Below are 57,372 nucleotides of genomic sequence, written 5' to 3'. Positions count from 1 at the left end.
TGAGCTCCTTCCGTTGCGCGCGTTAAGAGAGTTTGAACGCCACTGCCCACGTTATATCCAGCCCAACTCATCACGCTGAGGAAAAACATCGGCAACACCACAAACATGACTCCCATCACATACTCGATGACTTGCGCAGTGACCGTCCCATCCATGAAGCCTGCCGTTGGTAATGTTAAAAGCGCCTGGTCCGTGACAGAGACCTGGTGGTACAGCGTGTCGAGCATGCTCGAGTCGATCCAGCGGGCCAGCTCCCACCAAAACGTCAGCATATGCAGGGTGAACAGCGCGAAGGTGATCGTCATCAGCGCTTTGAGCTGATAGGTGCTGATCAGCAGCACCAGCGGCAGGCTGATGATCGTGCCCATGATCAGGAAGGCCTGCACCATTGGCAGAGCAGCGCGTAGCGCATTCATTGCCGGGAAGTTGCTGAACGAGCCCAGGGCCAGGCCGGTGTTGGTGGCGAGGTTGTTGAGCCCTTGCGTCAACGAGCCGCCTCGGGCACTGCTGCCGTAGTCCTGGAACACCTGACCAGGCGCCATGCTCAATGACTGCTGGCGCGGGCTCACCAGTTCACGGAGGGTGGCATCTTCGATTTCGGTCGAGCTGCGCCCGGTCAGCCAGCCGCGCAACTGCGTGAGCAGATTGGGATCGACCTCGGCGACCAGGCGGTCGCGCAAGCCCACCGTGGCATCGCTCCACCATTGCTTGCAGGTTGGGTAACCCGCACCGTTGTCCAATCGGGGCAGAGAGGTATCCCGCGTCTCGTCATACGGCCAATCAACCCGTGGCGTGCGCGAGCGATCCGTGTCGTAGTAACCCGGCGTGTCGAGCAAGTAGGTTGAGCCGATCCAGGACGCATCGTAGCTCTGCGATTCGTCCAGCTCAGGGCGGTTGGTAAACAGCCGCGAGCGTGAAAAACCGTAGCAGTCGCGGGTGAAATCGGCGACCTCCTGCAGTAGTAACTGGTCATTGATCCGCGAGCTGTCGATCTCCATCCGCATCGCGCGAATGTCGGGTGCGCAGGGGATCGACGCCGTGGCGGCGGCGGTGATGCCCTTGCTCATGGCATGCACTAGGTACCACCACACCGGCACGTTGGCGGATTTCTCGCCGATGGTATTGAAGGTGGTTCCCCAGGCTGTGTCGGCGGGCTTGGCCATCGACACGCCACAGCGCTGGCTCGCCGCATCCTCGAAGGTCACGGAGGAAAGGTTCAACGGGAAAAACGGCATGCAGCCAAACAGGATGACGACGTAGCTCATCCACAGCCGGTTCTCGACGCGGGGGATCGACAGTAAGCCCTTGTTGCCCTCATCGGCCCCCTGTTGGCGGGCCGACAACCATTCCTGCAGGATGATCGCGCCAAACGGCGCGGCAAACAGCCCAGTGTCCGCCAGTGTGTTCCAGATTCCGTTGTTGATGATCCACGCCAGCAGCGACAGGTAATACTCGAGGTAACTGTTGGTGCTCATGTTCATGGCTGCAACTCACACACGCGAGAGTTCGACCAGGATGATCGAGCTGAATCCGATAAGGCCCAGGCGCAAGAGCCGGTGCTGGTCATCAGGGCGCGACCGCAAGCGGAGTGCCGCGGTCCAGCCGGCGAAAATCAGGGTGTACAGTAGGGTTCGCCAGTAGGCGAAATAGGGCGTACGCCCCTGTGCTTCCTCGAACCAATCCAGCTGGGGGCCGCTCAGTTGCAGCGCTACCCAGGCAATCAGCAACATGACCATCACGACGCCGAGGATCAGCAGGCCCCGAACGACCGAGCTCCTCACAGAAAACGGCATCATGGCGTGCTCCTTCCCTGATCCGCTCGCTGCAGGCGGTCTGGGCGTGGATCGCGCTGGTCGATATTGCGTGAGGCATCGGCGCCGCCGGCGTGACGATCGAGGACCAGACTGGCGGTATTGGTGGCCAGCGCTTGGCGCACCTGCAACTCGGTTTGCAGCAGGCGGATCTCGCGCTCCAGCGTTTCGACGTTGCTGTTGAGGGCGGTAGTGGCGGGCTGCGCCGACGCCACATTGGGTTCATGGCTGCCGGCCAGCAACGTGCGCTGCAGCAGCATTGCCTTGTAGATCACGCTCGACAACGCGGTCTCGCTGGCCAAACGTCGGGCCAGTAGGTTCTGGTCGGGGTCATCGCGCAGGCCTTCGATGACGCCGCGTGAGACCTGCAGCAACGGGCTGGAGACTTTGCCCAAGTTCTCTGGGGTGGGTTCCTCAGCGCCTGACAACATGCGCTGCAAGCCCTCAAGGTGCTGGGTGTAGGTTTCCTGAATCAGTGGCGTAAGACCGGCGCCCGCGCTCACGCGCAGCGTCTCGCAATCGTTACAGGTCTTTACCTCGGTTTCGCCGAGCACTCGAGTGGCCCACTCAGCAGCCTCGTCGGGGCTCGACCAAGCCTGGCAAATCGCGCCATTCTGACAACTTGAGCCGACGGTCGAGGTGTCTTCGACCGAGCGGTTGTGCAGCAGGTTGTAACCCGTCTTGACCACGTCCGAGGTCACCCGGATCGGCGCCTGGCCATGGCCGCCGGCTTTCTGCCCGCCAATCCAGCTGACGCCGTTGTTGCCGTTGTTGGACTCGGTGTCCTTTACCGCCGTAACGGCATCACCGTCGGACTGCTCCAGGTTGTGCTGCATTTCCTGGTTCTGCGCCAGTGCCCCCCAACCGGCCTGATCCACCTTGTCGGCCATCTTCGCCGCCATCGCCTGGCAGGTGAGCTTCGAACGGTCAAAGTCGATGCGCCCCTGCAGCACGCCGTTGCTCAGCAGCTCGTACAGCCCGGGGTTGGCGCGCTGGATGATCATTGCCGGCAGCGACATCACCGCCTGGGTGGCGTTCTGGATGACGTTGCCCATGATCTGCTGGAAACCCTGGGTGGCACCGTTGAGCTGGTTCTGCAGGGTGTTGGAGAGGTTCATGTTTCCGCACATCATGTTCGCGCGCCAGGACAGGCCCACGCCGAGTTCACTGGGGCGGTAGAGCGAGGAGGGCGCGCCCGCCGCCGACCCGCCACCGATGGTGTACATCACCCGGTCGTCCAGAACCTGGGCCTGATCGCCCAGGTGGTAGCCGCTCTCGGCGGCGTGGCCGGCGGCGCATACGAAGATGCATACCAACCCGAATGAAAGGGTGTTCATCACTGGCCTCCATCAAAGTCGATGCTGAACAGGAAGGTCTGGCCCATGCGTTGGCAGCACCTGTACGGCCGCCACAGCGACCAGGCGTAGGCGCCCTCGGCACTCTGGATCGTTGGGCTGGGGAAGATGGCGCAGGTGCTCTGCACCCTCGGTGCGAGCAACTGCCAGCGGTGGTTGTTGACGTTGTTCTCCATCACCGGCTGTGGCGGCCAATAGCCGGGAGAGGGCATCGGCTGCAGCGGCAAATAGACGTGCGGCTGGCCGACACGGGTGATGAAATCGCTGGCGCGCTGCGCCATCACCGCAGCGGCCTTGAAGTCGTCGGGTTGTACCAAGACACCCTGGCGGGGGTAGACGTTGCCCCACATGTTGCCGAGGGCCTGGCTACCGATCTCACGCATGCCCGGAATGAGCGCTTGCGGGTAGACGGACTCGGGGATGGCCTGGCGCCAGGCTAGTGGATCGAGCGTGCTGAGGTAGTAGGGCGCAAGTGGCACCGCCCCGCTTGGACATGCATAGCCGAAGCTGTGGGCCAGGGCAGTCAGTGCAGCGCCGCCAGGATGTCCGATGCCGTCGACATTCTTGAAGCGGGGCAGGTTGTTGCGCTGCGGCGAGGATGTGATCAGGTTGCCCCCGCCTTGCGACAGGGGTGTCGGTGCCGACAAGGCAGACATCTCGCCCCAGGGGTTGCTGCCGGTATCGGAATAGCTCGCGACCACCAATTCGGGAATGAAGTGACGGACCTTGGGCGAGGTTCGCACCGTACAGCCGAACGGAGTACACAGCAGCCAGTAGCAGATCCCGACGATCCGGTACTCCAAACACTGCAGCGACGCGACCGAGGCAATGATGGCAGGGGTGGTCAGCGCCAGGCACTGCTCAGCGGCCAGGAGCAAAGCGATCGCGACGAAGGCGCGACCTCGGCCGGGTTTGTTTGGCTGTGGCGTTCGGTATGGGGCGGTCAGGTTCATCGGCAGCACTCGGCAAGGGGCAACGGTGTGCATCCATGCGCCGAGTTGCAGCATCGCGGATCAGGCAGAGGAGGGGGACGGACAAACCGAGACTCGTACGTTCGATTTCTTCAGTCGCCAGGGTGAGGCCGCGGATTTTCCAAAATCACCGAAGGAGTACAAATGTACTCCTATCGATTTTTATTGTTCAGCAGGCCCAGAACATCGGTATTCCGAAGTTCAGGACATGCCGCGCAAGCGATCGATGTCCGCCGCAATCTGCAGCGCAGCCTCCAGCTCGGATAACTGATGCGCTTCCATCAGCCGCCAGCGCTGGGCCTTTTCCTCGGGCTCGGTCATGGCCAGGGCGAGGTACAGGCTTGGCGGGACTGCACGAAACAGTGTCTCCAGTTGCTTCGACAGAACCACGCCCTCGGTGTACTTGCCCGAGGACTTGCTCGCCGACAGCAGCAGGGTCTTCTGCGCCGGCGTGAGCTTCTTGAAGCGCGCGATTTCCTCGATTTCCGCCGGCGGCATGTTCAGGCAGATCCACCACTCGATCATGTTGAGCATGGTTTGTGCCGCGTCGGGGAAGTCGGCCAGGTTCTGCGTTGCCAACCAGAACCAGGCACCGAGCTTGCGCCACATCTTGGTGCCCTTGACCACGAAGGGCGCCAGCAGCGGGTTTTTGGTGATGATGTGACCTTCGTCGGTGACCATGATGATCGGACGACCGAGGTATTGATCGCGTTCGGCGAGGTTGTTCACCGTGTTCATCAGGCTGATGTAGCTGATCGACATCTGCGCTTCATAGCCCTCGCGGGCATAGGTGGCGAGGTCGACGATCGTGACATCGCTTTCCGGCCAAGGGGTGCCTGGTCGGTCGAACAGCGCACCCTCGAAGCCCTGGCAGAACAGGTCGATGGACTCGGCCATTTCTTGGGCCCGCTCGCGACGCTTGTCTGGCAGGTGGGTGTCGCTGGCCACCACTCGAAGGGCATCACGAACATGGCGCGTCATGACCTGCTGATCGCTGGCCGCACAGTGCCTGGCGGCGTCGAGGATGCACTCGCGAATCAGGCTGCGGTCAGCCCGGGTGAGGCGGGCCTCTTCCTTGGCTTCGCCCCCGGTGATCATCAGGCGAGCGGTAATCTCCAGTTCGCCCAGCACATCGCGTTGCTCGTCACTGCCCGAAGCGTCTTCATCCAGGTCTTCGGTCGACAGACTGGCGACCTGGTCGGGGCGCTCGATCAGCCGCCGAGCATCGGCGAAGGGAGCCAGGCTCAAGCCGCTGCCGGGCTTGAGCTGAACCTTAGTGACGGTCAGGCCGAGGGTGGCGAAGTAGTCGCCCTGCAGGCCGAAGGAGTTGCCGGCTTCGACGATGAACAGCCGCGGCCGATACACCGCCATGACTTGCATCAGGATCGAGACCAAGGTGGCCGACTTGCCAGCGCCGGTCGGGCCGAACAACAGCAGGTGACCATTCATGGAGCGGTCGAAGCGGGATAGGGGATCGAACGACAGCGGCGCACCACCTCGGTTGAAGAAGGTGATCCCTGGGTTGCCGGTACCGATGCTACGCCCCCACAGCGGCAACAGGTTGGCGACATGCTGAGCGAACAACAGGCGGGTGTACCAGTTCCGTTTATCCCGCGCGGGGTTGTAGACCATCGGCAGCCAGCGCAGGTAGCTGTTGCAGGCGGCCACTTCATCGCCCTCACGCACCGGTTGCAGGCCGGCGCCGAGCAGTACGTTGGCGGCCTGGATCGAGCGCTGGCGCAATTGCGGCTCATCGGCGCCACGCAGGTACAGTGCCAAGGTGCCGCGGTATAGCTTGTGCTGGCGGCCAATCAGCGCGCGGGCCTCTTCCACGTCCTGGCGGGTCTGGGTCGAGGCCAGGTTTTCGCCGATGGCTTTGCGCGCCAAGCGGTTGAGTTGCTCCTCGAGCACATCCTGGGGTGTGATGACCAAGGTCAGGCTCAGGATGGCCTGCTCGGGTAACTGGTCAAACAGGGCGTTGAGCGCCTCCCCCTTGCGGGTCTCGCCGGTCAGCTGGCCGATGTGGGGTGGCCTGCGCAGTTTGTCGACCACCATCACCGCGTGCGGCTGTTGATCGAAATACCACAGCCCCTGCTCGCGGTCCGAGCGTGGCTCCTGAAAGAACAGTCGCTCGGCAAAGTCGTGGTCGAACGGTAGCGACAGCCCATCGCCGTCATCGGTCTCCGGGTAGGGCACGCGTCGATAGAATGCCGCTGGTGATTCGCCCGTGAGGGTGGGGGCTGGGTTGAACCAAGGCAGCAACCAGGCGTAGAAGTCACGCCCGTTCAGCCGGCGAGGATTGACCCCGCAGGCCTGTAACGATGCCATTAGGCGGTCACAAGTCCTTCCCAGCAACTGAGCGGGGTTTTGCCCTTCGTCGTCGGCCTGGTCACCGAGCCAGCGATAGACCACCAGCCGAATCCGTCGATTGCTGCCGCGCCAGGGCAGGTGCGACACGACATGGTCGTCGAACAAGCCGCCTGGCTTGGCAATGGCATCGAGGTGGTGTTGCATCGAGGCGAGGAAAGCGGCGGTGAACGGTGTGCCTGTCGCCCGTGGTGCAACGTACTGTTCCAGGCGCTCCAGGTACGGGGAAAAATCACTGTCGTCCTGACAGAAGAACTGCACCACCCAGGGTGCCTGGTCGAGCTCGTCGAAGCTGTCCTGCAGCGCATCCTCCAACGCATCGCGCGCCGCCATCAGCCATTCGGGCTCACGGCCCTCGGTGCCGATCGGCTGCAGTTCGAACACGGCGCCTACCGAGCGGTTGTCATCGAGCAGAAAACACTGCTCCTCCTCGAGGTATTCGACCCAGGGCAAGTGGTCGGTGAAGCTGGGGTTGTGCGCGTACTGCTCAGTCTCGTCCGCACGTGTTGCGCGCCGACGCTGCGCCGCGCGCCAGGGCTGCCAGCGCGGCGACGTGCGATCTGCATCCTCGTCCATCACAGATCGTCCAGGCGTTCGCCGGGCAGTGCGTACTGGACCTTTTCGTACAACGGGAACACGGTCGAGTAGCCGGGCACCGGCGCCTGCTGGGTGCCGGCCAGGTGCGGGTAGACGTACATCACCAGGTCGGGATTAGGCAGGCGTGGGAACTGAGCGCGGATCTCGTTGGCGGCTGTGCGGGTGTAGGCGCTCTGGTCCTTGATCAGGCGCTCGGGATCGAGCACTGGCCGGCGCAGTTCGCCGCGAGCCTCTTGCAACTGCTGCTGCGTGCCGACCGCGCCGCCGCTGTTCCAGATATCCAGCATGGTGTGATCGCCGTGGGGCAGCATCTCGTCCTTGCTGGTGGTGCAGCCTGCCAGGTGCAGGCACAGCAGCAGGCTAATCCAGGTCCAGTACCGAAACGGATGGGCGTTCATGATTCACTCTCCGGCCTTTGGGTTCGTAGTCGATGCTGATTTCGTGATCCAGGTGCAAGGCCACCTTGGCCCCCGGCGGGACGTAGATGGCGGCGAAGGCTTCTCCGTAGAGCTTGTTGATCCAGTCACGGATGTCGCCGATGCCCCCGCTGATGACCGAGTTCAGCGCGCTGTTGCCGCTGTTTTGCGAGAGCCCCAGGCTGCCGCTGGCAGAGTTGATGAATGAGGTATTGGTCTGTTCGCTGCCTAGCGCTGCCGCGAAGCCGGCGCCGGCTGCGGTGATCAGGCTTTGGCTGCCCAGGTACTGTTGGGCGTTGGAACGGCGCTCGCCGGCGATGCAGGGAATGCCGTAAGGGTCGGAGATGTAGCCGAGGCCCCCGCGGATTTTTTCGGTGTCCGAGGTCTGTGCGCTGCTGCGGTTGCGACTGACCACCTTCTGCGGCTGCGGCACCGTGCGAATGGTGCCGTCGCTGAAAACAAAGGTGATCGACTCGACCTGGCCGCGCACGCAAGACAAGGTCCAATCACCCGCCGCAGTCCCACTCATGACGGCGCCGACCACGTCCGGCAGATCGATGCCGTTGGCGGTGAGGTTGTCCGGTCCCACCAGTACCTTGAACGGGTAGGGATCATTCACCGTGCCGTCCACCGGCACGCGGCCAATCAGGGCGGTCATGGCGATCGAGCCCATCAGGGTCGAGTTCTCTGGGATGGTGTAGACCGGCTTGGCGCCTTCGGCCCGATCCTGGGTGTTCTCCAGGTCGCGCTCGCCCTTGGCCACGGCGCGCAGATGGTCTTGGCTCCGGTCGATGGCGTTGTTGTCCAGGCCATGCAGATCCTTGAACTTTGACGTCAGCGACGACAATGGCCCCTCCGCTTTGCTGGCCCCCTCCTGGCCGGCACGTGCATTGGAAGGCTCGACCCACTGCACCGCATCCGCTGCCGGTTGGGCCCCGGAGAATTGTTGCCCGTCACCCGGCTCTAGACCGAAGCCCACGGGTACGTCGGACTTCGCGGCCGGCTTACTGGTGAGCTGGTCCTTGAGTCGGGATAGCAAACCCTGGGTCTCTCGGTGCTGTTGCTCGGCCTTCTGCCGAGCATCGTTGGCCTGCTGGCGCTGCTCGGTGACTTGCTGGGTGACACTGCTCAGCGTGTTCTGGATCCGGCTGTCGATATTGCCTTCGCGCGTGCGCAGCCGGTTGTTCTCAGTCTGCAGCGTCTCATTGCCTTTCTTCAGCGACAGCATCTCGCTGCGCATCGCTTTGACCTGGCCAATCAGCGTTGCCACGGTGTCGCGCGGCGTGTCGCCGGCAATGCCGAGGGCCTTAGCCTGGTCAGGGCTGAGTGCGGTGTTCTCTGGGTCGTGGGCAGGTTGTCCATCCGGCGCCGCCATCCAGGATTTGCCGATGATCAGCACAATCCCCAGCAGGATTGCGGGTACCAGCCATTTCAGTAAGCCGTTAGCTTTCATGGTCGGCAGCCTCCGGCGCTGGCGGTGGCAGCAGCAGTGCGTGCTTCAGGTCGCCGCCGCGGGTGACGAGGTACGCCACGGTGGTGTCTTCAGGTGTGCCGGCGTGCCCCAGATACTCATGCTGGAAGGTGGCGGCGTACAGCGTGGCCTGCAAGTGACGCGGGTCCAGCGTGACCTTGGCCGGCCCACGGTTGACGATCTTCACCGCCGTCACCCAGTAGTCACCCAGCCGCCAGACGGCGAGTCCCTTGATGGCCACGTGCTCGGTCGGCAGCAGTGTGCTGAAGCCTGAGGACTCGCCCAGCGGGACCCGGCGCACACCGGGTAAGGGCGCCACGGTGCGCAGTGGCGCGTACAGGTTCTGCGCGGCATAGCGCGTCAGCACCACCGGTACCGGCGTCGCTGCAGGCGCTGCGTCCGGCGCGGTGTCCACATCTGGTGCCTGTGCCTGAGCAACGATCTTGACCGGCTCCAGCGTCTCGCTGCCCTCGAGCGCTTCGATGTCGACCAGGATGATGTCCCCTGACTTCACCGACTGCAGCTGCAGTCGGGTCGGGGGGATGGCTTCCGACGCACGCAGGTACACCGTCCCGTCGACTGACTGCACGCGCAGCTTACTGCTGATCGCACTGGGTAGCCCGACGCGGACATCTTCATCCAACATCAGGAGACGTTCCTGGCCTACCGTCAGCGGCACGGCCAGCGGCAGGCGGTCCCAGTACTTGACCTCAACGGCGGCTGCGGCTGAACACCACCCGGCCACCGACACCAGAATCAGGATCAAGACACGCATCATCACGCACCTCCAGGCAGCGTCAGCTTCTGCGGTGTGCCTTCGTAGCAGTCCAGGGCCAGGCCCCATTTGTTGTGCTCGGGGTCGACGTCGAAACGCACCACACGCAGGGGGTAACGCACGACCACGCGCTTTACCGGCTCGGCGGCGTAGTACTCGTCAGCATTTAGGTCGAGCTTGACCAGCCAGCTGTGCTTATCCAGCTGCTTTACCCGCAAGTCGGGATCATCGCTGTAGCCGCGGCCCAGGACCTCGTATACACCGCGCACGCGACCGCGCAGTTCGCCGGCCGCCTTGCGGTACTCGAAGTCGCCGTCGAAGAAGGTCTTGCACGCCGGTGTCAGGTAGGGCTGCAGGGCGAAGATGGCACGGTGGTAGTCGACCTCGCCGTCGGTGGGCCAACGGTTGAGCTGGCCGAAGATGTACAGGGCAAAGGCATAGATGTTCTCGGGTGGCACGTCCCACCATTTGCGCGTACTGCCGGAGCGCAGATCCGGCGGCACGTGTATGGTCAGTTCGGAAGGCGCGGACTGCCAGCCGTACCACAGACCCATACATATCAGTGCCAAGGTCGCCACGGCCAGGCGCAGGCTGAGGATATGCGCCTGCTGCGCATCCACCTTGTTGCGAAAGCGGCTCATGGGTCGGTCCTTGCAGACCGGCGCGTGCGCCGGACCGTCCACGGGCCGGAGTGCAGAATCAGGTACTGAGTGCCGATGCCCCAGTTCACGGCCAGTTGCCACTGAAGGCGTCGATACAGCCAGGTCTCAGGGCGAGCGCGTTTGGCCCGACGGAGTAGCTTGCCGCCACCGAGCAGCACCAACGCCATGCACAGGAACATGCAGGTGGGGAGGGTGGCGATGGAGACGGTGGCCACCGCCAGCGGCGCGCCGAGGACCACACCCAGTACGGCACCAACAATCAGCGCGACCCACATCTCGTCGTTGGTGAGACCACGCAGGACGGCCGGATCGCGGTTGAGGCGTTCCGGCAGGAAGGTCAGCGTGCCGTCGGGGAGGGTGGCAGGGGCGTCGGACATGGAAACCTCACAGGATCGTCGCAGCTTTGGTGAGGAACCACAGGATCACCACCACCAGCAGCGCGCCTACGCCGACCACGGCACCGAGGTCCTTCCAGGTCTTGCGCTGGTTCTGCACGTCGGCGTAGACGGTGAGCGAATGCCAGGCCACGCCCAGGAAGGCAAGGGTGGCAATCAGCAGCCCGAGTAGGATGCCGCCGTCGTAGGCGTAGTTCTTGATGGTGTCGATCAGCCCCGACCCTTCGCCGCGGGAGGGCGCTTCCATGGTCGGCAAGTCAGCCCTGGCCAGCGTCGAGCTCAGTAGCACCAGACTGCCGAACAAGGTTTTTGCATAGGTGGCCCGCAGCAGGAGCAGTGGAAGGAAGTAGCGACGGGAGCGTTTCATGGCAGGGTCTCCAGATTACGACAGCATGAAAAACATCATCACGATCAGGGCTAGGGCCAGACGCAGCGTGCTGCCGCCGAGCGCACCGAAATTGAGATTGCCGGCCGCCCAACCGCGGTAGCCGGTCCACAGGGCCCAGGCACACCAGAGCAACGCCAGCACCAGCACCGATGAACGCCACAACACCGAACTGAGCTGCGGGGTAAACCCGGCCACGGCCGAGAATGCGCTGAGTTGGGCGTCAGTCATGCTCATCGGATGGCCTCGCGAGGGATGCTTCAGTACGGTAATCACCGGTTACTTCGACCATGTCAGCTGGCTGCGCGCGGGAGGGCGACAGGTAGTTACGGATGCCTTCACGTACACGTTCGAGGTCGGCCGCAAACCTCTGATAGTCGAAGCGATAGCGCGCTCCAGTGGCACCGTCAGAGCCGCTTGCCGCGCGATCGACCAACTGTTCGATGGCATTGAACTGTCGTTGCACAAGTCCCAGATCTGAGCACTCGCGATTTTCTTGCGCAACAGCCGGGAGTGTTGTTAGAAAAATCACAAGCAACGGGAAGGCATATGTCCTCATGGCGAGCTCCAGAGCTATCTCTGGTCGCCACCATTACTGAGCGGGCGAGTTAAGGCACGCGTTAAAAGGATTCATGGCCTTTCGCATTCTGACGAGGTTGGCAGGAGCGGGGCAGGACAGGAGTTGAGCCATTGAGGTAGCGATACCAATTTGCTGGCGCTGGTGGGCTTACTAACGCTGTAGCGAGCATCTGAGATACTCGCCAGTCATCAATCGGAGAATGACAGTTCTACCTGCAGTGCGTGGGGTGTTGTTGCTTGAGGATTGCGTGTGTACGACGGCGCGCCGCAACCGGTCAGCGCAAACCGCTCATTCGAGCTATGCATAGAGCGAGAATTTTCCGATTCATCCGGCTCATGTCGCTGATGCAGAAGTTTCAGTGTTCTCAAGAAGCCCGCTCTAATAAATTGGTCGCCACGCTATCCAGAAAGAGAGAAGCGAGGAGATATGCGTGGACAGTTCAATTGAGAACTTCGCGGGGCGCAGTACTCCCGCCGGGGTAGCTAGGAATGATCGGAGCCGGCGTAGCGTGGCGCTGGTCGCCGCGACATCAATCGGGTTGGCGGGCGGGTATACCGCGCTATTTGCCGGCACCACCGGCGTGTTCCTGCTGCCCATCGCGCAGTCGCTGAATGCCGGGCGCGGCGTGGTCGCCAGCTGTATGGCCCTGGCATCGCTGGGCCTGGCCATCAGTTCGCCTGTGGCGGGCCGCCTGATGGATCGCTTCGGTTATCAGCGTGTCATCGGTGTGTCCATCATCTGCTTCGTACTCGGTCTGCTGCTGCTGGCCACGGGCCCGATGACGACGTCGGCGCTGGGCACCAAGGCCTTCTTGCTTGGGTTGCTGGGCGTGGCGACTTCGCCGGTCGGCTACCTGCCTATCCTAGCCTATGCCTTCGAACGGCGCGTCGGTTTGGTGTTCGGCATCGCTTCGATCGGAGCGGGTATCGGGGCAGCGCTGGCACCGCTGTTTACCGGCTGGATGATCCGCCATTACGACTGGCAGACGGCATACCTGTTGTTGGCCGTGGTGGCGTCGGTGATCGGTTACATCGCGCACACCATGCTGCGGCGTATTCCCAACCAAGTAAAGACCGCAGATGCGTCGGCCGTTGCCAGGCCGTTGGTCGTTCTGTCGGGGGATGAGGCGAAAACTGCTTTCGCCAATCCATGCTTCTGGCTGATCGGCGTGTGTGTTGCGTCGGTCGCGGCGGTCGGCCTGGGCGGGATCGTGCACTTGCCGGCCCTACTGTCGGACAACGGCGTGTCGCCCGAGATGGCGGCGGCCGGTGCCGCATTTTCCGCCCTCGGCCTGACGGTGGGACGGTTCCTGGTGGGCTTGCTCCTAGACCTGATTCCAGCGAGAGTGCTGGCTTCTATAGTGTTCCTGTTCGGTGGCTGCGGCGTGATGCTGCTGGGTACCGCAACGCACGAAACCCCCTATCTGCAGCTTGCATTGGGAGCGATGCTGACAGGCATGTTAATCGGCGGGGAAGGCGATCTGGTGCCGTTCTTCGTGAAACGTTACTTTGGCCTTAAGAGCTTCGGTGCCATTTACGGCCTACTGATCTCGCTGTTCTGCCTGGGCACAATGTTCGGCCCCGCGCTGTATGGCTTGGCCTTCGACCGCTTTCATAGCTACGACATCGTGATGGTAACCGCCGGCATCGTGTGCTTCGCCTGCGCGCTGGGAATTCTAATGATCGGCTCCTATCGTTATCCCGATCCGCATCCGGTCATCCGTACCTAGCACGTAGCAGCTGTTCCAGATGTTGCGGAGTCCACCGAACACTTTTGTCCCTAGGCGTAGGTATTCGCCTACGACCTAAGCGGAGCTTTTGCTTTCTGTACTGGCATGCGCAATGAAGATCGCAAGATTGGAACACTAGGGTCAGGCCGTCTAGGGAATCGTCGACGATGCAGCGTCGGGATACTGAATGGTGTGCGCAACTATGGCGAGGCACAGACTGACGCGGCATCGGCAGTCGACGGCTGGGGGCTATGTTGGTATTCGGGGGCATCACATATGAATCAGGCGCTGCTCAAGAAACCATAGGATCGCCTCGGACTGATCTCGATACTGGATACGATCAACCGGCTTAACCGCATAACCTGGACTGCCGTGTACAGAACCGTACGCACGGTGGTATGAGAGGACTGCGGGTGTGAACCTGCCTCCCACACGATTCTCTCAGTTACCGGGTGAATTCGATAACCAAATCACTCGGGTTGCCTTCAAGCCCTATCTTCCATTCGGGGAGTTCAGTTGCTATTTGCAGCAGTAGTATTCCAACTGCGTCGAAGTAGAGGCGGGTGCTCGCGCCAGCCGGCGCAGAGACCCTGACCGTAATGTGCTGAAAGCCTCCGGTCGAATCTGGCTCAGTGGGCAGTTGACTGTCTACTTGGCGCTTGAACTTAGCGGCAAGAGTTGATGCGTTAAATTCCATGCTCGATTCCATTCCAGCATAAACAATAGCCCCGGCTAACATGGTCAGAGCTTGAGGTGATTATGGCTTCAAGGATATATGATTGTTATATGATTAATTAGACTCTGGCTTCTCAATACGTCAAGTCGTTTCTGGAATCAGTCCAGGCTCATCGAGGCGGCGGTGTCGGTGTGGCGATGAGATCAAAGAAGAGGTAAATTAGAAAGCGGCCGTCAAAAACGGGGTGATGTTGGTGGTCGCTAAAATACATATTGAAGCTTCTGGATAGTAGAATGTTAGCAGAGTATTAGGTGGCTTGCTATTCATTATTTAGCCTATGCTAGGCATTGACGCATGTAGCCAAGCTAAACTCAATCCAGAAAGTTTGGTGAGAATCTACCTCCGGAACAATGGCGGGATTGACCTACATTCGAGTTCGAAAAAATCAAGTTATCCGCGCAAACGAAGCCCCGGAGGTTCGCGGCTCCGGGGCTTCTGGTTCGTTCCATCCCTACTGCCATGAACGAACGTGCCAAGATCATAACAATTGTGGTACCTCCCATTCCAGTCCATATTCGTGCGACTGCGGCACGAGGCTAATACGTGATGCGCACTAATTAATGCGGCTCAAAGTCAGATGGTTCTTAAATTCTATTTATCTATTTGGGGTTTTGTCGCTGGTTGGATGGATTTCTGATTGGGTAGGCGGTACGTTTAGCTAGATGTGATCAAGATTTGATGGTCAACGGTCGTGCATATCGACCAGTCCGTTATGTTCGTTGCAGGGTGACTACTAGCCACTTCCTCCAGACGCTCGACGCGGTCATAGGGTAAGGCGCTGGGCGACCTGATCTTCGCCGCGAGCGTGCGCCCTGCCTAGTCGGAGCAGACCGTGGGTGAGGCAACAGCCAGCACCCAGGCTGACTACACTGCGGCGAGCCGCCTGTAGCAGGGGCGCACGGACGGTGGCAAGTGCGCTGCCGAAATTTTGATCATCGACAAGGAACTGGTCCTTTCAACGACAAGATCGACTGCCAGTTATTCCTATTGGCCGGCTTACTTCTGGCTGGGTATACGAGCAAACCGTCACCGCAGTGTCGGAAGTCTACGGGCTTGGGGTAGAGGTACATTTTGCCGACTTTGGTGTCGGTCGCATCATAGACGGAAAGTTCCAGGAGCAACTGGAAGCACTGCATCGGGGGACCAGCTAAGCGCTGTGAGTATTGGGTCCGATGAGAGTTTACGGCTTGAGCACTATCTGTGAATATACATTGACTTGTGTTTATTGAATGGCTGGTGTGTGGTGGTGCCTGAAGTGCTTGTCGGCTGTGTTTGGATTGATTACAGGTATTTTTTAAACGATGCGGCAGTGATTGCCACCATGAATCCAAGCAACGCAGCACATGGGAGTAATACCCAACTCGGATTCAGTGACCACGGAAGTGACAGATAGATTACCCAAGGGCTAATCAAAAGCGGCAACAATGTTCGCTTGGCTCGATGATAGACGAAGCTACTTTCCCTGTCCGCTCCGAACTTGCGCAGGTCGCGGCGCATCAACCCGTCGATCATGCCAGTGAGCATCGCAAGCAAGAAAAGGGGGGTGGCCAGAGTGAGGACGGTTAAGCGCACCACGAAAGTGAAGATCGTGAACAGTGTCGCCAGCAGGTAGTCTTGGCCTGCGACATATGCTTGAGCAAGCTGTCCTTGCGGCGATGACTCGCGACTGAGCAGCTTCAGTTGGATGTCAGATTGAGCCCAACCGGAGCGGACGACAACCCAGTCGTTGATGCGCTCGAGAATCTTCGATGTCGCTTGCGCCGGCTCTTGTACCAACAACGAGCTTTTGAAATGGTTGCTGAGCCAGCCAAGTTCACTCACCCACATCGCATGGCTGTGATGCCAGCCTTGTTCTGGCCAGAACCACAGCATGCCTATGAACTCCAACAGGATGGAGAAGAGTAAGGAAGCAAACAGTAGGCCGAGCAATCGCAGACACAGCTCAAGCGTGCCGATGATCAGCCCTGGTCGTCGTTGTGTCTGAGGCGGGTTGGTTGGGGTAGTAGGCATAGAGACCCTCAGGCGTTCGCGGGCTACCAGGTGATCACTGGGCAGGTTTACGTCCTAGTGGTGGCATCTCGGGATCGAAGTCGATCGTCGGTGCACCGCTGGCGCTGGTCCACCAGCTACTTGCATTGGCGTTGTAGGACTCGCGCATGCGCGCAGCTAGGGCCTGCAGATCCGCCGGCATCGCATCGTCGCTGGCCGGTTTGGGCAGCGGCATTCGCACTTTCCACAGTTGCCCGCCTTCCTGGAACGAGAACATCTGGCCCTTCGGCAGAGCGATGATGTGCGCGGGCTCGATCAGCGGCACGGCGGTGGTGGTCACGCGGTCCTGCGAGGACGAGGTGAAGTCGGTACGGGCATCCGGATCGGCCGTGTCGGTCGCGCCGGAGACCAGGGTGCGTGTCTGCACGTTGACCTTGGGCAGTTGGTTGGTCAGCAGTTCAGCGGTCGCAGTTTCCCGTACGCGCAGCATCTGCAGGGTGTTGAAGTTGCCGATGACCTGGCCGGCCTTGGCCCGGCTGCCGATACGTGCCTCGATGTCGCTCAAGGTTTGGGTGTAGGCGGTGACCTGGATACCGGCACCGCCGCCCTTGTTGATCAGCGGGATGAACTCGTCGCCCATCAGCTCGTTGAACTCGTCGGCGTGCAAGTTGATGGGCACCTTGTCAGCCGAGCTGGAGGAGCCCGGCAGACCATAGTCAATGCCGTGTTTGTAGATATGCCCAGCGACGGAGACCAAGTCGGCAAACATCGAGTTACCGACCGCGGCCGCGACCTCGGCATCGGACAGGGCATCCAGGCCGACATAGACGATGCCGCGTTTACGGATGACCTGCAGCCAGTCGAAGATCGGCCGTGGATCGTCCAGGTCGGCGTAGTTAGGGGCCAGCAACTGGGCCGTCTTGCCGCTGGTGAGCTTTTCCAGCAGCGGCAGCAGCGAGGCGACGATCTTGTCGAAGTAGGTGCGGTCGTAGCGCACCGCCGAGCGCAGGCCATCCATGACCGGGTCGAAGAGGCGCTTGGCGGTCAGGTACTGCTCGATGGCGACCACGCGTTTCTCGCGGCCGATCATATGCCGTGGCACGTTCTTCTCGTTGAGCCGAGCTTCGAGATCAACAATGGTCTCCCAGGCCTGCGGATCATGCCGGGCGAAGAAGTGCTGGGCGTATTCGATGAACAGCGCATCGATGTTCACCACATGGCGCTGGATCTGCAGGTAGTCGGGGCGCCGGCCCAGCTCGATCAGGGCCCGGGCGATGATGTTGACGAAGCGCCAGGCGAACTCGCGAAACGCTGCCGAGTTCCCTTCACCGCTCAGTTGCCCAGCGATACGGGTGGCGACCTCCGAGATGCGACCGAAACGGCCGATGGCGTTGTAGCGCGCGGAAATCTCAGGCCAGCCCAAGTGGAAGACGTAGAACTCGTGTTCACGGCCGGCGCGTCGCGCTTCCACGTACATGCGCTTGAGCAGGTCGGCATCGCCTTTGGGGTCAAAAACAATCACCACTTCCTGGCTTGGTCGGTGAATGTCCTGGGTGATGTAGACCTCGGCCAGGCGCGTCTTGCCGACCCGCGTGGTGCCCAGCACCAGGGTGTGGCCCACGCGTTCGCCCAGTGGCAAGGAGGCTTCCAGCTCGTTGGGCTCGACGCCATGCAGCAGCGGTGAGCCACCTACGGGCGGCAGCGGTCGTACCGGGTTGAGCGGGCTGTCCCAGGCGGTCACGCGAGGCAGGAGGGAGAGTCCTGACGGCGCTTTTTCCAGCACGTGCTCCAGGCGCCGTGCCCATTGGTAGGCCGCTGACTGGTTGACGTAGCGGGCGAGTGCGGGATCCTGCGCTTCGAGCAAACGCTGGGTGTGCAGGCGGCTCCAGCGGAAACCACGGCCCATGAACAGGCGCTTGCTGCTGACCGGGATCTGTCGGCTGGTCAGCGAGTAGCGGGGTAGACGGCGTATGTTGCGCCGATAGCGCAGGACAATGCGAGCCTCATTCAGGCGCTTGAGGCCGAAGGCGGTGTAGGCCAGGGCCATGCCGGCGCCAACCTCCGGTGACAGGGCTACTGTCCAAGGCGAATGCAGGCACAGCGCGCCGGCACTTGCACAGATGCCCACGGTGTACAGCTCTACTGCCGGGCGCAGCAGGGATTCCAACGCATGATCACCCATGGCGCTACCTCACTGCTCCAGGCCGGTCGGTGTGATCAGTACCGGGTAGTGCTCCAGTTCCAGTCGCTCAGCGATGTCGTCGCCGCTCACCGGCCAGACGGCCAATCCAGGCGCGAGCGCTTGGATGCGCTGCAGCGCCGCGACATCAGCGACCTCAACGGCCAAACCGTTGGCGCCCAACCGCTTCAGTGCTGGCGCGTGCTGCGCCAGCCACGCCAATGAGGCGGCGTCCGCACCAACCAAGAACAGCGGGACCATGCCTGTCAGATCCAAGGCTCTGCGCGGCACCTCACCCGGCGTAAGGCGCGCACTGTACACCGGCAGCACCCAGTTCAGTGTTCGTGGGTCGGGCCGTTCGACCGCCGCGGCCGATTCAGCGGCCATGACAGGGGGCGTTGGCACAAGCCATGCCCCGGTAGCCAACGACCCCACCAGCCTGCAGATCAGTGCGCCCCGGCGAACGTAAGTCATGAGCGTGGTCCTCCACGGCTGGACGTGGCGGCTTCAAGGCGCTGCCAGTGCTGGCTGAACTGCGTTCGGTAGCGCGCCGCCGGAGCCCCACCAGCAGGCCGGTGGTAGCGGCCGGCGGCGATGACCCAGTCACCGACGTCGGCGTAGTGCTCGCGCAACAGGTCGGCGGTGACGGCGAGGTTGCTACGCGGATCGAGGGCATCGCAGGCGCTGGAGTAACGCTCCGGGTGATAACCCAGGTTGGTTTGCCCCAGGCCAACATCGATGCGTTTGGGATCATGCCGGGTGAGCGCCATGGTGAGTGCGGTGCAGGCCTGGTCACGGGTGGCGAAACGCTGTGGAGTGCCGGCCACATTTAAGGTCCACGGCCAAGGGATGAGTCTCCCACGCAACGGCGTGCCGCTCTCTTGCTGGGCAATGGCGAACAACACCGAGGCCGGGATGTCGGCCTCAGCGGCAGCCAACTGGTACGCAGGCGGGGGTAGGTTGCCTGCCTGGGCCGCAGCCACCCCAATCAGGGCCAGGGCGAGGCTCAGTCGACGCGTTGCCATTTTCCTTCCACCTGTTGAAAGCGCGCGGGCAAGGGGCGGCTGGCGCCGAGGGCGAACCAGCGGCCGCGGTCGTGATTGAGGGTGACTTGATCTCTGCTGACCTGGGCAGGGGTAATGCCCACCTTGCGCGCCCATTGCCGAATGCGTGCATCGTCGCCCTGGCTGCCCACCAGATAGATGTCCAGGTGGGCGCCCATGCTCAGCCATTGGCGGAGGCTGGCCTCACAGGTCGAGCACGGGTCCTCTACAAAAATGGCGTAGCGCGCGCTGCTCGACGGGATTGTTGCATCGCGCATCCCCTGCACCGGCAGCAGCCCCGGGAACAGCCGCGCCCAGGCCGCGGAGTAGGCTTTTTGATAGGCCAGTTCGCGCTCGGCACGCTTGGCTTCGAGGCGCACCTGTAGCTCGGCATAGCGTCGGCGTCCTGGTCTGAATCGGCTTCCACACCCAGGGTGGTCAGCGGGTCGAGTTGGGGTGACCAGTACTGGCGTGGACCGCTCCGCAGGTGCTCGAACTTGGCCCATTCATCATCGGTCAGCCCCCAGGCCTTGGCCTGTGCTGCGGATCGCGCTTGCTGCAACGGGGCCTGCTCGCTGGACTGCTGGTGAGTTTCAACCATGGCGGGTGCGCTCCATCCCGGGCCTGCCACTAGGCAGATGGGAACTAGGAGCAGCGAGAGGGTGGTGAACCGGACCATACGCACCTCATTACGGCAGGGGCAGCGAACGTTCGCCGAGGCCAGGCACTTGGAACACGGCCTGGTTCCGGCGAATGGCCTTGAGCTGCCAGTCGTTCAGGCTGTCACCGGGCTGCAGCAGGTGGACGGTCGACAGGGCGTGCGCGCCGGCCGGTAGGGCCGAGACAAAGCGGACGTCGCCCCGAGTCTCGACACCCAACAACGTAAATGGCGGCGTCGGGGTTTGGATTTTGGCGGCCCGTTTGGCGGAGGCTGCAGACTGGGTCTGTGCGGATGGCGCAGTCGATCGAGCCTCAAGGGTGTGGACGGCGGTTTCGGTGTTGTCCAATCGTTGTTCCAGCGCGACCAGATCGGCATTGGTCGGACCCAGCGGCTCCGCTTCAATGGCCTTGAGCGACGCGCTCATCTCATCCAGCTGTTTGCTCAACGTCGCGAAAGTCGCGTCCTGCTGGCGCTGGTGCTCACCCAGCGCTTTCACTTGCGCTGGGAGTGCCGCGACGGTGGCGCTGAGTACATCGAGGTCCCGCCGCAGCGCCGGTACTGGATCGGCTGGCGCATTCTCAGCAGCGACCAGGAGCGCGGTCAGTTGTTGCTGGTGGTTGTAGGTCACGGCGGCCAGTACGGCGGCGCCGAGGCACAGGGCCCCGAGCACCAGGGCCTGAAAGTGATGGACTTTCATGGCGCGATCTCCAGGGGCGGCTGAGGTGGGGCGGGCACCGGTGCGCGAAGGGCGTAGCACACGCTGCGTTCGACCGGATCGATCACGAGCCGCCAAGCCGGGCCGCCGAGGATGGTCAAGGCGTCCAGCAGCGCCATCGGCCCGAGTTGGTGCTGCACGGCCGGCAGGAAGCGGCTGAACAAGGTCGTGACCTCGGCGCGGTTGGTGCAGAGGGAGTAGCCCGAGCGCTGCAGCACGTGGCGCAGGGCATCACCGACCGTCGCGTGCAGCGCCGGTGCAATCTGCACGGTGATGAGCTGGAACAATGGCTGGCGTTGCTCCAGCGTCGGCCGCGTGCTGACCAGGGTGTAGCGGTCCTGGCGGACCCACGCCGGTGACGCTGACAACGGCTTGGAGGGGGTAGCCGGAGCTGGTACGGCCTTGGCTGGCGCCATCGGTGGGGTGATGGCAGGCGACGTGTTGCAACCCGCCAGCGCGAGCATCAGGACAAGGTAAGGAAGTGCGGGCGTGTGCATGAGCAGGTCTCGACAGAAGTTGCCGACACCTTGGCAACGCGCGCGAGGTGCACCCACTGAAAAACCGAAGTTGCCCACCCTGTTTATCGGGCCCAAGGCATAAAAAAGGCGCCCTGCAGGGCGCCTTGGGTCAATCGTCTGTAAACACTGGCAGTCCTGCCAACGGCGCTGCATCGGGATCGAACACCAGAAAGCGCGTGTCGGCTTGGCCGGCCAGCAGCAACAAGGTCATCAACACCGGCGGTACCTGTTCGTCTAGTAGGCGAGTGCAGACCTCTGCCGCCGAGCAACCCAGGCTCTCTACATGGCCGCTGCGGTGCCAGGGTGTCGAGTACAGCTTGCAGCCGATGGAGCGGTTGCTGACCAACCGGAAGCATTCAAAGAAGCCGGCCGGTCGTTCGCTGCGGGCAAGCTGCTCAAGGTAGGCGTACTCGTCGGCCGGTAGGTGGGAGGAGCTGATCTCCCAGCTGCGGCTGTACTGGCCGGTGGCGAAGGACAGCTGCTGCATGAGTTGGTCCGCTGCTTCTTGGCTGGGAAGGTCGCCGAGGTGTACCAAGCCAGTCAGCCGCTCGGCCGTGATCTGGTACAGCACGGTGGTGACCATACCATCCGCGGGCAACTGCATGCGAAGAAACCCAGAGACATCCTGGCCTTCCGTGATGACGGCACAGTCGTCATCGAACACGCAGGCCTGACAGTTGATGTGATCATCCTCCAGGTCCAACTGGGCCGTGTGCAGGGAGCGGTAGCAGGGCGGGCACTGGTCGTCGTAGTGGATTTGGACCACACGTTCGCAGGAGAACGCATGGAAGCCGCGGGCAAAGGGGTTGGGGGCTGAGGTGAGCATGGTGGCGCTCCAAGGAAAAGGAAAGGCCACCCCATGCAGGCGGTGGCGGGAGAGGGAGGATCAGATCCAGCCGTATTCGGCCAGGGACAGCGGCTGACCTTCGCCAACGATGATGTGGTCCAGAACACGGACTTCGACCAACGCCAGTACTTCGATCAGGCGCGCCGTCAGCACGCGGTCGGCGCCGCTGGGTTCAGGGCAGCCGGAAGGATGGTTGTGGCTGAGGATGACTGCGGCGGCGTTGTGCGCCAGTGCCTTGACCACTACTTCACGGGGGTACACCGAGGCCCCATCGATGCTGCCGAAAAACAACACCTCGAAGTCCAGCACTCGGTGCTGGGAATCGAGGTACAGCAGCGCAAACACCTCGTGGTGATAAGGCGCCAGGCGCAGCTTCAGGTAAGACGCGGCGTCGGCAGGGGTGATGAGGACTTCGCCGCGCTGGAAGTAGCGCTGGTCCAGCAGCTGCAGGGCTTCGTTGATCAATGCATCTTCGTGGGCGCGCTGGGTCAGGGCCGGGTCGAGGGGCTCGACCAGGGTCAATGGCGTGTTCATGAGCAGAACCTCGTGTGCGGGCGCGCTCCGGTAGGAGGTCCCGGTGGGTGGTATCAGGCGGTTACAGGCGGGTGAAGCGATGACGAGTGCCGTGCGACGGCGAGTGACAGCCTTCGCAGGGGCGGGTGGAGAAGGGGTCGATGCCGACGCCAGTGTTCGGATCGAAATCGGCGCTGAGCGGCAGTAGTGCCTGCAGCTCGTTGCGCATCTGCGCGATTCGCTGGTCGACTTCGGCCTCGCTGTAGTAGAGCGACAGCGCGCTGAAGTCGTCGTAGGCAACCGCCTGCAGACAGTCTTCGCAGAGCCAGAAGCTTTCCATGGCAACCTCCGACGTGAATGAACAACAGGCGCTCTGAGAGCGCCTGCTGCTGGCGGTCAAACTGCCTCAGGCAGACTGACGTGCTGCGGTGGATTCACGGGTGGTGGTTGGAGTTGGCTGGTGCTGATCGGAGTCACCGTCAGTGTTGACCTTATATCCATCCGTCTCCGCTTGTGCTGTCGCGTCAGAGGCAGCGTCGGTGCGGGCGGGCGCACGGTAGCTCAACTGGCCATCGACCTTGATCCACTCGATGAATATCAGACGGCCCTTGAGGCTTGCGCCGGGTTGCCCCTTGCGTTCGCCTTTCTCGTACAGGAAGGGATCTACCCAAAGGTCGCCAATGCGAAACGCGATGAGGACCTTGCGTTCAGCGCGCACGTCTTCGAGGTGTTCACGGATCAGCCGGTCGGCTTCACCGCTGGCGACCTTGCAGTCGAAGCGGGTGTACTCGACGTCGTCCGAGGCGCCGTGCAACGCGGCGATGTCGCAGGCCATGAACGCTTGGCCACGGCGAACTGGGACTTCGCGGACCCGGTTCAGGTAACCGATGCCTTGGGTGTGCAGGTTGAAATAGGTGGTGGGGGCGTTATTGCTTGCAGTAGCCATGGTGGATCTCCTGTTCAGCAGAAACGCGGACATCCACCGGCCCTGGCGGCTGGTGAGTTCCGCAAGGGGTAGGTGCAATCACATGATCGGTAGAGAGGGCGCTCATCACCGACAGGTCGGTGACCGTGCGAGCTGCCGAGCGCGAGTCGCACTTGGGGAGAACCACCCGAATCGGGCGCAGCCTTGAAGGTTCTGGCGGCCTGGGTGCTGTCAACGACAGCGGTGTGCAGCTCATCTATAAAACGCAGCCAACCCTCCGTCAACCGGGGATTTGGGATGGTCTGGGCGGGCGGAATTCGGTGGCTTTCGGTGGATTTTCAGCGGCGAAAAAATAGCCCGACGGTCATCAGGCTAGGAGGAGGTGGACCACCTTTGATCCGGCGATGTGACACCGGAGTTCGTCGCAAACTCTCCGCTGTCGATCCACCTGGATCAACCGACCCTTGTCGTGGCCTGGGTCGGAATCAACTGGCACGCATCCGCGCACAAAAGGTGCCCAGTGTTTCGCCGGCGGGCACCGGGGCTGAGCATCGTCGCCGAAGCGGATGACCCTTGAGGCCTGGCACAAGCCACACGGGTCATCCGCCTGGGGGACTTGGAACGCTGAGAATTCATCCGCAGAGGCGGTGAAGGGTGGCTCCGAACTCTACGAGTCTGACCGAGCTGCCCGGAGCGAATCGGTCTGGGGTCGCCAAGTGGCGAGGGGCTGGATCACTACACCAGCACGGCAGTGTGGCGTCAAGTCATGTGCGCTTCGAGCGCTTGGTTTTGGCTACCGGCTTGGTGCCCTTGCATTCCGGGTAGCGGATGCAGGACCAGAAGCTGCCGGTGCGCCCTTTGCGCTGGCGCATGGCACTGCGGCAGACCGGGCAGAACGGCCCTTTGGAGGGTGGCGATTGCAGGGTGAGCGAGGCGTTGCTGCGCACCAAGCGGGTCAGCCACTGCGCCTGCTTGGCAAGAAAGGTCTCGACGCTCAACTGGCCCGACTCGATGCGTTCCAGTGCCTGCTCCCACAGTGCCGTTAGCACCGGATCGGCCACTTCCGGTGGCACCGCTTCGATCAGGGTGTGCGCCGATGCTGAGGCGGCCAAGCTGCGTTTCTTCTTGGTCAGGTAACCGTGGTCGATCAGGCCTTGGATGATGGCCGCGCGAGTGGCCTCGGTGCCGAGGCCGCAGCTGTCCTTGAGCGTTTGCTTGAGCCGCGGATCGGCCACCTGGTTGGCGATAGTTTTCATCGCCTTGACCAGCGTGCCCTCGGTGTAGGCTTTGGGGGGCTGCGTGCGCTGGGCAATGGCGCTCGCCTCAGTCAAGGCCGCCGAGGCGGATTCGCGCAGTGTGGGCAGGCGTTGAGCCTGCTCGCCAGGCTCATTGCCGTGGGCTTCGTTGACCACCGCTTTCCAACCGCGCACCAGAATCTGCTTGCCGCGGGCGAGCAACTGATCGGCCTGACTCTGCAGCAGCACCTGGGTTTTCAGATATTCATGCTCAGGAAGGAACTGCGCGAGGTAGCGGGCGCGAATCAGCGCGTAAACCGCCTGCTCACGCTCGGAAAGCTGAGTGAAGTCGAGGGTGATGGCGGTCGGAATGATCCCGTGGTGCGCGGTGATCTTGCTGCTGTTCCAGGCCCGCGAGCGGCGATAGGGATCGAGCTCTTTAATGACCTGGCCGAGAGCAGGGCTGGCAGCCACCAGAGCATGCAGTATGCGGGGCACCTCATCCAGCATGCTCTCGGGCAGGTAACCGCAATCGGTGCGCGGGTAGGTCGTGGCCTTGTGGGTTTCGTACAGCGCCTGGGCGATTCCCAGCGTCTTTTGGGCACCGAGCCCTAGCTTGGCCGAGCAGACTTCCTGCAGCGTGCCGAGGTCAAACGGCAGTGGTGGGCCCTCGCGGACCTGCTCCACCTCAATGGTGTCAATGCGGGCCGTTCCGTGTTGGCTCAGGCGCAGTGCGGCTTGCCTGGCGGCCGCTTCATCGGTGCAGCGGCTCTCATCGTCGCAGACCGTAGCTGGAGCCTGCCAACGGGCTTTGAAGCTCACGCCTTCTGCCACCAACGGGGCGTCGACGCTCCAGAAGGGTTGCGGCACGAAGCTGGCGATGGCCCGGTCGCGCTCGACCACCAGGCGCAGCGTTGGTGTCTGGACGCGGCCGACCGGCAGCACACCATCAAAGCCGGCACGGCGGCCGAGCAGGGTAAACAGTCGGCTCAAGTTGATGCCCACCAGCCAGTCGGCGCGGGAACGGGCCAGTGCACAGTGGTACAGCGGCAGGGTTTGTTCGCCCGGACGCAAGGCGGCTAAGGCCCGCCGGATCGAGGCTTCATCCAGGGCTGAAAGCCACAGGCGCAGGATCGGACCCTGGTACTGACAGCGCTCGAGGATCTCGCGGGCGATCATTTCACCCTCGCGATCAGCATCGGTGGCGATGACCACTTCGCGGCACGTACGCAATAGTTGGTCGATCACCTTCAGTTGGCTGGCGACCTTGGGCTTGACCACCAACTGCCAGCGAGCGGGAATGATCGGCAAGTCGTCCAGCGACCAGCGTTTGTAATCACCATAGGCCTCAGGGGGCGCGGTTTCTAGCAGATGGCCGACGCACCAGGTGACGGTGACGTTCTGGCCCTGCAGGCAGCCATCGCCGCGCCGGCTGGCCTGCAGTACTCGGGCGATGTCACGGGCTTGGGACGGTTTCTCGCAGATGAACAGGCGCATAGTCGGGCCCTCTCGGTGGGTACCGACAGGGTGCGGGTATGGTTGTGAAGCGCCAGGGTAAAGCCGAAGTCGGAGGGGTCGATTCGACGCTTCAGCGCAAGGGCAGAACCTTAATTGCGTTGCGTGAGGTGGATGGCCAGCGTTTGCAGAAACTCCAGAGCGAACTGTTTAACGGCGTCGCCCAGCTTCTTGATGATCGTGGTAATTCGCTGATCCTGAACCTGGGGCAGGCCGCGGTCGCGACGATACTTCGCCAACTGGCGGCCAATGTCATGCGGGCTAGGCTCTTTGACGGGCAACGGGGCGCTCTGCGATTCGACCCATATGGTTGACTACCCACCCAAGGATACGAGCGGCTCAAAGAGTTGACTAGCAACCCTCCGAGGTGTATCGCGAAAAATAACGGCATGACCCGCCCGTTCACACGGAGGCTTCAACTTGCACGAATTCCACCAGAGTGAGGCAGGCAGTTAGCGATCAATGCCTACGAGCCGTTCATGGCTACCCATCTGGAACCGGACAATGGGGAGGCGCGCGCACAGTTGATCGCGTGGGTTCAGGAGAGTCCGGCGCACTGGCGGGCATTCCTTGCCCTGGACCAGTGCCTGACAGAGGTGACGCAGTTGTTGGAGAGTGGGCCGCGCGGGACAACCCGGCGAGATGGTTAGCGTACCGACAGCCAATGCTGCTCGCCGGGTAAGCTGCGCAGCCCCTGCACTATCGCGCAGGGTGCAGCGATTCCACGGAGTTCCGCGACTCACCCCGTCTTGCGCGGGGCTTTCTTGGCACCGCCTCTACGCGTGGCGTTGGGAGTGTCCTGCGCCTTCTCGCGCATGGAGACCGAGGCCAGACGGTGCGGCAAGATACCGATGCGCCGAGCCTCGACCTTGAAGGTCACCCGCGCGTTGTCCTCGCTGTCCTCCCACTCCTCCTTGACCGTGCGACCCTCGACCAGGATACGCATGCCCTTCTGGTACAGCGTGCTCCAGTGCTCGGCATCGCGGTGCCAGAGTTCGACCGGCGCCCAGTAGCCGCCACGGTCCTCATAGCCGCCTTCACGCGGTACCGGGTTGTCGAAATAGACGTTCAGCCGCAGCAGGCGCCGCGGTTCATCCGGGTTGGAGTTGAACTCCTGAAATTCCGGAACGCTGCCGATGTTGCCTTCACCTACAAATAACGTACTCATGCGGGTCACTCCTCGGTGGGGAAATAGGTAAGAGCGAGCTCGGCGGCCTCAAGCTTTTTGGCACCGGCGACGGCCTGGCGATACAGCGACTGCAGGCTACTCATCTGCAGGTTCAGCACGACGCGGTTGGTCTCCAGCTGATACAACGCCCGCCGCAGCTCAGGGTGCAGGTGCGGGTGAACCACCGATTCCTGCCACACCTGCGCGCCCATGCGCTGAAAGTCCGGACTGCGCCAGCGCAGGAAGTCGGTGCCCGTCGCGCTGCGCTGGACGACCAGTCGCAACTCCAGCAGCGAGAAGGGGGGCTGCGCCATGATTGCTAGCATCACGGCCATCAATTCGGCGACCTGAGTGCGCAGGCGCAGGATCGTCTCGGCGAACTGCTGCAGCTCCCCTTTACTCTTAAAAGGCTTTAAAAGGCCTTTTAGGGAGGCACCTTGTGCGAACGCGCGATAGGCATCTGCTGACAAGCGCCGGGCAATCGCATCGGCGAGGGTCATGCCTCACCCCCTTCGCCCGGCTCTTCCGGCGTAGGTTGTGCCTCGGTCTCCGGCAGGGCAGGTTGATCCGGCTCATCGGGATTCGACGTGGCCTGACTTCGCGCGATGGGGGGCGCGAATTGAGAGCGGCGGCTGCCTTCAAGAATGTCCTGCGGTGGCAGGCCGAACTTGTCGATCGCTTCGCGGGCACGGGCGTTATTGGCGGCCACGTCATCCCGACTGACTCCCGCCAGACGGTAGCGCTGAGCCAGACCGAACAGACTGCGCAGCTCGTGGGCACCGTGATCGATCCAGGTTTCCATGTCGGGGCGGCCGATCAATGCCGTGTGGTGGGCGAGCAAAACGCGGCGCACCAGGGTGTCGTAGTCGGTCAGCAGGTAGACCGCAAGAAAGCCCAGCTGGCTGCCGATGAACAGGGGGAGGGTGACAGGATGGATATTGAGGTTTTCGCCGATGTCGACCTGGGTGGGCAGGGCGCGTTCCACCTGACTGACCTGTTGGGTCAGCGCACGCATTTCGGCCTTGGCCTGCAGGAGCTTGTCCTCCAGCTGCAGCATGAACCAGTCGGCGAACGGGTCATCCTGGCTGCTGGCGTGCTTGAGCAGGTTGGTGACGCCGATGTAACCGGCCATGCCCATGATCGGGTGCACCCCTTCGCGCCCCATGCGCCCTTGCCACAGGCGCGCCGCATGGTGGGTGTGCAGGGTGAGGGTGATGCTGCTGCGCAGAGAACCCAGGTTGAGCTGGTAGTGATCGGTCATCGCCAGTACCTCGCCGTCGGAATGACGCCGACGATGGGCCGATCCGGGCAATCCGACGCGGATCAACGCGAAGGTGGTCCGCTCGTAATTCCAGGCGGTGGACGTCCTTGGATTCAATGGCATGGGCATCAAATCCACCGAGATCCACCACTAGGTAGGCGCAAGCGAACCGCGGCAGCGTTTCTTCAGTTCCTCCAGGCAGGAGAGGGCCAGTGGCGAGGCGGTGCGCTGACCTCCGCGCTTGGGTCGCTCATCGGGTGGCTCCGCTGGGATGGCCTTCGGTGCGCGCGCAGGCGCAGTCGTGGGTGGTGTTGTCTCGGTGCGGGCAGCCCACAGGATGAACTCGCCCTGGCAAGCGCGTTTGATCAAACCCATCAGGTAGGCGACGGGTTTTCGGATCTCGCCGCGGGCGCAGCGCACCGCCGCTTCATTGATCACCGCTTGTTGCTGTTCCGGCTCGAGCTGGCGCATTGCCTGGGAGGCCATGCGCCGCTCGGTCGGGTTCAGCGGTAAATCCTCAGGCCAGCGTGCTCGGCCAAACTCGACCTGCGCCAGTACTGTACTTTTTTTGCTTTGGTCTTTCTGTACTGTACGGCCGGCGTCGGCATTCCGAACTACAGCGGAAGCCGGTGCCTTGCCGCAGGGTTCGGAATCGATGGCCGAGGCGTGAGGATTCCGAACGGGGTGGCGCAGACCAGGTTCGGAATATTGCGCCTCCGTGTCATCGCCCATCAGCGGCAGTGTGTGTTGTTGCGCCGGCGGCAGTGAGCCCAGCCTGTCCTTGTCGCCCTGGGCAACCTGCGGGTCGGCTTGAATTTCGGCCAGCACATGCTGCGTCACATCACGCACCCCCTTGGTGGTATGGCTGAGGTTCTGTTGCAGCAGATCCGCGTAGCCGCTGTCCAGTTCAAGCTGCTCGGCCGCCGTCAACGGATCGCCGTGCAGCACATAGACGCAGCCGCGCAGGCACCCCTGGGCATCGCGCGAACGGTCGACCAGACTGAGCCAGCGGGTCGTCCGCAGGACGTTCAGTGCCCGAGCGATGGTCTCGCGCGACGCCTGGGCGCCACAGGGGCTGGTCGCCAGGTAGGGCTGCAGGTCCTGGTAACGGGGCGTCTTGACCTGCCGCACGGTGATCAGCCAGCGCAGCACCTGCCAGGTGTTGCGCTCCAGCGGGGTCAGCCTACGATCGAGTAACAAGGCCTGCGGCAAGGGATTGTTGTCGCCGTAGTAGATCGTGCGCAGCGCCGGTTCCGCGGCAGCGGCCGCTTCCTGAGCCTGGGCGGCCTGCCATTCATTCCGGCGTCGAAGGGCGTCGTAGCACTGGCGCACCACGTCCTGCCAGTCCACTTCGTAGAAACTCAGCATGGGGTGCCTCCGTACAGTTCGACCTGATGCCAGACCAGCGTCAGGCTGATGTGTTGTTCCTCGGCCAGCATCATCATTGTGTCCAGCGGATCGTTGTCTGGATCATCCTTCCGCAGTTGGCTCCAACGGTTCCACACGGCATGCTCCTGGGCCTCACTGAGTTGGACCGGTCGGCCGCGGTGGGTTTCAATCTTCAGCACGCGGCGACGCAACGCTGTTTCCGAATGGTCCAGGCCGAAGCAGCGGTACATGATGGTCGAGCTTGCGCCAAGCTTGAGCGCCCGGTTGATCAGGCGTTCGTTCTGCTCGTCACGCTCGGCCTGGATGATCAGGCGGCGCAGCACGGTGATATCGACTTTGACCTCAACCCAGGCGATCGATGAATGCGCCAGGTGGGACAGGGTGGTCGGTGGCAGCGATTGCAGAACCTCGATGTCTTCGTCGGCGAGGCCCAGCGCTTTGCAGCGTTGCAGGCGGCCATGGCGCAGCTCATGCAGCACCTGGTTCAACATCGCATGGTTTAACAGATTGAAGGACGTACTCATGAGGCGGCTCCTCACTCAACGCGTGGACGACAGCGTCAGGTCAATCAACTGCCGGGCGTGGCGGATCAGGGCGTACAGCTGCTCCAGCTGGGCATCGGGTAGTCGGTCGAGTCCCACGGTCAGGGCAGGGCGTTCGGGGAAGGGCAGGTCGTAGGCGCCTATCAGCAGTTGGCCAAACAGCGCGGCTGGCAATTGCTGGCGTTGCTGCCAGGTCACGTCGTCCTGCAGGCGCAGCAGGGCGGAGAGCAATAGTTGAATGCCGGTGTGTCGCGGGCCCATTTGCTGGTCATGTTCGATGGCCAAGGTGAAACCCAAGCCCTCTGCGTGCGGTTTGACCATGGCACTGGCATCGGCATATGCGGCCAGGTCAGCCGCCAGGTCAGCACAACGCTCACGTAAGGCGTAGATGTCATCCTGTACTGATCCGAGAGGTGAGGCGGAGCCCTGCGAGGACTCGCCGACCTCAAGAGCGTTTGACAGCCTTGCAGCAAGCGTGTCGTCTTCACTCAGCGCCTCGCGGATATTGGGGAGGCGTGGAGCCTCGGCTGCCGAGGTGTTGTTCGCGCTGCTCAGCGGCTCAGGTGCTGGCAATCGATGCGCTGTTTCTGCTTCATCTTCGATGGCCGGTGGCTGGGGGAAGACCTCGCCTGGTGAGCATTGTGGGAGAGGCTGAGGCGCGTCTGAGGGCGGCGGTGAGCGACGCGTTTCCTGGTGCATTTCCAAGGCGAGCAGGCGGGGCGTCTGCTTCAACTGCACCGCCATCCTGGCAACCAGTTCATCCTGCAGCTCACTCCAACTCAGTTCGGGCTTATCACTGTCGAACGCCGACAGCACTTCGAACCACAGCAGCGCGAATTGCGGAACGTCCCCCAAATACTGGTTCCAGATGGACTCCGCCCGGCGCCGCAGGTTGATAACCCGGACGATGGTGGGTTTGCCAAGACCGGCATACAACACCTGCGGGATGACCGGAAGCAGGTGCTCGAGGGTGTCGAACATGCGGCTGATGTGCGATTGTGAAATCGGGTAGCCGCCCTTGCTCAAGCGTGTGGACAGTTCACGCTGACTGAGCAGGACATCCGGCTCCTGCATCATGTCCTTGAGTTTTGCCACCGCGAGGGATCGCTCAATGAATGTGAGCTGGCCATGCAGATCACTTTCGGCCAAGTGCCCGATCAAGACATGCGACTCTGACTGCCAAGGGCGGAACAGGCAGTGGATCTGAAAGAACCGCTCCTCGCGGGTTTCCTGCCAGAGTTCGCCGAGGATGCTCAAGCGCGTGTTGCCGCCGTTGCGGATGATGAAGTGCGGCTCACCCGGGCGACGAGTTATCGCGGGGGGCTGATCCAGTCCGCGCTCACGGATCGAGGCTTTGATTTCGTCATACAGCGGGTTGCGGACCACCCGTGGGTTGAGCTCGTAAGGGCGCAATTGTTCGAGGTTGACCACCAACGGTGTGTCCTCGGCTAGCACGGGCGCGATGTCGCGACCCTGTTTCTGCGGAAAATGCGTCTGCTGCAATTGACGGGTGATGTCTTCGGGAGATGGCGGCTTCATCACAGACCCTCCCATCAGCCGCGACGGTTGAGTCGGCGGTCGATCACTGACGCTTGGCCGGGCACAGATGCGCCCGAGCCGACAAGTCGCTCAGCCCACTGCGGGAACAGCTCGATGGCCAGCTCAAGCATGACCGCCGCGCCGCAAGGGCCTCGGCTGCCAGAGGGTGGAGTAGGCTCGACGCGGTGCACCGGCAGTCCCAGCGATGCGGCATTGGTGTAGGCCACACGGTCAGGAATCACCGTTGTGCAGACGCTGACATGCGGGTCGCCTTGGAAGGACGCCTGCAGGCTGTGCATGATCAAGCGGGTGTCACGGCGATTGGCGTTGACCTGGTTGAGCAGCAGCCTCACCGATGGCAAGTCAACACCCAGGTAGCGGTAGGGCTCCAACTCTTCAAACAGTCCCAGCGTGCCACGGCGAAGCTCACGTGCGGCGAGCATTTCTGGCGGGACTGGGCACAGAGCGCAAGCGGAGGCGAGGATGACCATCTCCACCACCACGCTGCGTGCGCCCTGGGTGTCGATGATCAGCACATCGTAATGATCCTCGAAGGCAGGCAGCAGGTTACGCAGTCGTAGTCGGCCATCGGCCGCGTGAAGCAGCAGGGTGCTGATATGTCCGGCGCGGTCGTTGGAGACGATCAAATCGAGGTGCTGAATGACGGTGGTGGAGATGACCTGCTCATGCGCCGTGAGCCGTTGGGCAATGAGCTCGTAGCTGCCGCCCTCCCGGGACTCGCCCAAGGCGAAGTAACTGGACAGCGTTGGTTGGCTGTCCAGATCGAGCAGTAGAACGCGAAGGCCGGCATCGGCGAGCACACCGCCCAGGTTGGCGGCGACGGTGGTCTTGCCTGCGCCGCCCTTGGTCGAAATAAGTGAGAGGACGTCCATGGTCACTCTCCCGTGGACAGCCGGTCCTGGACCCATTGTTCGATTTCCAGTGAGTCCCAACCGACGGCGCGCGTCCCGATGCGCCGGCATTGTGGGAACTGGCCGGCCTTCATCAGGTTGTAGATGTGCGAGCGTTTGAAGCCGGTTTTTTGCTCCACTTCATCGCGGCGCATGATGTGACGGTTGACTGGCAGAGGGGCAGGGTTGGTCGATTGCATGATGTCACTCCGTAGCGCCGGGTGGCGCGTGGTGGGAAGTGACAGTCAGTGAAGGTCGGAACAGGGTGAAAAACATTGTCAGGCAATGCCGAGCATTGCCTGACAATGCGGCGTCAGCCCCGTTTTACCTGGGCTATAAGACGGCGCGCGTCGGCAAATCGCCGATCAATGGTACTTTTGCTCAGGCCATCCACTCCTGGAAAACGCAGCAGGATGGCTTGGACCAGTGCTGCTTGACTGGAGTAGATCGACTGCTGCTTGCCGTTTGGGTTTTTCCCGAGCGTGGTCGCGAGCATGGCGCCGATCAGCGTGTCGTGCATAGCTTCCGAAGTCTCAGACGGGATGCCAAGCGACTCGAGTCGCGCTTTCAGTTTGTCGTTAAGCGCGGACAGGGATGCCATCTCATCAGTGGCGGCAGTATAGGTTTGTTGCAGTTGCTCAATTGTATGCAGGGCATAGTCGAGCTCGGCTTGCTTGGCTAAATGCGCATTCAGGCTGACGCATCCTGAGTGGTCAACGTCTTGGGTAAACAGGAAGGCGGGCTTCTGATCGGGCTGGCTGCGTAAGAACCAGAGCAGTAGATCGGCGCGCCGAACGGAGTAGTACACTCGGTGGACAATGCTATCCGAAGTGATCGGCTGCCCCAGGTAGGTGGCGGGCAATTCGCCGCTGAGAATGGCGTCGTAGATGCACTCGAGATGGTCGTGTAGACCCGGCCACTGCGAGAATTGCTTTCGCAGGCTGCCAGGGTGGGAAAACTCCACCTGCAGAATCTCTTCTTCATACTCTGAAAGGCCACACCACAGAATTGCGGCATCAATCGGGTGGTACGAGCTTCTTATCGAGATCATGGCACACAGCCTCCTGCTGCGTTTCTCCTGAAATCGCTGGCGGGGGCTGTTGCTTTGGCCCCTGTCTAGCGAGCCGGGTTCCGAAAAACCATTTTCGGATCCATTGATCATGACAATGCTTTTTTGAGTTTGTTCGATGGAGGGCATTTGGGAGCGACAGGTTTCGCCGCGCCTGAGCTGTGGCGGCTTATGAATACTGTGCTGAGGGGGGAGACAAATCCCTATTCTCAAAGTCTTACTCTTGACAGCGGTTGCCGAGAGACTCAGATCTAAGATGGGCTGCAGATCCCCAAATCCCTGCTCACTCGAGCTTGAGCTTTTCCATTATTACGCGCAGTGGGGTTCATGAAGGACGGCCAATGTTCGTTACAGGATTGGTTCTCCGCTGTCGCCAGGCTCGGGAACGAGATGGTCGCTGGCTCGAACTGTACCATGCCGGCAGCGGTTGCGGTGCCGTCCAGAGTAGGCAGTCCGTCATCACCGCCTAGGCGCAAAGGGGGGCCGTTGAGGTTGACTTTCTTAGCATTCAGGTTGGAAGCCTTCAATGTGAAGCAGTTTGCGGCAGAGGGTTAGATCAGCGTGCTGGTCTGATGTTGGTCGGTATTGATCACGAGCATCGCCACACCATCGGTTATACCACGCAGGCAATGGGCGTTGACGTGCAGGCTGGCACGGTTAACGACGCCTGGATCCAGTGCGGTAGTACCCATCAGCACGACTTTGACTTTGCCAGCCTAGGGCTTCTTGGCCTGACGTTGATGAACCGTTATATCCAGGGGCGCGACATCGATGTGTCCCCGGCAGACCATAATGGCAAAGAATTGATACGCGAATCAGAACTCGCCTATTCGGTACAGACCGGGACGTTCAAGGACCTGGTGCTTTAATGGCGCAGCGCCACGGTGAGGCGTGATTATCAGGGTAGGCAGGACTTCGACCAGCATCGGTTGATTTTGGTCTATCCGCCGACACTCCATTGAAGTAATGGGCCTCAAAGGCATGAAGCGGTGAATCGACATGACTCTATCGGCTACGTGTTGCGTTCGATCATTCAAGGAAGCTGCTCATGATCTTCAAATTACAAGGTTCTAGTGTGTTGCTGGCAGGGGTTTTCATCGTGGCGTCTCAGGTGGTCATGGCAGCAAATACACAGGCAGTGACTCAGATTTATGCGGGGTCCGAGGGCAACGTAATCGGTTACTCCCTTGCGTTTGATGGCATAATCACGCAGAATAGCGTGATTCAATTGCCTGCACTCTTACAGTTCGCAGTTGCCGAAAAAGGCAATCGACACCTTTATGTTGCGTCCAGCAACATCGACGATGCCAAGCCTGGCGACTTTCACAGGCTTAGCGCTTTCACCATCGATCATGCTTCAGGTCACTTGGAACCCCTGGACGACCCAGAGAAGTTTGAACAGTGGCCAGTCTATCTGACGCTCGATCGCGATGGCACACATTCCTGCTGGCCTACAATCTGGCGCCAACTCTCACCGTTCATGCGCTGGGGTCAGATGGTCGTTTCGGTGTACAGATCAAGCAGGATCAACCGATTAAGTCGGGGGTTTTCACCCGTCAGGTCACGGTCGTACCCAAACAACAGATTTGTGATATCACCGGGTCGTGGCAATGATGCGAGCTCCAGCAACCCGGAAAATTTGGGGACGCTTTCCACATATGCTTATGTGCACGGCAAGTTTCCCCCAGTGGGGGGCGATACCTTTGCATCCAAGGTTGGTCCATGCCATGTCGTCTACCACCCTTGTGCGCCCCTGGCGTACATGGCGAAGGAGCGAGGCAGCAGTATCTACACCTATCGGTTGACCCAAGAAGGGCGGTTGGCCAACGAACCCGTGTTCAAAACCAGTATCCTCAACCCGCACTGGCAAGCCGAAGACGATGAGGGCATCAACAAAGACGGGGTGATTCTGGTGCGGCCAGACGGCAAGTATCTATACGGCACGAACCGCTCCGATAAGCTTCACACGATCGGAAAACCCGCCGTGTTCAAACATGGGAAAACGACGTAGCGGTGTTTGCACTGGATGCAAAAACGGGTGAGCCGAAGCGCTTGCAACATATTTCGACGCATGGGGTAGAAGCCCTCACGATCAGTGTGGCACCCGGCAATCAATGGCTCATCGTGGGCAACCAGAAAGACGGGCAAGTCCAGCGTGGCCCGGTAACGGAAAGGTCAGCGCCAACATCGCAATATTCCGCATCAAGCCCGACGGAATCTTGGCGATTTACCGCAAGTACGACATGTCCGAAGCTGGTAAGTCGCTGATTTGGGTTGAAGCGTTGCAATTGTAACTGCAGGGCTGTTCGATGCCCGCCGGAGCCACGCAAGGTGGCTCAGGCCAAAAAATTGATGAGTGTTTTCAATCGGCACTTGTGCCCAGAGTGCATTCAAATGTGCCATCAGAATAAAGAGAGTTCACGCCTCCGAACATCCTAACCCTCTCAGGGGACCTTGAAGTCAAGTACGCAACAGGAGAAAACCCATGCCCTTCGAACCACCTTCAGATCAGCACCGCGACGGTGTCGATCCGATCACGTCAGGAGGCGTAAAGTCGATTCCTGCGCCTGAGCGTAGTAAATTTGGCGGTACCGATCGCCTGTCCAGGCGTCCAAGCTACGATGACGATACACCCGTATCGCGCAGCGACCTGAGCAAAGGCCATGACGAACTCGTCGAGCATCGTGAGGTTCATATCAACTGGAGCGTCTTGTTGATTTCGTCAGTGGTGATACTGTCGTTTTCCATCACCACGATCCTCATGCCCGATGCTGCACGTGTGGCAATGAAGCAGATCACAGACTGGATCGCGACGAACCTGGGCTGGTACTACGTACTGACGATGACCCTGGTGATCGGGTTCGTGCTATGGGTGGCGTTTTCCAAAGAGGGGGACGTGCGTATTGGCCCCGACCACTCGCGGCCGCAGTACAAGCTGGTGACGTGGGTCGCCATGCTGTTTGCCGCAGGGGTCGGGATAGACATGCTCTTCTATTCGGTCACCGGCCCGGTCGTGCAGTATTTGCACCCGCCCAGCGGCACCGGCGGGACTGCCGAGGCTATACAGGACGCAGTGATCTGGACCATGTTTCACTATGGCATCGCAGGTTGGGCGATGTATGCCTTGCTGGGCATGGCCATGGGTTACTTTGCCTATCGATGGGACATGCCGCTGTCGATTCGCGCTGCGCTCTATCCGCTGTTTGGCAAACGCGTGCGCGGCCCGTTGGGCGATGGCATCAGCATCATTGCTTTGGTCGGTACCGTGTTTGGCGTCGCCACATCGATGGGCATCGGCGTGGTACTGTTGAGCGTGGGTTTCTCGCTGATTTTTGGTCTGGATCAGGGCCTTACCTTGCAGACCGTACTGGTAGTGGGGGCTGTGGCACTGACCATTGCGGCTACCACGTCCGGCGTCGACCGTGGTATCCGCTGGATCGCCGAGCTGAACCTATGGAGCGCCGTGGCCATGATGCTCTACATTCTACTGACCGGGGAGACGGCATTCCTGCTAAACGCACTAGTGTCGAACATTGGGCAATTTCTTGTCACGTTCCCCGCGCGTACCTTTCAAACCTTCGCCTACTCGCCCGATGGTGCCGGATGGATGGCGGGCTGGACGTTGTTCTTCTGGGCCTTCTGGCTGGCATGGGGGCCATTCGTTGGCGTGTTCCTGGCGCGGATTTCGCGGGGGCGCACGCTGCGCGAATTCGTCCTGGCGGCAGTGACCGCGCCGGTGCTGTGCGATTTCATCATTGTTTCACTGTTTGGCAATTCCGCACTGTTTGAGGTGCTGCAGGGCAATACCGCTTTTGCCCAACTTGCGATGGACAGCCCCGAGCGGGGTTGGTACGCACTGCTGGAGATGTTCCCGGCCCCAATGTTCTTGATTGGCCTGGCGACGCTGTCAGGTCTTTTGTTCTACCTCACCAGCGCCAATTCCGGGGCAATGGTGATGTCGAATTTTTCGGCCTCGATTCCCGACCCTTCCCATGACGGGCCAAGCTGGCTGCGTATCTTCTGGGCCTTGCTCACGGCCATGCTCACCGTGGCGATGCTAGTTGCGGGAGGGGTCAAGACAATGGAGTACGCCACGCTGATCTTCGCGCTACCGGTGACGATCATTGCTTATCTGGTGATGGCATCGTTCTACAAAGTATTGCGCATGGAGCGCGCTGAACGCGAGGGAAGGGTAATACGTCGTCCTTCCACGACAGCTATCGGGGGGCATGTCCCGGAGCGCTCCTGGAAGCAGCGGCTCGAGCACTTGCGGGCATTCCCATCGCTGCGCCAAGTCACCCAGTTCCTCAACCGTATTGTCGGGCCAGCACTGGACGAAGTCGCGGCCGAGTTTCGCAATCAGGGGTATGACGTCACACGGGAAAGTGTGGTCAACAGCGATGGTTTCGAGGAGCCGTTGCTGCTGGTCTCGATGGATACGTTCCGCGATTTCCATTACCACGTGGCCATCGTAGAGGCGCCAGTGCCCATGTTCAGCGGCCGTATGACGCGAGAGATCGATGTCTATTATCGGTTGGAGGTGTATACCCAGACCGGGTCTGGTGGATATGACCTGATGGGGCTGACCAAACGGCAGGTCATCGACGATGTACTCGATCGATATGAGACCCACCTGGCGTTCCTTGTCTTTTCGAGCGAAAATGCTACTGCCTCTGTTCTGACACCCAGGCAGTACCAGCCCCCTGAGGCGCCCGATGAATCCGGGCAGGGCCCGCGCTGATACGTCGATGCGGATTGACAGCAGGTGCCCAGGCCCGGGAGCCAATCAGGTTCTTGCCCTGTTCAGTACTGTGGCAGAAACCGCATTGCGTGGCGAAAAGGGCCTTGCTTTGAGCGGCATCGCTCTCGGCCATCGTCAGGGGGCGTGCAGGAGCAGTGCGCTGGCAACCAGCAGTTGTGGAGGGTTCATTTGATTTCCTTCGGATAAAACCGCCAGGTCAGGCATGGCGGGGCTTTAAGAACAAACGGGAGTCGATCTGACTCCTGTGTTTGCCAAAATGGGAAGGCAAGGCGATATCCTGCTCGAGGCCACCCAGCAATTGATAACGTCGCAATTCGCTAAGCGTGATGCGGATTCGTCTTTTGCCCAACCCTACTTGCTAGTATCACTGCGGTGGCGTTACTACTCGGCGCAGTGACGGCCTGGACCATCACTCGGCAAATCACTACACCGTTGCGGCATGCCCTCAAGGATGCAATCGCATTGCCTCCGGCGATTTGAGTCAGGATGTGCTGGTCAATCGCCACGATGAGTTGGGGCAATTGCAAATCAGCCTGCAATAGATGACCACCAGCCTACGCGAACTGATTGGCGGTATCGGCGCTAGCGTCATCCAAATCGCCAGCGCCGCCGAAGAGCTGTCGGCGGTCACCGAGAAGACTAGTGTCGGAGCCAACAGTCAGAAGATCGAGACCGACCAGGTGACCACCGCCATGAACGAAATGACCGCCACTGTACTGGAAGTCACACGGAATGCTGTGGAAGCATCCAAAGCCGCCGTCGTCGCCGACCAACAGGCTCGCAAAAGCGACAAAGTCGTTGGCGAAGCCATCGCCCAAATCGAACGCCTAGCGCTCGGGGTAGGAGGGTCTACTCAGGCCATGAGCCAGCTGAAGCAGGAAAGTAACAAGATTGGCAGTGTTCTCGATGTGATCAAATCAGTCGCCCAGCAGACCGACCTGCTGGCGCTCAATGCTGCTATTGAGGCTGCGCGGGCCGGTGAGGGCGGGCGCGGCTTTGCCGTGGTGGCTGATGAGGTACGCAGCCTGGCCCAGCGCACCCAGCAGTCCACCGAGGAAATCGAGGAGTTGATTGTTGGTCTGAAAAGTGGGACCGAGCACGTCGCGAAGGTGATGGAAAGTAGTCACGACCTGACCAATATCACTGTCGAGCTGGCCCGCCGGGCCGCCTGCTCACTGGAAAGTTTCACCCGCTCGGTGTCGTCAACCCAAGCGATGAATCAGCAAATCGCTGCCGAGCAACAAGGCACTGTGGCTGAAGACATCAACCGTGATGTGCTTAGCGTGCGTGAGATCTCTGAACAAACCGCCAGTGCTAGCGATGAGACCGCCGCCTCAAGTATCGAATTAGCACGCCTTGGCCATGAGCTTGATTACTTGGTTAAGCGCTTTCGACCATAGACCTATGCCTTTGTTGCTGCTGAGCTTCTCAAAGTTCGTCTCCAAAAAGCCTAGATACCGCGTTAAGCCGGATGGCTAGTATGCGACTTCCTTACCACCCGGCAGGAGACAATCATGTCCAAGCAACCCAACTTCATCAGCCAGCAGCGCCATTCGCAGAACCACAGATCGGATGCACTGAACAATAATCGCGGCACGTCGGGTAGCAACCCGACTAATGCTCTCGTTCATGGCAATCGCGGCAAACAGCTCAACCCAAGCCAGCGCGAGGCGTGCGTTTCCCCAGTCATCATTGGCCGGGGGTATCAAGGATTTCAGTTGAGTAGAGATACTTGCTTGGTCACCGAATGCGAGTTGGTCAAGCTGGCCTTCGATGCATTCGGCGTGCTTCTCCGCAAGGAAGCCAGTCATGATAAAATCGATCAGACGCAGAAGAAGACCATCCAAAAACAGTTGGCGAGACTGTCCCAAGAAGAAGGGGGCTTGCTCGACTTGTCCAGATAGAGAAGTAGCTGAGAGGGAAAGACATTAGCTCGATAGTTGGCTGCCACCAGTCGGATGGCATGGGGTAGCGCATAAAGATAATGGGTAGAGTGGAGAGTCATACAATATCCCATCGTTGGAATTTACGGGAGGGCATTTCGATACTTGGGCCTGTTGACCGCGGTCATGTCCTTGTTGAGTGAGTGAAAATGATCGATTTCAGGTAGCATCATTACAAGTCCCTGGCACTTTCTTCGGTATGCTTGCTGAGACTCAACCGCAAGCGGTATCGGTCATGGCATAGGAGCATTACTGATATGTCCCTTCTATTTCTAAAGTTAATGTCTTCGGCGAGCATTGACGCCGTGGTACAGTCCGATTTTTTCATGCGCGAGCCAGTCAGAGGGCACCAGATGCAGAGCCTGACGGGTGTAGAGCCTTGAGCTTGACCCTTAATGAAGTCCTGCACCTGCCCGGCTTGGAGGGCATGAGGGTCCGCGCAGGCGAGCGTTACTTGCAACGACGAGTATGCTGGTCATACGTGGCGGGAAATGAGGGTATTACCGCGTGTAAAATGGGCGGCGAACTGGTATTTATCTCGGAAATCAATTACCTATGTGACGAACCCAAGCTGCTCACTTTGGTCGAGGTTGGTGCTGTGTTGGGCATTGCCGGGGTAGTGGTTCTTACTGGCGGCTCGTTTCCCCAGTGCATTTCGTCCTCGGTAATCGCTCGTGCTGAACAGTTGGGCTTACCGCTGATCGAGCAACCCTCATCGCTGAGGTTGGTATTTGTGACCCACCTGATCGATAGGGCCCTGATGCATATGACTCAAGTACGACGCTCGCGCAACCACATTCTCGGCCAGTTGCTGACCGGAGATTACTCGAGCTTGGCCATTGCACGACAGCGGGCTGCGCATTTGCAACTGACGCTTGATATCCCACGGCGACTGGTAGCGCTGCGTTTGTTTGGTATCGAGACGCTGTTTGAGCGCCAAGGCCTGGCTCAGGGCGAGCAGTTGTGGCAAGCCACTCGGCAGGTCTTGGAAGACCAACTTGAAGCCTGGAGCCGCAGCCGCCCAGGAACGGTGACGGTAGATATGCAGGGCGACCTCTTCGTGCTGCTGCTAGTGGATGCCGATGACCTGCCGGCAGCCTTGACCACGTTGCGTCGGCAACTGATCGGAGTGGCAGGGGAGTTGGAGGTGTACATGGGTCTGTCGAGCCTGGCTGAAGACTGCGGACATTACTGCCGACTGCTCAACGAAGCGCGTCAGGCGCTGAATGTGGCGCAGAACCTGCGCCCGGAGAGCGGTTACTGCGATTTCAACAAGTTGGGCGTGTTGGGTTTGCTGCAGGGGATAGTCGACCACACGCTAATCGATGACTTCGTCGAAATGACACTCGGCCCGCTGTTCGTGCCCGGTCGTAAACACCCTAATGTACTTGTACATACCCTCGAGGCTTTGCTCAAGGAAAACGGCAACGGGATCAAGGCTGCCCAGCGCCTGGGACTTCACCGCAACACTATTAATCAACGTATCCAGCGCATCGAACAAAGGAGTGGGAAATCCTTGGATGATCCACTTTTTCGTATGAATGCTTCGATCGCTATTATGGTATGGCACATGTCTGTAGCCCGAGGTAAGGAATAATGACATGAACATCATCGATGCGCTCCTGCGTGGCAAGCGTAGTCCGCTTCGCCCTGAATGGCATGACATCTAGCCAGATCGTAGTGATAGCCCAAGGCAGGACGGGGGTGACCTCGATTTCCGGCAGAACAATGGTGATGTCGCCTACATGGAGCGCCACATCCTGGATGTCCCCCACATTGCAGGTCCGCTGAGGGGTGTAGCATGGCGAGGGCCCCTAGACCGCGCGAAGAAAACTAACGACAGGGTTGTTCAGTGATGTGAAGAGGCTACTTTTTTTCGCTCGCCGATTGGTGAGACACCAAAGAAGCGACTGTAGCACTTTGAGAAATGCGCTGGCGAAATGAATCCACAGGCGAGGGCAATATCACGCACTTGAGATTCACTGTGCAGCAGTAGTTGCCTGGCCCGTGTCAGGCGAAGCTCCAAGTAATACTGACTCGGTGTGTTTTGAAGGTGCTTGTGGAACAAACGCTCCATTTGCCGAACGGAGATCTCATTCAGTTCGGCAAGCTCTTCCAAGGTCATAGGGTCTTCAAGGTTGGCTTCCATGATAGTAACAATCTGACTGAGTTTGGGCTGGGAAGTGCCGAGTTTTTGCCGCAAAGGCACACGCTGGCGCTCTTGCGAACCACGTACTCGATCACACAACAACAGTTCAGCCGCATGACTGGCAATGTCTCGTCCGCCAGGTTCTCGGGCAATTAGTTGTAGGAGCATGTCCATGGAGGCCACGCCGCCGGAGCTCGTGAAGCGGTCACGGTCAAGCTCGAACAGTTGGTTGGAAATGATAATGCCGGGAAATCGCTCCTTTAGCGCCTCGATATCTTCCCAGTGGATGGTGCACCGATAACCCGTGAGCAGATTGGCGCGCGCTAGCAAATGGCTGCCCGTGCAAATACCGCCCAACGGCACCTGGTCATGTGCCAGCTTGCGAAGCCAGTTGAGGATGGGGCGGGTATTCTGATCGGAGACGATCGGGTTTGGCCCGACCACGAACAGCATGTCCAGCTTTGGGGCATCTTTGATACTGAAGTCGGGCAGGATGCGCATGCCGTTGCTGGCACTCACTGGCTCCATGTCGGCTGCAATGATCAGGGTCTGGAACATGGTTTTGCGTGCTGCCAGGTTGGCCATGCGCAAGGTTTCCACCGCCGAGGCGAAGCCAATGGTGGTGAAATTGGGAGTGATCAGGAAACCGACGACCCTCAGCAGCGGGGCATCATTGACAGGGTATTCCGGTGCCAACGGCGAGGATTTTAACGTACCCATCAATATGACTCCTTGAATGCAAAAAATGACGTGCTCTGCGTCTGTTTGCCGTGAATCGGCAATTCATTATGTTTAGGTTGATGCATTTGTCCGAGTGATAGTACACGCAGTGCCTGAGCATTGGGAGGCGCCCCAGCGAAAAGCAAAAAACCCTGCGAAAGCAATGCCTTCACAGGGTGGGTAGCGACTGGGCCTGGTCAGGCAGACTTGCTCGCCACAGTGGCCGAAGTGCTTTTTTTAGACGAGAAAATAGCGCTGATACAGACGATGGACAGCGCCAGCGCGCCGGTTGCCACCACTTCCATGCGATGCCCTGGCATCACCAGCATCATCGTCAGAATGCTGATTATGGAGCAGATGACCAGGTAGCTGAGCCAGGGGAACATCCACATCTTGAAGTCCAGCGCAGTGCCTTGGCTGTCCATCCGCTTACGCAGAACCAATTGCGAAACAGCGATTGCCAGATAGACCAGAAGCGCTACCGCCCCCGAACTTGCCAGCAGGAAGGAAAACACCTCGTCGGGAGCAAAGTAATTGAGTGCAGTGGTCAAGAAGCCCACTGCGGTACTGGCCAGCACTGCAATCACTGGCACGCCCGCCGCTGAGGTGCGCTGCAGAACGCGTGGGCCGTCGCCGCGCTTACTCAGCGAATAGACCATGCGCGATGCGGTGTAGATGGCTGAGTTGAGGCAACTGGCGACGGCAATCAGCACCACGATATCGACGATCATTTTGGCGTGCGGGATGTTCATCAATTCAAGGGCCCGTTGATAGGAACCGACCTGCACCAGCATGGGGTCGTTCCAGGGGACGATGGAGATGATTAGGAACACCGAGACGATGTAGAAGATCCCCATTCGCCACACCACTGAATTGGTGGCACGGGTGATTTGCTTGGAGGGATTTTTCGACTCGGCGGCGGCAATGGTGACAATTTCAGTACCCATGAAGCTGAACACGGTGGTGAGCATAGCACCGATGACCGCGGTCATGCCGTTGGGCATGAAACCCCCAAACTCATGGCTCAGGTTGACCACGCCGCTGACCGAAACATCGGGCAACGCGCCGGTCAGTGCCAATGCACCTAGAGCAATGAACCCCAGCACCGCGATAACCTTGAGCATCGCAAACCAGAACTCGAATTCACCGTAGCGCGCCACACTGAACAGGTTGGTCAAGGTCAGCAAACCGGTGACCGCCAGGGCGAATTCCCAGGTTTCTATCGCGGGGAACCAGGCATGCAGAATGGCCGCTGCCGCAATGGCTTCGATTGGAATGACCAGCACCCAGAACCACCAGTACAGCCAACCGATGGTAAAGCCTGCCGTACGTCCCATTGCCCGTTCGGCGTAGGTCGAGAATGACCCGGTATCGGGCGAGGCCACCGCCATTTCTCCGAGCATGCGCATGACCAGAACGACCAGCGTGCCAGACATGATGTACGCGAGAATTGCCGCAGGACCGGCCGCAGCAATGGCATGCCCCGATCCGATGAACAGGCCGGCGCCGATAGCGCCAGCGATTGACAGCATGGTGACGTGACGCTGCTTGAGGCCGGGGGCCAGAGTTGAGTTGCTGGACATGCTAATTACCCTTTTTATTCTTGAAGGAGGGTGAACTGCGTACGGCGGTAGTGCTCTGGGCTGGAGGGTGGTGCTATTTCTGCAGGTCGAAGGCCTCCCGCACAGCGCTGCTGATGCCCTCTACGCAAACCCGCAGAGTCAACTCGCCTTTTTCTCGGCTGGCGCCCTTGGGCGAGGAAAGCGTTCCGCAGGCGGGGGTGCGTTCAGGGATGATGGGGAAGACGTCGTAAGGTGGGAATTTTGCCGGTGGGTGGTCGACGGCGCGGCTCAGGTCGACCTTTTCAGGGTGCAGGGCCAGCATCAATGAAGTTTCGAAAACGCCACCGTGCTCGATGTCCCAACCGAGGAAACCTTCGGGGTAGAGCTCTTCGATGACCGCCGGCGCATTGACGAAGTCCCAGTAGGACAGAACCACCACCTTGAAGTCGGTGATACCGCCATAGCGCAGTTCGCGCAGCGCCAGGTCAATGCCTTCGACGATGAACATCGAGTTTTCATAATGGCCATTCATCAAGACCAGCTTGCGCGCCCCATGCCGGGCGAGCTCGCGGATGATGTCCTGGATGGTATGGGTCAGCGTTGCGCCATCCAGGCTGGTGGTGCCGGGGAAGTGGTTGCCGCCGCCGGACTTCTGCTGTGACTTGTAGCCGTAGGCCAAGGCGGGCAACACCAAACCGTCGACTTCTCGTGCTACCGCCTTGCACAGGGCGGTAGGCAATAGCACATCCACTTCCATGCACATGTGATGACCGTGCTGCTCCAAGGCGCCCACCGGCAAGAAAATCGTGCTGCCGGACGCTACCTTCTGTGCGTACTCAGGCCAGGTGAGTTCGCCAACCACTACGCTCTCGTTCATCGGTTATCTCTCTATGTTCTTGTATTCTTTGAAGTAGTCCGTTTGCAGCGAGCCAACACTTACAATGATTTGATCAGATCACAACGACATTCATTTGTCAGTTCCCGACCTGAATTTGACAAATTCTGACGGACCTGCGATTCAGGTGGGTCGGTCTGAGAGGGGGCGAATTTGACAAAATACAGGTCGGAAAAATACAACTTGCCCTAGTGGCAATCTGCTGCAATCGGTAATCACACAGGCGGTGAAAACCTTGGGAAAGCGGGGCGAAAGCTCGGCTGGGCCAAAGCACTTTTGATTACCGAGGGTATCTCCATGACGTATCGCGCCGATCTTTCACGCCGCACCTTTATCAAGAGCAGCAGCATTCTGGCCGGTGTCGCGGCGCTTTCCGGGGTACTGCCGAGCAGAACCTTTGCCGCGGCCGAAAAAGAACTGGTGATACTGGCGTGGGCAGGCCACGCCGCGCCCGACATCGTCGCGGATTTCGAGCGCGAGCATGGGGTCAAGGTGCGGGCCAAGTACTACACCGGCGGCGATAACATGCTGGGGCTCATTTCGCAGTCACCACCGGGCACCTTCGACCTGATCCTGTCGGATGCCGAGTATGTGCAACAACTCAACGCCGCCGACTATATCGAGCGACTGGACCCTGCCGATTATCCTTTCGATGACTTCTACCCAGAGTTTCAGCACTTTCCAGGGCACTGGCAGGGCGATGAATTGTACTCGGTCATGGTCCGCTTCGGCTTTCTCGGCATCGCCTTCAATACCCAGCTGCTGCCGGAGTCCAAGGCGAAAAGCTACCAAGTGTTCTGGGACGACAGCCTCAAGGGCAAGGTCGGTCACTTCGACTGGCACCTGCCGAACCTGGGGCAGATCAGCTTGCTCAATGGCAACAGGCTGCCCTACGACATCGACGCGGCGCACTGGAAGAGGCTCCAGGAGAAAACCATGAGCCTACGCGGGCAGGTGGCCGGGTTCTTCGATTATGGCAGTACCTTCTCCTCCCTGAAAAACGGCCAGATCCACGCGATGTGTGGCATTGGTGACTGGATTACCGGGGTCTTGCAGCGTGCCGGGGCACCGGTAAAAACAGTGATACCCGAGGAGGGCGGCCTGCAATGGACCGAGTCGTATTGCATCGCCAAGAAAGCCCGCAGCCCGGAACTTGCGAAGAAGTTCATTCAATACATCACCTCTCCTGAAGGCCAGGTGAAGTCGGCGAAGATGGAGGCTTACCCGGCGCTGATTCCCAACAAGCGCGGCTGGGAGTTGCTAAACACTACCGACCTTGCCGAAGCCAAACGCCAAGGCATGGTACTGGGCCAGCGCAATGTCATGGATGACATCCGCGAGGGGCGTATTCAGTATCGCGCGCTCCCCGTGCAGCAGAGCCTGGAGGACTGGAACGACTTCTGGTCGCAATACAAGGGCGCTTGATGGCGCTTACCGAGGAGCGGCGTAATGATTTCGAACAAGCTATCGCCCCCACTGCCCGCCAGTGAGGAGCCTGCACGCACGCGTGGGCAGTTCGGCAAGCGCACCTGGCGCCTGCCGGGGTATGGGCTGAGCCTGTCTCTGCCGATACTGGTCTGGCAACTGCTGTTTTTTGTAGCGCCCTTATTGTTTCTGCTGACCATCAGCTTTTGGCTGGTGCGCAACTTTCGCATGGTCCCTGCGTTCGAGTGGCTGAACTGGAAGTACCTGTTCAGCCGCGAGTACTTCTGGGATGCGTACTTGCACACCTGGGCGATGGCGGCGGGCGCCAGTGTGCTGATTAGTGCCGTGGCTTTTCCGTGCGCTTATACCATTGCCTTCAAGTTCCGCGAATCAACCCGGCAATGGTTGGTGCTGATGTTGATCACGCCATTTTTTACCAGTTACCTGGTGCGCACCTATTCCTGGCAAGTCTTTCTCAGTGACCAAGGGCTGCTCAATAGCGCCCTGGCGTTGCTGGGGGTTGGCCCGTTGCCCATGCTCAATACCACCTTTGGCAGCTATGTGGGTTACTTCACCCTGTGCCTGCCGCTGGTGGTGTTGCTGCAGTTGTTCAGCCTCATGTACATCGACCGCACGCTGATCGAAGCTGCGCACAACTTGCGCGCGGGCCGCTTGCGCACGGTATTTGGGGTAGTGCTACCGTCGACGCGGGTCGGCATCGTCATCGCCGCGCTGTTCTGTTTCATCATGACCTTCGGTGACTTTGTCAGCCCGCTGTATCTGGGGGGTGGCCAACCACCAACCTTGAGCACCTTGATTACCGACACGACCAAATCGGGGCAGCAATGGCCACGCGCTGCGGTTATTGCCACAACGATGATCGTGACTTTGCTGGCGACAGCGTTCCTGATGGTTCGCTACGCCTACAGGAGGCGCGCATGAACGAACATCGAGTCATCAATTTCATGCTGCGCAGCTTCGTAGTGCTGGTGTTCTTGTTCATCCTCACGCCAATCATTGGCAGCTTCGTGTTTTCCTTCGACGTCGACCGCTTTCCTTCCTTGCCCTTGGGTGGCTTCAGTTTGCGCTGGTACGAGGCGATTGCCGCCGACCCGCAAGTCTGGCAAGCCTTCAACAACAGCCTGGTGGTTGGTGTGGTGGTATCGCTGGTTTCCACGCTGTTGGGCTTCACTGCAGCCTACACCGACTTTCGTTATCACTTTTTTGGCAAGTCGGTGTACATGGCATTGGCACTGCTGCCACCGACCATTCCGGTAGTGATTCTGGGCCTGGCGATGCTCGCGTTCTTGTCGCGAATCGGCCTGTCCGGCGAGCTGTATGCCGTCATGATCTGCCACATCGTCATGTGCTCACCCTTCGCCATGGCGGTGATTCGCATGCGCCTGGCGCAGATGGAGCCGCAGCTGGAGGCCGCTGCCTGGAACCTGGGTGCCAGCCAATGGCAGGCCATGCGCTACGTGATCCTGCCGTTCACCGCCCCGAGCATTTTCGCCGCACTGTTCGTGACCATGGCCGTGTCGTTCGACGAGTTCGCGGTGGCCTGGTTCGTCTCGGGGCTTAACGAGACAGTCCCGGTACGCATCCTCAATACCTTGCAAGGGCAGGTCAGCCCGACCATCAATGCGATAGGCACGATCGTTTTCATGACCACGATTACGCTGACGATCGTTGCCCAGGTTTTGCTCATGCGCCGGCAGAAGAAACCGGCATACGGCAAAAACAGCTGAACATCCAATGCCGACGCAGGAGCTCGCCATGACTCAACCGTTAGTGGTATTCGATAACGTAGCCAAAAACTTTGGCAGTTACGTCGCTGTCGAACCGATGAACCTGGAAATCCACAAGGGCGAGTTCGTTGCGATCATGGGTTCCAGTGGCTGTGGTAAAACCACCACGCTGCGCATGCTTGCCGGGCTCGACAAGCCCAGCAGCGGCGAAATTCGCTTGAACGGCGAGCGCATCAACGACCTGTATTCCTGGCAAAGGGACACCCCACTGGTGTGGCAGAACCTGGCGCTGTTCCCCTTTCTGACCGTGCTTGAAAACGTTGAGTTCGGTTTGCGCATGCGCGGCATGGGCAAAGCCGAACGGCGCAAAAAAGCCCTGCAATGGCTAGAGCGCCTGGACTTGGGCGAGTTTGCCAAGCGTGATATCAGCATGCTTTCTGGCGGGCAACGGCAGCGGGTGGCGCTGGCGCGTTCACTGGTTACCGAGCCCCCGATACTGCTGCTGGACGAACCGCTCAGTGCCCTCGATGCGCACCTGAGCGTGCGCATGCAGGCGGTGTTGACTGGGTTGCAGAAGGACCTTGGCATCACCTTCGTCTATGTCACTCACAGCCAATCAGAAGCCTTCGCCATGGCTGACCGCGTGGTGATCATGAGCCGTGGCCGGGTCGAGCAGATTGGCACGCCCAAGGCTATTTTCTTCGAACCGCACAACCGTTTTGTCGCTGAGTTCGTCGGCGGCAAGAACATGTTTGACGGCGTCGTGCTTGGCCTCGACGACACCGGGCTGGTGCAACTGAACTCGGCGCATGGCCGCTTTCTGGCGCGCTTGCCCGAAGACCGACCTGTCGAGGTAGGTGAAGAGGTCACCCTGTGCATCAGTGCCGAGCATATCAACCTGGCCGTACAACCGACCAGCACCAGCCGCCTGGAGTGTACCGTGGTGGGAGAGGAGTTCATCGGTTCGATGGTCAACGTCTACCTGGAAACCGCCAACGGGCTGGAACTGCAAGTGCAGAGGCTGCACGCGGATTACGACTTGCTTGGGCTCAAGGGTGGGCAGACGGTGCATGCCGGGTGGGACGACGCGCGGGCGCTGATTTTACGTGGCAATTAGAGGTCGATATCTGACATCTCTGCAGGGGCGGTGGCGTGGACAATGGTAGATGTACCCACGCCCAGTTGACCCGAAGGAGGCAGTACATGCAGCAATTGACTGAAACCAGCGAAAACCTGGCCAGCGCCGTGCGTATTGGCTTCCTGCTGGCCGAAGGGTTCGATTTCTACGCCTTGGCCGCTGCGCTGGAACCCTTGCGCCAAGCCAACGACGTGGCCCGCTGCGTGGTCTGCGAATGGCAGATACTGAGCCTTCAGGGCCAGCCGCTGAAGGCCAACAATGGTATCGTGATGGCTACCGTACAACTAAGCCAGGCCAAGCCTCTGGATGTGCTGATTCTGTGCCTAGGCAGTGAGTTGCAGTTGTGTACCGATGACAGCGTGCGGGAGTCGCTGGCGCTGCTGACCAAACCTACTTGCCGCACGCTCGATGTGGGCGAATTGACCGAGCTGATCGGAATCGCCCGGTTGAGCCCGTAGCGCGTGCTCGCCCGCTACCAGAGATGAACCTGCCTCGAGCATTATCTTGATCCGCACCTGCAATGGGCGCGGCATTGCACGTTTCCTCTCCTTCATTTTACCTCATCGATAGCCTCTGCATCTGCTTTCTGCAGCGAGGCCTGAACGGCCGTTGCGGGCAATATTGTCCTTTCCAGAGCGGTATTTACAGCAAGGCGGATCTGATCATCTAGGGGTCGGATTCGCACAAAAAAGCCCCCCGTTTATCTGTTCGAATGATCTCCAGTGGCACCGACAACAGGGCCTCTCTACTGATCACCTACCAAGGACTGAAGACATGCAAATGCCGAAAACAATACAGATTCACAACGGCGAAAAAGTTAAGCCGACGTTCTCGCACCAGGAATACGCCAACCGTCAATCCAAGTTGCGCAGCTACCTGGCCCAGAACAATATCGATGCCGCCGTCTTCACGTCGTATCACAACATCAACTACTACAGCGATTTCCTGTATTGCTCGTTCGGCCGTCCTTATGCCCTAGTGGTGACTCAGGATGCCGTGGTGTCGATCAGTGCCAACATCGACGGTGGCCAGCCATGGCGACGTACCGTGGGCACCGAAAACATCATCTACACCGACTGGCAGCGCGATAACTATTTTGTCGCGATTCAACAAGCCTTGCCCAAGGCCGGACGTATCGGTATCGAGTTCGATCACCTCAACTTGGTCAACCGCGACAAATTGGCCAGCCGCTATCCGCAGGCCGAGCTGGTGGACGTTGCCGCGCCGTGCATGCGTATGCGCATGATCAAGTCGGCTGAAGAACACGCCATCATTCGTCACGGCGCCCGGGTTGCCGATATTGGTGGTGCTGCGGTGGTCGAGGCCTTGCGAGACCAGGTGCCTGAGTACGAAGTGGCGCTGCACGCCACCCAGGCCATGGTCCGTGAAATTGCCCGCACCTTCCCCGATGCCGAACTGATGGACACCTGGACCTGGTTCCAATCCGGTATCAACACCGATGGCGCGCACAACCCGGTCACCTCGCGCAAGGTCAACAAGGGCGACATTCTGAGCCTCAACTGCTTCCCGATGATCGCCGGTTACTACACCGCGCTGGAGCGCACACTGTTCCTCGACCATTGCTCCGATGAGCACCTGCGCCTGTGGGAGGTAAACGTCAAGGTCCACGAGGCCGGCCTGAAGCTGATCAAGCCTGGCATGCGCTGCAGCGATATCGCCCATCAGTTGAACGAGATTTTCCTCGAGCACGACCTGCTGCAATACCGCACCTTCGGTTACGGCCATTCGTTCGGCACCCTGAGCCATTACTACGGTCGTGAAGCGGGCCTTGAGCTGCGCGAAGACATCGACACCGTGCTGGAACCTGGCATGGTCGTGTCCATCGAGCCGATGATCATGCTGCCCGAAGGCCTGCCGGGTGCCGGTGGCTACCGCGAACATGACATTCTGATCGTCAACGAAAACGGCGCTGAAAACATCACCAAGTTCCCATACGGCCCGGAACACAACATCATCAAGAAGTAAGCGAGCACGCCGTACAGGAAACTGTGCGGCTTTTTTTATCTGCATGGCTTTGTCATTGCCCAAGGTTCAAGGAGGACACGCGTGGAGCACACAGCAGCGCACGCTCGCAATGAACAGGAGCTGCCGCAACCTGGCGCAATTGCCAAGGGCTCGCGGCTTTTTTATTTCGCCTGCAGCATTATTTTCGTAGCCTTCAACCTGCGCACTGCATACCCAAGCCTTGCGGCTGTGCTTGCCGATATATCAAGCAAATTGGGCCTGCCGCCTGCCGCCGCCAGTGCAATTACCACGCTGCCGGTACTCTGCCTGGGGTTGTTCGCGCCCGTGGCGCCCTGGCTTGCCCGCAAAATGGGCACAGAACGCACGATATTGGTATTGATGGCGGCGTTGTCCGTGGGACTATTGATACGTGGCGCTGGGAACGTCAGCGGCCTGGTGGTCGGTTCGATCGTTATCGGCAGTGCCATCGCCGTCATCAACGTATTGCTGCCTGGGCTTATCAAACGTGACTTCGCCAATATCACCGGGCTGATGGCCGGCCTCTACTCCATGGCGCTGTTGAGCGGTGCGGCGACTGCCGCAGGGTTCACCCTGGCGCTGCAAAGCACCTTGGGCGGTGGCTGGACAACGGCGTTGGCGCTGTGGTCAGTGCCCGCAGCGGCAGCCTGTGCCTGCTGGATTTTCCAACTGCCCAAGGGCAGGGCGCTGGCACCCAAGGCTGCGCCGCGCGTACTAGGGGTGTGGCGTTGCGCGCTAGCCTGGCAACTTACGCTGTTCATGGTGCTGCAGTCGATGTATTCGTTCACCGTGCTCGGCTGGTTGGCCCCGTTTCTGAATGGCCGGGGGATGACGCCGCTGCAGTCCAGCGTCGTCGTCTCCAGTTCGATCCTGCTGCAAATTGTCGCTTGCCTGCTCGGGCCGCTGATAGCCACACGCTTGCCGAATCAATCCTGGTTCAATGTGGTTGTGGTGGTGCTCACCACGGTCGGTTTCCTTGGATGCCTGTCCGCGCCGCTCGGCACTGTATGGCTATGGGCTGGGGTACAAGGCATCGGGCAGGGCGCCCTGACTTCCATCGCCATCACCATGATTGTGCTGCGCTCGGCAAATGCACAGGTCGCGGCAGAGCTTTCGAGCATGGTGCAAGGCGTCGGTTACGGCCTGGGCGCACTCGGGCCGCTGCTGGTCGGGGTACTTTACAGGCCGGCCATTGGCTATGCGCACATTGAGATATTTCTTAGCGTGGTAGGCGTAGCGATGCTGTATTTCGGGTATACCTCAGGTCGACACCGGCTCGTAGCCGCTCGCTAATAGCGCTATTTTGAAACTAACACCTAGTCATCGGGGCGCTGGGAACATGAAGCAATAGACGAAGCGGTACAGATCCGCTTGGCATATAATCCAGGAAAGATGGAGCTGCGCCGACACCGCTGAGGATTTCTTTCAGCCAGGTAATGGCATCCGTGCGCAGAGAGCCGACAGGCCGGACCGACGAGTGAGTGGGCGGCGAAATGCTCCAAGAGTGCGGGGGCTTCTTGATGGACGTACCGATCATAGTGTTTGCGGTGTGCAAACGGTACCTCGGCGCGATATCGGGCGCTGCGTAAAAGCATATTGTCGCTCTGGCTGACCCACAAAATGCTCGAAGAGGCCGATCCCATCCAGAACATGATTCGGTTCAACGAAGCGATTGACGAATCACTTGTAAAATCAATTACGGGGTATGGATCAGTTGTCACAGCGCACGCTGGAGTAACTTCCTGATCAATGATCTACTTGATCTGGCCCGTTGCAAGCTGGGAACAGGCATTCAGTTGACTTGCGGAAGGTGGAGTTGAACTCGATTTGCCGCGATATTGTTGCTGAGCTAAACACTGCGGTTTCGCAAGCGAAGATCTTTCTGAATAAACAGGTGCGAATCACCGGTCAATTCGACTCTGACCGCATATCTCAGTTGTTCACCAGCCTGATAAGTAATGCCCTGCTCTATGTTGATTCAACGGCCTCAATCAAGGTTACGGTGGGTAAGGTGTGGGATTCCACGGATCAGTGTTCGCAATTCGGGTGAGCCTGTCCCCCAGGCGCTATCATACATCTTCGAGCTGAAGCGGCGATACTCACACTATTCAGCCGAGAAAAGGGGATCTGTGGCGGGACTTGGTCCCGGACTATTCATTGTGTCGGGAAACGTCGCGAAAGATGGTGTCTGGATGGAGGTGGAGTTAACTGAAGAGGGGAACGACAGTCGAAGCGATTATACTCTCTTCATCCGGATTAGGCATTTATAACCTGGTGCTGCCACAGCTGCCACGGCATTTCCAGCTTCTTCGTAGGAGTAGTTTTGTGGGTTTTCCTGCCGACGGTCTAAATGAGAGCCGACAATCTCCTTGAGAGTTGAAATCTTACCACCCCGCGCTATGTTGTTAGACTAGAAAACTAAAATCGCAGGAGAGCGGCATGCGGATACGCGGTGAGGTTTTTTGGGCTTGGGCCGATCCAGCGCTTCATCACCGGAGTCATGACGAGGAGCTGAATGACGGTACCTCGATTGATGTCCAGGTCAGGCTTGCCCGAACTGGCCAGACGCAGATGTTCATTGGCGTGTATGCACACTGCGGGATGGCGCTTTATGAAGAGGTATTCTTATCTCGACCGGGCGAATCTATGACTCGGGCATTGGCTTGGGGAGTGGGGTGTGCAAGACGCCTTGCTGCCGATCAGAAATAAAATGTGAAGCATGTTGCATAGGCCTCCCGCGCCGCAGGTGGCCTTTACTCACGGACTTTAGCGACCACCATCTTCGTCGAATCCTGACTGCCTGCAGAGGATCCAGGCTATGTGAAAACACCTCGGGTACATCGAATAGGAAGAAATGTGGGCTTAGCGCTGATCGATCACACATATGCAGCTGAGCTATCCGGCCCCGCGGCAGCGGACCAAATAGTGTTGCCGTTGAACGAAAACTGACCCAGGTGTTCAACTGCTTCTGCTCACTTTAAGAGCAGGAAAGCTCCCGGTGATCAGTGAAATGATGGCGGGAAATTCGGCTGAAGCTGATGTACTTAATCGTGATCGGGCCCCGGTAGATAATCACATCTATGGCGCGTTTGGACGGGACTTTGAAACCGCTGATGGTCAGCGTCTCATGGTCGCTGCTATAACCGCATCACAGTGGCGCTCGCTCGTTGCATGCTGCGACCTTGAACTTCAGATTGTTCAGTTTGAGGCTCAGCATCGCCTTGATTTCAGTGATGAAATACAGCGCTATGAAGGAAGAAACGCTATCGTCGGCCTGCAGGAGCCCTGGTTCCGCAGTCGCTCATTAACAGTGTTGCAGAGCGGCTCGATCAGTTCCAAGTGTCATGGGGCAAGTATTCGAGTGTGAAGCAATTGCTCGATGACGATCCTCGCGTTGGGCTCCACAATCCTATATTCGAAACCCTCAACACTCAGGGCGTCGGTTGCCACATAAACGCTAAAATTGCAGCCAGATTTGAAGGGATTGCTCCAGGGCTTGGTTCGCCTGCTCCGTTGCTGGGTACTCATACCGATGAGGTACTGCACGATGTCCTAGGCCTGTCAGGAATCGAAATTGCGCGTCTGCATGATTCTGGTGTGATCGCCGGTGCGGACGCTGACCCATTAGCCCGAGCCTAAATCGCAGTAACCGTCTTCGCTTTGTTGGTCGCAAAGTAAGGGCCATTTTTTATTGGCCCTTTTTTTTACTTCGCACCTTTATCAGCCAGCTTGGTTCACTTGACGAGGCAGACGCAGGCGTAAGTGGAAGGTGCGATGTCCAGCAAGCGTCTAAGCCTCTCGCTGAAACTACCGAACGTGAAACCGAGTTCATCAACAAACGCGCTCACGATGGAGCCCACGAGCAAACGTGCTGAGGCATAGCCGAATGTATCGCGCCAAGCACTGCGGCGAGAGCAGGGGGCTTGCCTACCGCAGAGAATGAGTCCAGAATCAAGGCTATCTCTGTTTCAGGGATTGCTGAAAAGCCTTAATTTTCAACGGCTCGGAAGGCGGATGTGAGTCTCGTTTCCCGCTCCAAATATAGATCTGCAGGCTTTTGGGTTTGTGGGTTGAAGAAAAAAGACGCTTAGGCGTCTTTTTTTGTTTCTGGCTGGTGGTGGTCAGAAATGGTCAAGCTTTGCGATCTTGCCTAAGCGACGCACCAGTATGTCGCGCTAACGGGGCCTGCGGTTTCTCTTCCCCGTTCCTTCCTGTGGTCAACGGTCGATTGGCCCATGATATACATGATCCGCCTAGGCGCTTAGAGCGCCCGATGCTGCTCGCACGGGCACGCACAGCACTTCGAATTATTGTCGAATTGCCAAAGGGCTGCTTTGCGTAGAATGCAAAACATGGGGTGATTGTGGTCGACGGAACTCGTGGCCGATTCATCTGCGTGTGAGTACACCCAGATCGCTAGGTAGGCGGGCGTGCCCAGCCTAGCTCTGTTCGTCAACGCTGACCAAGTGGGAGACAGCCAAAGGACGGTAGTTTTGCGGAAGGGGCTTGAATGAGCAGCCGTGTCACGCCGCAAAGCAGGGAGCTGCTGTGCCCACGTGGATTGTCCGCTTTCGACCCAAAGCGGGCGGCCATTATCGACCGCTGAAAATAGATGAACCATGCAATGGCATCCGCAAGAGGGGCGGGCAATACGAAGCTCCAATGGCAACCGCCACACCCATGCGGAACCTCTCTATCCCGTGAGACGGTCGCCAGTCAGAAACGTCTGCGCAGAAGCGCCTACACGATGCGCGAGG

At 59.9% G+C, this 57,372-nt stretch carries 54 protein-coding genes and 2 pseudogenes (1 of these 56 only partly in view); 18 read left to right on the top strand and 38 right to left on the bottom strand.

Translation table 11 applies throughout. From position 1 onward, the window contains the following. From APH25_RS06655 to APH25_RS06595, 13 genes are all read right to left on the bottom strand, one after another. Positions 1-1,481 carry the 5' portion of a conjugal transfer protein TraG N-terminal domain-containing protein gene (locus APH25_RS06655; RefSeq protein WP_012315175.1) on the bottom strand. 58 nt of this gene lie to the left of the window's left edge, so the window shows 1,481 of its 1,539 coding nt (coding positions 1-1,481); it begins with the start codon at positions 1,479-1,481; its stop codon lies beyond the left edge, outside the window. A gap of 9 nt (positions 1,482-1,490) precedes the next feature. Continuing rightward, positions 1,491-1,796, bottom strand: a complete 306-nt coding sequence (locus APH25_RS06650; RefSeq protein ID WP_012315174.1) for a hypothetical protein — start codon at positions 1,794-1,796, stop codon at positions 1,491-1,493. Then, on the bottom strand, positions 1,793-3,148 hold the full coding sequence (locus APH25_RS06645; RefSeq protein ID WP_041505769.1) for an integrating conjugative element protein: 1,356 nt from the start codon (positions 3,146-3,148) through the stop codon (positions 1,793-1,795). The genes APH25_RS06650 and APH25_RS06645 overlap by 4 nt, the downstream gene beginning before the upstream one ends. Further along, complete coding sequence (locus APH25_RS06640) at positions 3,148-4,119, bottom strand: TIGR03756 family integrating conjugative element protein (RefSeq protein ID WP_023047476.1); 972 nt, start codon at positions 4,117-4,119, stop codon at positions 3,148-3,150. The genes APH25_RS06645 and APH25_RS06640 overlap by 1 nt, the downstream gene beginning before the upstream one ends. A 219-nt stretch (positions 4,120-4,338) precedes the next feature. After that, positions 4,339-7,080, bottom strand: coding sequence for a conjugative transfer ATPase (locus APH25_RS06635; protein WP_041505770.1), 2,742 nt, complete (start codon positions 7,078-7,080; stop codon positions 4,339-4,341). Then, the gene (locus APH25_RS06630; RefSeq protein ID WP_013972285.1) at positions 7,080-7,499 is read right to left on the bottom strand and encodes a TIGR03751 family conjugal transfer lipoprotein; all 420 of its coding nucleotides are present in this window, start codon (positions 7,497-7,499) and stop codon (positions 7,080-7,082) included. The genes APH25_RS06635 and APH25_RS06630 overlap by 1 nt, the downstream gene beginning before the upstream one ends. After that, positions 7,462-8,970, bottom strand: a complete 1,509-nt coding sequence (locus APH25_RS06625) for a TIGR03752 family integrating conjugative element protein (protein ID WP_041505771.1) — start codon at positions 8,968-8,970, stop codon at positions 7,462-7,464. Before APH25_RS06625 ends, APH25_RS06630 begins: the two co-directional genes overlap by 38 nt. Then, a complete protein-coding gene (locus tag APH25_RS06620) occupies positions 8,960-9,766 on the bottom strand; it encodes a TIGR03749 family integrating conjugative element protein (protein ID WP_041505772.1) in 807 nt (268 codons plus the stop codon). Before APH25_RS06620 ends, APH25_RS06625 begins: the two co-directional genes overlap by 11 nt. After that, positions 9,766-10,404 (bottom strand): PFL_4703 family integrating conjugative element protein, encoded by a 639-nt coding sequence (locus APH25_RS06615; protein WP_023047474.1) that lies wholly within the window; start codon positions 10,402-10,404, stop codon positions 9,766-9,768. Before APH25_RS06615 ends, APH25_RS06620 begins: the two co-directional genes overlap by 1 nt. After that, a complete protein-coding gene (locus APH25_RS06610) occupies positions 10,401-10,802 on the bottom strand; it encodes a TIGR03750 family conjugal transfer protein (RefSeq protein WP_041505773.1) in 402 nt (133 codons plus the stop codon). The genes APH25_RS06615 and APH25_RS06610 overlap by 4 nt, the downstream gene beginning before the upstream one ends. A gap of 7 nt (positions 10,803-10,809) precedes the next feature. Further along, the gene (locus APH25_RS06605) at positions 10,810-11,187 is read right to left on the bottom strand and encodes a TIGR03745 family integrating conjugative element membrane protein (RefSeq protein WP_023047519.1); all 378 of its coding nucleotides are present in this window, start codon (positions 11,185-11,187) and stop codon (positions 10,810-10,812) included. 15 nt (positions 11,188-11,202) lie between these two features. Continuing rightward, the gene (locus APH25_RS06600; protein WP_031311871.1) at positions 11,203-11,442 is read right to left on the bottom strand and encodes a TIGR03758 family integrating conjugative element protein; all 240 of its coding nucleotides are present in this window, start codon (positions 11,440-11,442) and stop codon (positions 11,203-11,205) included. Continuing rightward, positions 11,429-11,764, bottom strand: coding sequence for an RAQPRD family integrative conjugative element protein (locus tag APH25_RS06595; RefSeq protein ID WP_060481455.1), 336 nt, complete (start codon positions 11,762-11,764; stop codon positions 11,429-11,431). The genes APH25_RS06600 and APH25_RS06595 overlap by 14 nt, the downstream gene beginning before the upstream one ends. 529 nt (positions 11,765-12,293) lie before the next feature. On the opposite strand from APH25_RS06595, the gene APH25_RS06590 reads away from it, so the two are divergent. Beyond that, the gene (locus APH25_RS06590; protein ID WP_023047522.1) at positions 12,294-13,514 is read left to right on the top strand and encodes an MFS transporter; all 1,221 of its coding nucleotides are present in this window, start codon (positions 12,294-12,296) and stop codon (positions 13,512-13,514) included. Between the two features lie 445 nt (positions 13,515-13,959). Here the strand turns inward: APH25_RS06590 and APH25_RS06585 are convergent, their stop codons facing one another. The 13 genes and pseudogenes from APH25_RS06585 to APH25_RS06525 form a co-directional block, all read right to left on the bottom strand. Beyond that, a complete protein-coding gene (locus tag APH25_RS06585; protein ID WP_023047523.1) occupies positions 13,960-14,211 on the bottom strand; it encodes a hypothetical protein in 252 nt (83 codons plus the stop codon). Between the two features lie 1,320 nt (positions 14,212-15,531). Next, complete coding sequence (locus tag APH25_RS06580) at positions 15,532-16,260, bottom strand: TIGR03747 family integrating conjugative element membrane protein (RefSeq protein ID WP_041505775.1); 729 nt, start codon at positions 16,258-16,260, stop codon at positions 15,532-15,534. Between the two features lie 34 nt (positions 16,261-16,294). Beyond that, positions 16,295-18,421, bottom strand: coding sequence for a type IV conjugative transfer system coupling protein TraD (gene traD, locus APH25_RS06575; RefSeq protein ID WP_023047525.1), 2,127 nt, complete (start codon positions 18,419-18,421; stop codon positions 16,295-16,297). A 9-nt stretch (positions 18,422-18,430) separates the two neighbouring features. Continuing rightward, positions 18,431-18,805 carry an integrating conjugative element protein gene (locus APH25_RS06570; protein ID WP_071556415.1) on the bottom strand — a complete coding sequence of 125 codons (375 nt, stop codon included), beginning with the start codon at positions 18,803-18,805 and terminating at the stop codon, positions 18,431-18,433. An 83-nt stretch (positions 18,806-18,888) separates the two neighbouring features. Then, positions 18,889-19,443, bottom strand: coding sequence for a lytic transglycosylase (locus APH25_RS06565; RefSeq protein ID WP_023047527.1), 555 nt, complete (start codon positions 19,441-19,443; stop codon positions 18,889-18,891). Further along, a pseudogene (locus APH25_RS06560) lies at positions 19,425-20,140 on the bottom strand (TIGR03759 family integrating conjugative element protein). The gene APH25_RS06565 and the pseudogene APH25_RS06560 overlap by 19 nt, the downstream one beginning before the upstream one ends. A 10-nt stretch (positions 20,141-20,150) precedes the next feature. Next, positions 20,151-20,819 (bottom strand): hypothetical protein, encoded by a 669-nt coding sequence (locus tag APH25_RS06555; RefSeq protein ID WP_023047529.1) that lies wholly within the window; start codon positions 20,817-20,819, stop codon positions 20,151-20,153. Further along, positions 20,816-21,391 carry a PilL N-terminal domain-containing protein gene (locus tag APH25_RS06550; RefSeq protein ID WP_232862267.1) on the bottom strand — a complete coding sequence of 192 codons (576 nt, stop codon included), beginning with the start codon at positions 21,389-21,391 and terminating at the stop codon, positions 20,816-20,818. The genes APH25_RS06555 and APH25_RS06550 overlap by 4 nt, the downstream gene beginning before the upstream one ends. 73 nt (positions 21,392-21,464) lie before the next feature. Next, entirely contained in the window at positions 21,465-22,181 is a 717-nt protein-coding gene (locus APH25_RS06545) for a hypothetical protein (RefSeq protein WP_023047531.1), read from the bottom strand. Between the two features lie 60 nt (positions 22,182-22,241). Then, a complete protein-coding gene (locus tag APH25_RS06540; RefSeq protein ID WP_023047532.1) occupies positions 22,242-22,736 on the bottom strand; it encodes a JAB domain-containing protein in 495 nt (164 codons plus the stop codon). Between the two features lie 61 nt (positions 22,737-22,797). Beyond that, positions 22,798-23,055, bottom strand: coding sequence for a hypothetical protein (locus APH25_RS06535; RefSeq protein ID WP_023047533.1), 258 nt, complete (start codon positions 23,053-23,055; stop codon positions 22,798-22,800). A gap of 66 nt (positions 23,056-23,121) precedes the next feature. After that, a complete protein-coding gene (locus APH25_RS06530; RefSeq protein WP_023047534.1) occupies positions 23,122-23,661 on the bottom strand; it encodes an STY4534 family ICE replication protein in 540 nt (179 codons plus the stop codon). Between the two features lie 743 nt (positions 23,662-24,404). Further along, positions 24,405-26,372, bottom strand: coding sequence for a DNA topoisomerase III (locus APH25_RS06525; RefSeq protein WP_060481454.1), 1,968 nt, complete (start codon positions 26,370-26,372; stop codon positions 24,405-24,407). A 38-nt stretch (positions 26,373-26,410) separates the two neighbouring features. Here APH25_RS06525 and APH25_RS25445 point away from each other — a divergent pair, with 38 nt between their 5' ends. Beyond that, positions 26,411-26,704, top strand: coding sequence for a hypothetical protein (locus tag APH25_RS25445; RefSeq protein WP_023047536.1), 294 nt, complete (start codon positions 26,411-26,413; stop codon positions 26,702-26,704). Positions 26,705-27,129: 425 nt separating this feature from the next. On the opposite strand, the gene APH25_RS06510 is transcribed toward APH25_RS25445, so the two are convergent. The 9 genes from APH25_RS06510 to APH25_RS06470 all read right to left on the bottom strand — a co-directional run bounded on the left by APH25_RS06510 (position 27,130) and on the right by APH25_RS06470 (position 34,251). Then, positions 27,130-27,558: a single-stranded DNA-binding protein gene (locus APH25_RS06510; RefSeq protein WP_023047538.1), complete on the bottom strand. Its 429-nt coding sequence runs from the start codon at positions 27,556-27,558 to the stop codon at positions 27,130-27,132. 5 nt (positions 27,559-27,563) lie between these two features. Further along, positions 27,564-28,058 (bottom strand): DUF3158 family protein, encoded by a 495-nt coding sequence (locus tag APH25_RS06505; RefSeq protein WP_023047539.1) that lies wholly within the window; start codon positions 28,056-28,058, stop codon positions 27,564-27,566. Then, on the bottom strand, positions 28,055-28,819 hold the full coding sequence (locus tag APH25_RS06500) for a PFL_4669 family integrating conjugative element protein (protein WP_023047540.1): 765 nt from the start codon (positions 28,817-28,819) through the stop codon (positions 28,055-28,057). Before APH25_RS06500 ends, APH25_RS06505 begins: the two co-directional genes overlap by 4 nt. 150 nt (positions 28,820-28,969) lie before the next feature. Then, positions 28,970-30,187 carry an STY4528 family pathogenicity island replication protein gene (locus tag APH25_RS06495; RefSeq protein WP_023047541.1) on the bottom strand — a complete coding sequence of 406 codons (1,218 nt, stop codon included), beginning with the start codon at positions 30,185-30,187 and terminating at the stop codon, positions 28,970-28,972. Next, positions 30,181-30,732 (bottom strand): DUF2857 domain-containing protein, encoded by a 552-nt coding sequence (locus tag APH25_RS06490; protein ID WP_023047542.1) that lies wholly within the window; start codon positions 30,730-30,732, stop codon positions 30,181-30,183. Before APH25_RS06490 ends, APH25_RS06495 begins: the two co-directional genes overlap by 7 nt. 15 nt (positions 30,733-30,747) lie before the next feature. Further along, complete coding sequence (locus APH25_RS06485) at positions 30,748-32,289, bottom strand: ParB family protein (protein WP_060481453.1); 1,542 nt, start codon at positions 32,287-32,289, stop codon at positions 30,748-30,750. 14 nt (positions 32,290-32,303) lie between these two features. Beyond that, positions 32,304-33,182, bottom strand: a complete 879-nt coding sequence (locus APH25_RS06480) for a ParA family protein (RefSeq protein ID WP_023047545.1) — start codon at positions 33,180-33,182, stop codon at positions 32,304-32,306. Positions 33,183-33,184: 2 nt separating this feature from the next. Then, positions 33,185-33,400: an AlpA family transcriptional regulator gene (locus tag APH25_RS06475; RefSeq protein WP_012315126.1), complete on the bottom strand. Its 216-nt coding sequence runs from the start codon at positions 33,398-33,400 to the stop codon at positions 33,185-33,187. 113 nt (positions 33,401-33,513) lie between these two features. Next, entirely contained in the window at positions 33,514-34,251 is a 738-nt protein-coding gene (locus APH25_RS06470; RefSeq protein WP_012315125.1) for a hypothetical protein, read from the bottom strand. 590 nt (positions 34,252-34,841) lie between these two features. Between APH25_RS06470 and APH25_RS06465 the strand changes: the two genes are divergently transcribed. The 7 genes and pseudogenes from APH25_RS06465 to APH25_RS06440 all read left to right on the top strand — a co-directional run bounded on the left by APH25_RS06465 (position 34,842) and on the right by APH25_RS06440 (position 42,571). After that, positions 34,842-35,138 (top strand): OprD family outer membrane porin, encoded by a 297-nt coding sequence (locus APH25_RS06465; RefSeq protein WP_012315124.1) that lies wholly within the window; start codon positions 34,842-34,844, stop codon positions 35,136-35,138. A gap of 179 nt (positions 35,139-35,317) precedes the next feature. After that, positions 35,318-36,280: a beta-propeller fold lactonase family protein gene (locus APH25_RS06460; protein WP_012315123.1), complete on the top strand. Its 963-nt coding sequence runs from the start codon at positions 35,318-35,320 to the stop codon at positions 36,278-36,280. A gap of 2 nt (positions 36,281-36,282) precedes the next feature. Beyond that, positions 36,283-36,537, top strand: coding sequence for a hypothetical protein (locus APH25_RS26205; RefSeq protein WP_071536794.1), 255 nt, complete (start codon positions 36,283-36,285; stop codon positions 36,535-36,537). Positions 36,538-36,754: 217 nt separating this feature from the next. After that, complete coding sequence (betT, locus tag APH25_RS06455; RefSeq protein ID WP_012315122.1) at positions 36,755-39,010, top strand: choline BCCT transporter BetT; 2,256 nt, start codon at positions 36,755-36,757, stop codon at positions 39,008-39,010. 271 nt (positions 39,011-39,281) lie between these two features. Then, positions 39,282-40,431 (top strand): annotated as a pseudogene (locus APH25_RS06450) (methyl-accepting chemotaxis protein); the annotation flags it as partial. A 114-nt stretch (positions 40,432-40,545) separates the two neighbouring features. Beyond that, positions 40,546-40,935 carry a hypothetical protein gene (locus APH25_RS06445; protein WP_012315120.1) on the top strand — a complete coding sequence of 130 codons (390 nt, stop codon included), beginning with the start codon at positions 40,546-40,548 and terminating at the stop codon, positions 40,933-40,935. A 418-nt stretch (positions 40,936-41,353) separates the two neighbouring features. After that, complete coding sequence (locus tag APH25_RS06440; RefSeq protein WP_012315119.1) at positions 41,354-42,571, top strand: PucR family transcriptional regulator; 1,218 nt, start codon at positions 41,354-41,356, stop codon at positions 42,569-42,571. A 252-nt stretch (positions 42,572-42,823) separates the two neighbouring features. Here APH25_RS06440 and APH25_RS06435 read toward each other — a convergent pair whose 3' ends face one another. From APH25_RS06435 to APH25_RS06425, 3 genes are all read right to left on the bottom strand, one after another. Then, positions 42,824-43,843, bottom strand: a complete 1,020-nt coding sequence (locus APH25_RS06435) for a GlxA family transcriptional regulator (RefSeq protein WP_012315118.1) — start codon at positions 43,841-43,843, stop codon at positions 42,824-42,826. Positions 43,844-44,040: 197 nt separating this feature from the next. Further along, entirely contained in the window at positions 44,041-45,426 is a 1,386-nt protein-coding gene (gene gabP / locus APH25_RS06430) for a GABA permease (protein ID WP_060481452.1), read from the bottom strand. A 73-nt stretch (positions 45,427-45,499) separates the two neighbouring features. Next, complete coding sequence (locus APH25_RS06425; protein WP_012315116.1) at positions 45,500-46,282, bottom strand: creatininase; 783 nt, start codon at positions 46,280-46,282, stop codon at positions 45,500-45,502. A 315-nt stretch (positions 46,283-46,597) separates the two neighbouring features. Between APH25_RS06425 and APH25_RS06420 the strand changes: the two genes are divergently transcribed. From APH25_RS06420 to APH25_RS06375, 9 genes are all read left to right on the top strand, one after another. Continuing rightward, complete coding sequence (locus tag APH25_RS06420) at positions 46,598-47,725, top strand: spermidine/putrescine ABC transporter substrate-binding protein (protein ID WP_012315115.1); 1,128 nt, start codon at positions 46,598-46,600, stop codon at positions 47,723-47,725. Between the two features lie 24 nt (positions 47,726-47,749). After that, positions 47,750-48,667, top strand: coding sequence for an ABC transporter permease (locus tag APH25_RS06415; RefSeq protein ID WP_012315114.1), 918 nt, complete (start codon positions 47,750-47,752; stop codon positions 48,665-48,667). Next, positions 48,664-49,473 (top strand): ABC transporter permease, encoded by an 810-nt coding sequence (locus APH25_RS06410; RefSeq protein ID WP_012315113.1) that lies wholly within the window; start codon positions 48,664-48,666, stop codon positions 49,471-49,473. The genes APH25_RS06415 and APH25_RS06410 overlap by 4 nt, the downstream gene beginning before the upstream one ends. 28 nt (positions 49,474-49,501) lie before the next feature. Further along, on the top strand, positions 49,502-50,590 hold the full coding sequence (locus APH25_RS06405) for an ABC transporter ATP-binding protein (protein WP_012315112.1): 1,089 nt from the start codon (positions 49,502-49,504) through the stop codon (positions 50,588-50,590). Between the two features lie 86 nt (positions 50,591-50,676). Then, on the top strand, positions 50,677-51,069 hold the full coding sequence (locus APH25_RS06400; RefSeq protein ID WP_012315111.1) for a hypothetical protein: 393 nt from the start codon (positions 50,677-50,679) through the stop codon (positions 51,067-51,069). A 316-nt stretch (positions 51,070-51,385) separates the two neighbouring features. After that, positions 51,386-52,597 carry a M24 family metallopeptidase gene (locus APH25_RS06395; RefSeq protein ID WP_012315110.1) on the top strand — a complete coding sequence of 404 codons (1,212 nt, stop codon included), beginning with the start codon at positions 51,386-51,388 and terminating at the stop codon, positions 52,595-52,597. A gap of 81 nt (positions 52,598-52,678) precedes the next feature. Continuing rightward, positions 52,679-53,908: an MFS transporter gene (locus APH25_RS06390; RefSeq protein ID WP_012315109.1), complete on the top strand. Its 1,230-nt coding sequence runs from the start codon at positions 52,679-52,681 to the stop codon at positions 53,906-53,908. A gap of 1,146 nt (positions 53,909-55,054) precedes the next feature. Next, positions 55,055-55,324, top strand: a complete 270-nt coding sequence (locus tag APH25_RS25855; protein ID WP_012315107.1) for a hypothetical protein — start codon at positions 55,055-55,057, stop codon at positions 55,322-55,324. A 289-nt stretch (positions 55,325-55,613) separates the two neighbouring features. Beyond that, a complete protein-coding gene (locus APH25_RS06375) occupies positions 55,614-55,982 on the top strand; it encodes a hypothetical protein (RefSeq protein ID WP_023047552.1) in 369 nt (122 codons plus the stop codon). Positions 55,983-57,372: the final 1,390 nt, after the last annotated feature.

Origin of the sequence: Pseudomonas sp. NBRC 111119, assembly GCF_001320125.1 — a bacterium.
GTDB classification, from domain to species: Bacteria; Pseudomonadota; Gammaproteobacteria; order Pseudomonadales; family Pseudomonadaceae; genus Aquipseudomonas; species Aquipseudomonas parafulva.
Note: the sequence above shows the minus strand (reverse complement) of the source record. Positions and strands in the feature narration are given on the sequence as shown.

Coding starts and splice junctions, on each gene's coding strand:
- APH25_RS06570 (WP_071556415.1), bottom strand. CDS start 18,805: ATGGCCGCTGAATCGGCCGCGGCGGTCGAACGGCCCGACCCACGAACA.
- APH25_RS06445 (WP_012315120.1), top strand. CDS start 40,546: ATGTCCAAGCAACCCAACTTCATCAGCCAGCAGCGCCATTCGCAGAAC.
- APH25_RS06615 (WP_023047474.1), bottom strand. CDS start 10,404: ATGAGCCGCTTTCGCAACAAGGTGGATGCGCAGCAGGCGCATATCCTC.
- APH25_RS06600 (WP_031311871.1), bottom strand. CDS start 11,442: ATGAGCATGACTGACGCCCAACTCAGCGCATTCTCGGCCGTGGCCGGG.
- APH25_RS06495 (WP_023047541.1), bottom strand. CDS start 30,187: ATGCTGAGTTTCTACGAAGTGGACTGGCAGGACGTGGTGCGCCAGTGC.
- APH25_RS06485 (WP_060481453.1), bottom strand. CDS start 32,289: ATGAAGCCGCCATCTCCCGAAGACATCACCCGTCAATTGCAGCAGACG.
- APH25_RS06605 (WP_023047519.1), bottom strand. CDS start 11,187: ATGAAACGCTCCCGTCGCTACTTCCTTCCACTGCTCCTGCTGCGGGCC.
- APH25_RS06405 (WP_012315112.1), top strand. CDS start 49,502: ATGACTCAACCGTTAGTGGTATTCGATAACGTAGCCAAAAACTTTGGC.
- APH25_RS06645 (WP_041505769.1), bottom strand. CDS start 3,148: ATGAACACCCTTTCATTCGGGTTGGTATGCATCTTCGTATGCGCCGCC.
- APH25_RS06525 (WP_060481454.1), bottom strand. CDS start 26,372: ATGCGCCTGTTCATCTGCGAGAAACCGTCCCAAGCCCGTGACATCGCC.
- APH25_RS06435 (WP_012315118.1), bottom strand. CDS start 43,843: ATGGGTACGTTAAAATCCTCGCCGTTGGCACCGGAATACCCTGTCAAT.
- APH25_RS06465 (WP_012315124.1), top strand. CDS start 34,842: ATGTTGGTCGGTATTGATCACGAGCATCGCCACACCATCGGTTATACC.
- APH25_RS06475 (WP_012315126.1), bottom strand. CDS start 33,400: ATGCAATCGACCAACCCTGCCCCTCTGCCAGTCAACCGTCACATCATG.
- APH25_RS06635 (WP_041505770.1), bottom strand. CDS start 7,080: ATGGACGAGGATGCAGATCGCACGTCGCCGCGCTGGCAGCCCTGGCGC.
- APH25_RS06630 (WP_013972285.1), bottom strand. CDS start 7,499: ATGAACGCCCATCCGTTTCGGTACTGGACCTGGATTAGCCTGCTGCTG.
- gabP (WP_060481452.1), bottom strand. CDS start 45,426: ATGTCCAGCAACTCAACTCTGGCCCCCGGCCTCAAGCAGCGTCACGTC.
- APH25_RS06420 (WP_012315115.1), top strand. CDS start 46,598: ATGACGTATCGCGCCGATCTTTCACGCCGCACCTTTATCAAGAGCAGC.
- APH25_RS06535 (WP_023047533.1), bottom strand. CDS start 23,055: ATGGAAAGCTTCTGGCTCTGCGAAGACTGTCTGCAGGCGGTTGCCTAC.
- APH25_RS06425 (WP_012315116.1), bottom strand. CDS start 46,282: ATGAACGAGAGCGTAGTGGTTGGCGAACTCACCTGGCCTGAGTACGCA.
- APH25_RS06585 (WP_023047523.1), bottom strand. CDS start 14,211: ATGGAATTTAACGCATCAACTCTTGCCGCTAAGTTCAAGCGCCAAGTA.
- APH25_RS06580 (WP_041505775.1), bottom strand. CDS start 16,260: ATGCCTACTACCCCAACCAACCCGCCTCAGACACAACGACGACCAGGG.
- APH25_RS06530 (WP_023047534.1), bottom strand. CDS start 23,661: ATGGCTACTGCAAGCAATAACGCCCCCACCACCTATTTCAACCTGCAC.
- betT (WP_012315122.1), top strand. CDS start 36,755: ATGCCCTTCGAACCACCTTCAGATCAGCACCGCGACGGTGTCGATCCG.
- APH25_RS06470 (WP_012315125.1), bottom strand. CDS start 34,251: ATGATCTCGATAAGAAGCTCGTACCACCCGATTGATGCCGCAATTCTG.
- APH25_RS06510 (WP_023047538.1), bottom strand. CDS start 27,558: ATGAGTACGTTATTTGTAGGTGAAGGCAACATCGGCAGCGTTCCGGAA.
- APH25_RS06500 (WP_023047540.1), bottom strand. CDS start 28,819: ATGACCGATCACTACCAGCTCAACCTGGGTTCTCTGCGCAGCAGCATC.
- APH25_RS06595 (WP_060481455.1), bottom strand. CDS start 11,764: ATGAGGACATATGCCTTCCCGTTGCTTGTGATTTTTCTAACAACACTC.
- APH25_RS06650 (WP_012315174.1), bottom strand. CDS start 1,796: ATGATGCCGTTTTCTGTGAGGAGCTCGGTCGTTCGGGGCCTGCTGATC.
- APH25_RS25445 (WP_023047536.1), top strand. CDS start 26,411: ATGGTTGTGAAGCGCCAGGGTAAAGCCGAAGTCGGAGGGGTCGATTCG.
- APH25_RS06545 (WP_023047531.1), bottom strand. CDS start 22,181: ATGCTCACCTCAGCCCCCAACCCCTTTGCCCGCGGCTTCCATGCGTTC.
- APH25_RS06555 (WP_023047529.1), bottom strand. CDS start 20,819: ATGAAAGTCCATCACTTTCAGGCCCTGGTGCTCGGGGCCCTGTGCCTC.
- APH25_RS06415 (WP_012315114.1), top strand. CDS start 47,750: ATGATTTCGAACAAGCTATCGCCCCCACTGCCCGCCAGTGAGGAGCCT.
- APH25_RS06400 (WP_012315111.1), top strand. CDS start 50,677: ATGCAGCAATTGACTGAAACCAGCGAAAACCTGGCCAGCGCCGTGCGT.
- APH25_RS06505 (WP_023047539.1), bottom strand. CDS start 28,058: ATGACCCTCGCCGATGCGATTGCCCGGCGCTTGTCAGCAGATGCCTAT.
- APH25_RS06480 (WP_023047545.1), bottom strand. CDS start 33,182: ATGGACGTCCTCTCACTTATTTCGACCAAGGGCGGCGCAGGCAAGACC.
- APH25_RS25855 (WP_012315107.1), top strand. CDS start 55,055: ATGCGGATACGCGGTGAGGTTTTTTGGGCTTGGGCCGATCCAGCGCTT.
- APH25_RS06620 (WP_041505772.1), bottom strand. CDS start 9,766: ATGATGCGTGTCTTGATCCTGATTCTGGTGTCGGTGGCCGGGTGGTGT.
- APH25_RS06540 (WP_023047532.1), bottom strand. CDS start 22,736: ATGAACACGCCATTGACCCTGGTCGAGCCCCTCGACCCGGCCCTGACC.
- APH25_RS06565 (WP_023047527.1), bottom strand. CDS start 19,443: ATGGCAACGCGTCGACTGAGCCTCGCCCTGGCCCTGATTGGGGTGGCT.
- APH25_RS06460 (WP_012315123.1), top strand. CDS start 35,318: ATGATCTTCAAATTACAAGGTTCTAGTGTGTTGCTGGCAGGGGTTTTC.
- APH25_RS06395 (WP_012315110.1), top strand. CDS start 51,386: ATGCAAATGCCGAAAACAATACAGATTCACAACGGCGAAAAAGTTAAG.
- traD (WP_023047525.1), bottom strand. CDS start 18,421: ATGGGTGATCATGCGTTGGAATCCCTGCTGCGCCCGGCAGTAGAGCTG.
- APH25_RS06625 (WP_041505771.1), bottom strand. CDS start 8,970: ATGAAAGCTAACGGCTTACTGAAATGGCTGGTACCCGCAATCCTGCTG.
- APH25_RS06410 (WP_012315113.1), top strand. CDS start 48,664: ATGAACGAACATCGAGTCATCAATTTCATGCTGCGCAGCTTCGTAGTG.
- APH25_RS06490 (WP_023047542.1), bottom strand. CDS start 30,732: ATGAGTACGTCCTTCAATCTGTTAAACCATGCGATGTTGAACCAGGTG.
- APH25_RS06640 (WP_023047476.1), bottom strand. CDS start 4,119: ATGAACCTGACCGCCCCATACCGAACGCCACAGCCAAACAAACCCGGC.
- APH25_RS06610 (WP_041505773.1), bottom strand. CDS start 10,802: ATGTCCGACGCCCCTGCCACCCTCCCCGACGGCACGCTGACCTTCCTG.